This is a genomic window from Algibacter mikhailovii (assembly GCF_014651495.1).
Classification (GTDB): domain Bacteria; phylum Bacteroidota; class Bacteroidia; order Flavobacteriales; family Flavobacteriaceae; genus Algibacter_E; species Algibacter_E mikhailovii.
Genome location: NZ_BMWZ01000006.1, coordinates 230,686 through 288,356, shown reverse-complemented (window position 1 = coordinate 288,356; position 57,671 = coordinate 230,686). Strand labels below are relative to the sequence as shown.

Here is a 57,671-nt window from a genome sequence, read left to right as displayed (position 1 = left end):
TACTTTTACTCATGTCCTTGTATTCTTTTTCTCAAAAAATCACATTAAAAGGAAAAGTAACCGATGATTCTGGACAACCTATACCTGGTGTTTCTGTAATACTAAAAGGAACAGCAAACGGTGTATCATCAGATTTTGATGGCTTTTATCAATTTGATGCAGAGGTTAACAGTCAATCCGTACTTGTATATAGTTACATTGGCATGACCACCATAGAAGAAAATGTTAATGGAAGAACCACCATTAATGTGACGATGCAAGAAAATGCAGAAACTCTAGATGAGATTATCGTTGTTGGTTATGGTGCACAGCAAAAGAAAGATGTTACTGGAGCTGTTGCTCTTGTAAATTCTGAATCATTCGAACAAAGAACAAATGCTCAACTGGGATCGCTCATACAAGGTCAGGCGGCTGGAGTTGAAGTATTAGCCAATTCAGGTAAGCCCTCAGAGGGGATGCGTATTCGAATTCGAGGAACAAATTCTATTACCTCAGGCAGCGAACCCCTTTATGTTGTTGATGGGGTTCCTACTACCGATACTCGTTCTATCAACCCTTCAGATATCGATGCCATTTCAGTATTAAAAGATGCTTCTTCGGCAGCCATATATGGAGCACAAGGGGCTAATGGTGTCGTATTAATTACAACTAAACGAGGTACCACAGAGAAAACAAAAATTTCTATAGATACTTATGCCGGTATAGCGCAAGTATGGAATACCCTACCAGTATTAAATGGTGAGCAGTACAGAGACTTGATGACAGAAATGGGGCAAAACACAAATTGGGATTTATACCAAGAAAATACAGACTGGCAACAAGAAGTTTTTCAGAAGGGATATACCCAAAATTATCAATTGGCTATGTCTGGAAAAAGTAACGGAACCAATTACTATGTTTCGGCAGGATATTTAAATCAAGAAGGCGCGGTAAGAAGTTCTGAGTTAGAACGCTATAATTTTAAAGTTAATATCGACCAAAAAGTTAATGACTGGCTAAAAATTGGTTCAAGAATAGCATACACCCAATACAGAGATGTTGATGTCAAGGACAATGCTAATGTTAATTCCGGAGGTGTTTTGTTGGGCGCCTTAACCACACCTTCTGTAATAGGCATATATAATGAAGACGGCACATTTACCAGTAACCCTTTTCAAAATTGGGAAAACCCAATTGCGGCAACAGATGGCTTAGATAGAGAATTTAATAGTCAACGTTTACTAGGAAACCTATATTTCGAATTTAAATTCTTAAAAGATTTCACTTTTAAAACCAACCTTGGTATTGACAATGCACACGGCGTTTATGATTCTTTTTTGGATCCGTTTAGAACAGGATTTGGTAGGTCGTTGTCAGGACAATCCATCAATAACACCAACAAAAGTTCGTATTACATTTTTGAAAACACATTAACCTACAACAAAACTATTAATGATCACAAATTTGATGCTTTAGCAGGATATGTGCAACAAAAGAATAAATGGGAAAATAGTAGCATTGAAACAAGAAACTTTGCAAGCGCATCTATCCCAACACCAAATGGAGGATCAGAAATATTCTCTGCTTCTGCTGATAAATCAGAAAAAGCGAACAGTTCATTTATAAGTAGGCTCAATTACAGTTATGCTGATAAATATTTAATTACAGCTAATTTCAGAGCAGACGGATCTAGTGTTTTTGGCCCTGAACAAAGGTGGGGATATTTCCCTTCATTTTCTGGAGGTTGGAGAATTTCTCAAGAACCGTTTTTAAATGACGTTAAGGCCATTAGCGACATTAAAATTAGAGCCGGATGGGGTATTGTAGGAAATGATCAAATTGCTAACTATTCCTATCTCGGTCGCGTAGGTAGTGGCGCTAACTATCCCATTGGTGGTGTTGCGCAACCCGGTACATTTCCATCATCTATTGAAAATTTAAAACTGAAATGGGAAGAGTCCAATCAAACCAATATTGGTTTAGATGTGTCGTTACTAAGCAGCAGAATTAACCTCACAGTAGATGCTTATGTAAAACGAACTAAGGACTTACTCTACAATGCTCCCCTACCTACGGCAACAGGTTTTGAGAGTGCCATTCAAAATATTGGCGAGGTAGAAAACAAAGGGGTTGAGTTTACACTTAATACCATCAATATAGATTCAGAAGATTTTCGTTGGACTACCAATTTCAATCTGGCATTAAATAGAAATAAAATCACCAAATTGGTGGATTCGGATGTATTTCAAGGATCAATTGCTGGAGGACGAGGCGAAGCTAGTTTAATAAGAGAGGGTGAGCCTCTTGGGATCCTTTTTGGCTATAGATACGGTGGTGTAGATCCACAAACAGGGAATGCCTTTTACTTAGATAACGATGGAAACTCAACATTTACGCCTTCCGCAGATGACCGTACTATCATTGGAGATGCCAATGCAGATTTTACCTATGGATTCACAAATATTTTAGACTATAAAAATTTTAGTTTATTAATCTTTTTACAAGGTTCTCAAGGTAATGATATGCTAAATGCAACCCGCATTGAAACCGAGGGAATGACCGATCCAAAAAACCAGTCGCTAGCAGTTTTAAACAGATGGCGAAATCCTGGGGACATTGCAGACATTCCAAGGTCTAGCTTTGGAAGTGCTGATAATTCAAGAATTTCAACACGATTTATTGAAGATGCTTCTTATTTAAGAGTTAAAGCTGTAACACTTAGTTATTCATTTTCTCAAGACGTCTTAAAGCGCTTAAAATTAGATGGTTTAAAACTATATGCCACAGGTGAAAACTTACTAACCTTTACAGATTATAGCGGATTTGACCCCGAAGTAAATGCCTTTGGAGGAAGCAATACGGTAAGAGGTATCGATTTCGGAACTTATCCACAAACGAGAACAGCCATTTTCGGTTTAAACATCTCCTTCTAAAAAACTACAACTATGAAAGCAAATAAAACCATTATACTATTATTAAGCATATTTATGCTTGTCTCGTGTGAAGACTCATTAGATCTTACTCCAATTTCTGAGGAAACTAGCGCAAATGCATACAACACAACGAGTCAAATTGAAGCAGCCCTAACAGGAGCTTATGAGTCTTTTCAATCGTCTGAATACTACGTTTGGGATAACATTCTTTTTCAGGATGTACGGTCAGACAACGCTTATGCTGGTGGTGATAACCCAGAAATATTTACCATTGATTTTTTAAATATTACACCAACACATTCCAGACTATTTAAACACTGGTCTAATATCTACAATGCCATTTCTAAGGCCAACCTTGTTATTGAACGTACTCCAGAAGTTGAAGATCCAACATTAACCGAAGAAAGGAGAAACCAAATTATTGGAGAGGCTTTATTTTTGAGGTCCTTCCATTATTTTACACTTGTGAAAATGTGGGGTAGTGTTCCGCTAATTACAGAAAGTATTCAATCTACGGATCCTGAAAGTGTTCAAATTCCTAGATCTACGGCTATTGAAATTTACAATCAAATTACAAGTGATCTTGAATTGGCTGCAAGTTTATTGCCTGACACTTATGGTAATGATGCCAGTATAAATAAGGCGCGTGCTACTTCGGGAGCAGCCCATGCTTTAGCGGCAAAAGCATTTGCACAACAGCCAACGCCAGATTACAATAAAGTGTTAGAGCATATTGCGAAAGTGGAGTCTAGTACAGCAAATTACCAACTCATTCCTTTCGGTGAATTGTTTGATGGTAATCATTATAATAACGCTGAGTCTATTATTGAGGTTCAATATCTGGGCGGTAATGAGGGGAACTTTGGTCCGCAGTTGTTATTACCTCCATCTATTTCAGGTGACTCGTGGCGAAAATTTGTTACACCATCTCAAAATTTATTAAGTGCCTTTGATGCCGAAGGTGATGTGGTTAGAAAAACCGCTTCCATAATATTTGAAGAAGTACAATGGGTTGATGAGTACTGGGGCAATACTGCAGGAAGCTCAATTCCATTTAGCTATAAATGGAAAAATGCCGATGGTTGGGCCAGTTCAAACAGGCAATACCTTTTAAGACTTGGGGATATTGTGCTTTTAAAAGCAGAAGCTCTTAATGAAATAGGACAATTAGACGCAGCTGTCATTGAAGTAGATAAAATAAGAAACAGAGCGGGACTTTTAGGTCTTGAATCAGACAGAAAAAGCTCTAAAGACGCACTAAGACAAGCTATTCTTGATGAACGCAGACTAGAACTTTTTCAAGAAGGTCAACGATGGGATGACTTAGTAAGGTTCAACCAAGTCGTTTCAACTATGAATAATCTCGTTGAAATTGATTTAAGAACCGGTAATCCGGTAAATTATAATATGACGGAAGAAAAAATATTTCTACCACTCCCCCAGCAAGAATTGGATAGAAACCCCGCATTGTAAATCTGCATCATTGTAAAAAACCAAAAAAATGAAAAAACTATTAAAATATATTTCTCTAGCATGTATTGTTGCCACAGCATTAATATCATGCTCCACTGAAAACAATCTACAACCAGAAGGGTTGTGGGAATTAAGCAAGCCTTCAAATATAACTCCCGATGATGGTGCATTAATAAATTTGAACGAAAGCACCCCTAATGAAGACATCATATTTAATTGGGATGCGGCAGCATCTTCTGCTGGGTACATTGTAACCTATCAGGTTGTTATAGATACGGCAGGAACCAAAGTGTTTGATACGCCCTTGTTAGTTTTAGTTTCAGGAAACGGAGGCAGAGCTTTATCTGCCTCTGTATCCCATGAAGTGATGGATGAAGCCCTATCTCTAGGGGGGTATCCTGCAAACGAAAACGCTGAATTGTCGTGGGCGGTAGTTGCCAGTAGTATTAACAAAAAGACGAATACTATTAATTCTATTACCATGAATAGATTTGAAAATGAAATCATTCCAGAAAAACTGTTTATATCTGGAACGGCAACAGAAAACAACAACAATCTCGCTGAAGCAATAGCTTTAAGAAGACTTAACAATGCCGATGGTAATGCTTCAAATATTCATGAGATCTATACCAGTTTAACAGCAGGAAACTCATTTAAATTTTATAGTGAACAATCATTACCCGCCCTCGTTTATGGAGGAAACTCGGAAGACGGTGAACTTGTAAAATCTGGAGCACCAATTACCGTAGCAGAAGACGGTCAATATAGAATTAAAGTCGATTTAGATAACAACACGTACTCCCTGCTGAAAATAGAACGTTGGAATGTAAAAGGTAGCCCTATCATTGGTGGATGGGGTAGCGACGAGCCCTTAGATTATATTGGCGGTGGAATATGGCAAGCCACTATGGATTTTGTTGAAACCGGAGGATTTTTGTTTAGAGCGGAGGTTAATAATGGTGGCTATTGGGATTATTTATTAAAGCGTGTTGTTGGAACCCCTAATACCGTAATAATGGAGTCTGATGCCGCAAACCAAGGTGTAAGTTTTGAAGATATTCCTTCAGAAGAAACAGGAAAAATGATTGTTACCTTAAATCTCTCAGCTGATGCCTACACCTATACTATAGAAAAAGATCAAAGTGGGCCAGATCCCATTGAAACACCAGACACCCTTTTCCTTTTTGTTAATGACAATATGGTGGAGGAAATGACTAAAGATGGTGATGTATTTAACAATAGTAACTATTTAGCCTTGCAAAATGGGGATAACATTTCGTTGAATACGGCATCTGACGGCAGTGGAAAAAGCTATACCATTTTAACCAATATTGGCGCAACCGACACCCCCGATGTATCAAGAGTCATGGTTAATTCAGATATGAGTGAAGGTACAGGGAACATAGCCGTTGAAAGAGATCAAGCCTATGGCTTTAGTATTGATTTTGCCAATGCCAAATTTCAATGGGACTATTATAATATATTCTTATTTCATTGGGACGAAATTAATCAAAAGTGGGACGATAGAAATGAATATCTCTTAACCTATGAACACCCTTATCAGTTCTTTGGAACAGTGGCCTTAACGGCGAATTTCGATATGAAATTCTTCTCTCCATGGGATAACGATTTTGGAGCAGATGATCCTGCAGCGCTCTCAGGAGGTATGACCAACAAAGGTGGTTCTAACTTTAGAAACATAACTAATGATGGAGATTATCTTGTACGTATAGAAGTCACCAACGACTACAGTACTGGTACTTATCAATTTGTTCAACAATAATACCCAAAATGGTCATGAAAGCTATGAAGCCTATAATGAACCAAGATACAAGCATATGAAAACTACAAATCTAAAGTTCATAAAAAAAGGCATATTCACCTTTGCCTTGATAGGTTCAATCTTTGGTTGTCAAAGTTGTCAAAAATCTGATGACGACGTAAAACCAATTCCTCCTCCAACAGTGCCTGAACCTGCCAATGTGAGATTTTATTTGACTAAGGCAGATCAATCTCAATTGTTTAAAGTACAGGAAACAGGAGTGTTTAAATACACCGAAAATTCTAATTTTTCCATTAGTGTCAATGCCAACCAAACCTATCAAGAAATGGATGGTTTTGGATATACACTCACGGGAGGAAGTGCCTTGCATTTAAATACTATGTCTTCTTCAAATAGAGCACAAATTCTTAATGACCTCTTTAAATGGGATGGTAATAGCATAGGTGTTAGCTATTTAAGAATTAGTGTAGGAGCTTCAGATTTAGATACAGCGCCATTTTCCTATAATGATTTACCATCTGGTGAAACAGATATTAATCTCACCAAGTTTTCTATAGCAAAGGATAAGGAAAACCTCATCCCTGTTCTAAAGGAAATCTTAACCATAAACCCCAATATTAAAATCATGGGATCGCCTTGGTCTCCTCCTGCGTGGATGAAAACAAATCAAAATTCAAAAGGAGGAAGCCTTAAACTTGAATATTACGAAACCTATGCACAATATTTTGTAAAATACATTCAGGCTATGGCTAGTGAAGGTATTGCTATAGATGCCATTACTGTACAGAATGAACCTTTACATCCAGGGAATAATCCTAGCCTGTTAATGGAAGTTCCTGATCAAGCCAACTTTGTAAAAAATCATTTGGGACCTGCTTTTTCATCAAATGGCATAAACACCAAAATAATTATTTATGACCATAATGCAGATAGGACAGACTATCCTATTTCCGTTTTAAATGATCCCGATGCCAACCAATACATTGATGGTTCAGCCTTTCATTTATACGCTGGAAGCATTGATAAACTCAGTTTAGTCCATAATGCACATCCTGACAAAAACCTTTATTTCACAGAACAGTGGGTAGGTGCCAATGAACAATTTCAAGATAATTTAAAATGGCACATTAGAGAACTTATTGTTGGCGCTTCACGAAACTGGTGTAAAACGGTACTAGAATGGAATTTGGCAGCAAATTCTAGCCTACAACCTCATACCGATGGTGGATGTACAGAATGCTTAGGAGCCTTAACCATAGATGGTAATACTGTTAAAAAAAATGTAGCATATTATATTATAGCGCATGCCGCAAAGTATGTCAGGCCGGGTTCAATGCGAATAGAATCTAATTATTCGTCAGACCTTCCCAACGTGGCCTTTAAAACACCTGAAGGAAAAACAGTCGTTATTGTACTGAACAATTCAGATACTAAAAAATCATTTAATATAAACGTTCCGCAAGAACCAATATCTACATCACTCGAAGCTGGCGCCGTGGGTACGTTTGTTTGGTAATAATTTATAAAATTTTAAAGTATGTTTAACTACAGAATCATTCTTTTTGTTGCTGTACTGGCAGTTTCATGTTCAAAATCAAAACAAAACCAGCCGCTTTCTGAAGATGTAAAAGTCATAAAAGATCAAACTGTTTCATATCTCAATAAGCCCATGCAGGTATACACCACAGCAGAACTAACCAATTTAAGATTGACGCCTACTGATACTCTTTCATTTAAGGTTGCAGAACAGCCCATGGAAACAGAAGTTTCCATATTTGTAAATACGAATAAAACATTTCAAAAATTCTTAGGCATTGGCGGAGCTATAACAGATGCATCTGCCGAAGTTTTTGCAAAACTAAGTCCTGACAAACAAGAGGAATTGTTACAGGCTTATTACAGTAATAGCGGCATAAACTATAACATTATAAGAACCAGTATACATAGTTGTGATTTTAGTTCTAAAAGCCATACCTATATTGATGAAGGTGACGCTGAACTTAAAACGTTTTCTATTGAAAAAGACAAAGCCTTTAGAATACCAATGATAAAACGAGCCACGAGTTTAATCAAGGATAATTTGGTCTTTTACGCCAGCCCATGGAGTCCACCAGCATTCATGAAAACCAATAAAAACATGCTTCAAGGAGGAAAGTTGTTACCAGAGTATTATCAATCTTGGGCAAACTATTATGTTAAATTTATTAAAGCTTATGAAAATGAAGGCATTCCTGTTTGGGGGGTTACTATACAAAATGAGCCTATGGCAAAGCAACGTTGGGAATCTTGCATTTATACTGCTGAAGAAGAGCGCGATTTTTTAAAAAACAATCTAGGTCCAACATTTGAAAAATCAGGTCTTAGCGATAAGAACATCGTAGTTTGGGATCACAATAGAGACTTAATCTCTCATCGCGCAAATACTATTTTTGAAGATCCTGAAGCAGCTAAATACGCCTGGGGTATTGGATTCCATTGGTATGAAACCTGGACCGGTGGTGACCCTAAATATGATAATTTAAAAAACATTAAAGCGTCTTTCCCTACCAAAAATTTACTATTTACTGAAGGCTGTCAAGAGAAATTTAGCGAAGCGCATTACTTCAGATGGTCTAACGCGGAGCGGTACGGAAACTCTATGATAAATGATTTTAATAGCGGTACCGTGGGATGGACCGACTGGAATATTCTTTTAGATGAAACCGGAGGTCCTAACCATGTACAAAACTTATGTTTTGCACCAATACATGCAGATACAAGAACAAACGAATTAATATATACGCCCTCTTACTACTACATTGGCCATTTTTCAAAATTTATAAAACCAAATGCGACAAGGGTAAGCACTACAACAAGCAGGAGCACATTAGAAAGCACCTCTTTTATTAATGAAAACAAACAAATGGTTACTGTAGTAATGAATAAAACAAATGCCCCAATTACCTATAAACTTTTAGTTGATGATAGCGAAGTATCATTAACCATACCTGCGCATGCTATGCAATCTTTATTATACTAATCTTAAACATTAAACATTATGAAAACAAATTACATTCTAAGTTTTTTAGCTCTTATGCTACTTGTCTCTTTTCAAACCACAGCTCAAGTAGATGTCACCCTTAAAGTAGATATGTCCGGACAGACTATTAGCCCAGATGGTATTCATGCAGTAGGTACTATAAATGACTGGAATACAACAAGCACCATGCTTACTCAGGAAGGCTCTACAAGTGTTTATTCTGCAACTATTCAATTAAATTCAGGATGGCATGAATATAAATTCTTGAACGGCAACGCTTGGGGTGCTGAAGAGCAAGCTGGATATCCTTGCGCTCCGTCCAACGGCAACAGGTTTTTATATGTAAATGATTCCGGAGTGCCAGTAGTTTTGACTGCTGTTCCTTTTGGAGGTTGTAATGCGTCAGGTACAAGTTTTGAAGTAACATTAAACGTAGATATGTCTAATGAAAGTTCTGTTTCTGGAAATGGCATTCACATAGCAGGGCCTTTTAACGGATGGAATCCTGGTAATTTGGCTTTACCTAACGTAAACGGTGACATCCATAGTGGAACTTTTAGATTACCAACACCATTAAATTATCCTATAGTATTTGAATATAAATATCTTAATGGAAATGCATGGGGTACTGAAGAAACGCCTGGGCCGGAAGACACTTGTGGAACAGTTACTGGAACCAATAGGCTAGTAACGGTTAACAAATCAGGAGAAAGTCTTTTAGATGTATTTAATGGGTGTAATTATACTCTAGGTGTAAATTCCTCTCAATTGTCTGATGCGATATCAATTTTCTACAAAAAGAATGAAGGTTTAATCTTAAATGTAAAAGAATCAAACTTTCAAAACCTAAAAGTCCATGTCTATGACTTATCAGGGCGTAACATAACTTTTAAGGAGATTTCAGGTAGTGGCATTATTCCCCTAAGTCAAATGAGTAAAGGCGTTTATTTTGCAGGTATTAATGATACAAACAATAACAGCATGGTCAAGAAATTTATTGTGTTCTAGTTTCGTCTATTTCGTTTTTAAAAGCCTATACTATTTAACAGTATGGGCTTTTTTATTTTAAAGAAATAAGTATAACCCAATCCTTATTATTTTCGGATGGAGGCATACCGAGTTCAACATTTCCAGAGGCACGAACGGACGTAATGGTTCCTAATTCCAGGACACCGCCATGCCTAGGGTTATACCATTGTACTAAAAACTCTTTTCCAGAACCCCCTAAATTCAGTTTTACTTTTTCCACGCCCCCTTCAGCATAAATGGCGTATATCTCCCCTGTTTTAGCCAAACAATAAGAGAAACCCTCAGAAATAATTAAATCATCTCGAGGTTCCATCTCCCAGAATGGGATATATTTATTGAAAAAGTGTAATGCATACCTATTTTGATCCCAGAATAAATCACGACTCCTAAAATCTTGACAAGTTAAATCTGAATTTGGACTGGCATACCCAAAGTACCACTCTACGCCAAAGCCTCCAGCCATAAGCGTACCCCACATAGCCCTTGATCTGGCATAATTATGCTCCGGATCTTCGTCATCTGGTAAAAGCGCTATATTTGCTTTACCAGGTTCGTCAACGGCTAAGGCCCATTTTCTCCCCGTAGCATTAGATTTTTCTCGCCATTTTAAAACTCTACCGTGAACATCAATAAATTCGGGATGACGTAATTGTAATGAAGCTCCGGTTAAAGGCGACTGCTCTCCTATTAATTCAGCATATCTATCGTCTTTATTCGGGAAGGTATGGATCACTAAATGACTATGATATGCATCTAACTTAGAGACGTAGTTCGCCACCTTTAGAACTTCCTGAATGGGTTGGTTGTTTTCTTCGCCCAAATTCCAATTCATGGATAAATGATGCCCAAACCTAGCAATAAGCTCTCTGTAATACAACTTTCCTTCTGTTCCAAAAACGCCTTTATCCATTAAATGATCTGTTTCTGTTTCATGGGTTTTAAAATGTAAAAACATCCCTTTTGTTTCAGCATACTCAAAAACACGTTCCCATTGGTCCAATTTAGAAACATCAAATCTTGTTTTATGAAACAGCGTTTCCCAAGCCTCTTTGTTTCTCTTTACGCTGGCATAGGCTTCATATTCCGCTTTAGATACTTTTAAAATATGTGGGAATATATTTCTATCATCGCCATCAACATTAAAGGTTAAAAATGAAAACACATTGAGTTCTTCACTGGCCAAATAGTTAATAGCACCCAAAAGATTTTTCCCTTTGGTTTCTTGCCATAAATATGGTGTTGCGTTTTGGTCAAAATCCTTGCCATGCGGTTCCCATGCTTTTTGAAAACCTAGCACATTTGTAGAAACGTCGAAATCTGTATATGCCAATAAGTTTTCAGGCGGGCTTTGTTCTTGATAATTCTTTTGGGAAACTACCATCTGCGCTCATTTGGTTTGGTAGCAATTCCTTTTTATAAAATGCTGAACAAAATTCTATTTGTTTTTTATTTCCTGTTAGTCTTGCAAATGCCGCCACCTGCATAGCCCAGCATGTACTATGGTTGTTGCCATTATTGCGTTCTTTCAGCCCATATTCATGGGTAATTAACCATTCTAAATACGACGAAAACCAGCTTTTTATAGTTTTCACATCTTGTTGCGGAAATTGTTTTGCGCTTTCTATCACTTGTACCGCAAGCGCCACTTCTATCAAATGTATAGTATCTATGATGCCTATACCTCTTCCTGTTACACGGCCTTTTATAGCTTGTGCATACAGTAAATGCGGATTCATCTTAGTAGCCTCATTCACAAACCAAGCCCTTAAATGGGGCATTAATTTATTTAAATACAAGGTATCATTGGTAATTAGATAAGCGGATGCCAATGCTCCTGAAATTTGACTTAACCGAATCATGGCCTGCCTATGTGCTACAAAATTATCTGGATTAGACAGTCCATCTTTTCTTATGTAAGCGCTATCAGGATATTTAGGATTTGGCCACCAATAATCACCTTCAGAATAGAAGTCATGCTTTGTACCAGCACTCCTAGGCGCAATACTAGCCGTAACGGTTACAGGTTTTACATCTAAATATTTGGCGGCATCAGCCATAACCTGATCCTTAACAACGGCTTCTAAACGTTCAAAATCAGTTTGTCGGCATGATAAAAATAATAACACACATGAAAACGCAAAACAGAATCTCCTTATTTTCATGGCCAAAATCTTCTAATCTATAACTAAATATGTTCCTTTAAAACTTTGATTAAGCACCATAACCTTTAAAGGTTCTTCTTTTGAATCTCTTTTAACTAGGATTGAAGCCACACCATTTGCCATTTCAATGGATTCACTACCTGTAGGTGTTCCAAGACTTTTATGACTTTCTCCACCAGAAAGACATTGAAAATAAACTCTATTCTCGTAATCCAGACATCGTAAGCCATTTTTATCATGAGCTGTAGCGGTTACTAAGTAATTTCCATCATCTAAAAGCTTATAACTTAATTCTAAACCAACCGCTTTAGTGTTTTTGGTATACCTATAATTTAATTTTAATTCATCTTTAACCGTTTTATTTGCTTTAGTTTTACCAACGGATACCAAGGTGTTTTCACCTTCTTCAAAATTAAGTGTCCAATTTAAACCAGAAGCCGGAAAAGCTTTTGTATCCCGTTTTTTAGTCCCAAGACTTTTACCGTTTAAAAATAGCTCTACCTCCGGACAATTGCTATAAACACTTATATCTCTAGATTTACCTTTTGCCCCTTGGCGCTCCGTCCAGGTATGTGACTCTATGTAAGTAAAGGGTTCATTACTCCAGTAGCTTTTAAAAACATAAAAAGCATCTTTTGGGTTACCCGCTCTATCTACCAAACCTTTTTGATTCATATAAGGAATTGCATTCTCAGGGCGTAAGGGTGTTCCAAAATCTTTAAAAGCCCATTGTATATTACCGACAAAAGTTGGATCGTTTTCTGATATTATTAAATGCCAATCAAATAAATCTACAATATAATTTTCGCTCCAATCTCCTATTTGGGCAATATTAGCAACATCGGTTTGTACTATGGCCTCTTCCCAGCCATCCGATTGAATTTGACCTTCACCCGTAATAGGATTTTCCGTATGCCTACCAACATGACTAGAGCCCCCATATTCCGCATGCAAAAAGTGCGGGTATTCTTCTTTATATTGGTCTATGGCTTTTTGATAACTTTTATAACTCCCGGAATACCAACCGGACCATATGGATGGTGAAAAGACATCTACGATATCTGATCCTTCATAATATTTCCGTATAGCTGTTTTTCTTGAAGGATCAAGCTCATGGGCATAATCATTTAGTTCCTTTAAAAAACTATTCATCTGACCTGTATCACCGCCATTTTCAAAATCAGGCAACCAATACATCTCATTCCCTAAAGACCAAATAATAACACTTGGATGATTATAGTTTTGATTTATTATTTCTTTGAGCATCGTCTTGGTATTCTTTTTCCAAGTATCATTACCAACGCCTCCTCTACACCATGGCAATTCATCCCAAACCAGTAAACCCAATTCATCACAAGCCTTATACACCTCGGGATCTTGAGGGTAATGGGCTAATCTCACAAAGTTAGCACCCATATCCTTAATAAGTTTCATATCTGCTCTATGCTGGGCATTACTCATAGCTGCACCAACACCCGCATGCTCTTCATGCCTGTGTGTCCCTCTTAAAAGTAGGCGCTTACCATTAAGATAAAAGGCACCGTGATCCTTAAATTCAAACCACCTAAACCCAACACTTTCAGATACGTTATCTTTTACTGTTTTGCCTTCAATAAGTTCAATTGATAAGGTATACAAGTTGGGATTGTCAGTATCCCAAAGTTTAGGGTTTTTAATATTTTTAAAGTATACCTCAGACCTATTATCTTTTATTTTAAAAACTGATGAGGCAATAGACACGCCAGCGGCATCCACTAACGACGCTCTAACTTTTAGTTTAGTATTTTTAGCTGGATTTTCAATCTTAATTATGGCCTTTAGTTCAGCATTTGCTTGAAAAACTTTTGGAGTAGTAATTTTTAATTCTGACACATGTTCCGCAGGAAGTGTTTCAAACCATACATCTCTTGTAATGCCTCCAAAAATAAAAAAATCACTTTTTTGAGAAGGAATAACTTCTGGATTGTAGCCATTATCTGCTCGTACCAAAATATCATTTTTACCAGGAGTTATAGCATCACTAATATCAATTGTAAAGCCAATATAGCCGCCAATATGAGCACCTACTTTTTTCCCATTTACAAAAACTTCACTTTCAATATTTACACCTTCAAAATACAATTGATAAATCTCTCCTTGTATAACATTTGGTATATCTAATGTCTTCTTATACCAACTTCCACTTCTTCTATAACCTGGATTTAAATCAGTAGCATCTAAAGCATTCCAACTATGGGGCAAATTAATAGGTTCCCAATTGTTTTGGCTTAGCACATCATTAATATCAGTAGTATTATTCTCTAGATATAACCAATCATCATTGATCTTCACTTTAGTCCTATCCTGAAGTCCTTGAACAGATTGCATACATAAAGCAGTAATAAAGCAAAGCATTAAACGTTTAAACGTCCTCAATGTTGTTAATTTAAATATCATTTAGTCTAATTTTTTTAATTTTAATAATGTTTCTAGGAAGTAATAATCTCCATAAACTATGGGCTCATCCATTTCAGATCTTTTAGACCAATCACCAAAACTATGGTCTAATACAAACGGAATATCAACTTCTTTTGGCAATATGTATTCTTGTGATTTCAGAGTTGAAATAACCTTTTTACTATATTTTAAATAGTCCTCATTATTAGTATACCCATAAAGCTCTACTAAACCTGATGCTACTATTGCCGCGGCCGATGCATCTCTTGAAACATTTGGAATATCTGGATTATCAAAATCCCAATATGGAATTCCATCTTTTGGCAGGTTTTTATGATTTATAAAAAAATTAGCTGTGGCCACAGCTCTATTTAAAAACCTTTCGTCTTTGGTGTAACGGTATGCCATTGTGTAACCATTAATAGCCCACCCTTGGCCTCGTGCCCAGGCTGAATTATCATCAAACCCTTGATGAGTTACCCTTGCCCTCACCTGACCAGTAATGGTATCATAATCTAAAACATGCCATGTACTATCATCTGTTCTAAAATGATTTTTCATGGTCGTATTTGCATGCTTTACAGCGATATTATGATATAAACTATCTCCCGATATTTTTGTAGCTTCAAATAACAACTCCAAGTTCATCATATTATCTATAATTACAGGAAATTGCCATATATCTGCATGGTGGTCCCAGGAACGAATACTCCCTATGTTTTCATCAAACCGCGTGCTTAATGTTTGGGCACTTTTTACGATTATATCTTTATAATCTTGATTGTTGGGATTGACACTTAGGCCTTGACCAAAACTACAAAACACCTTAAAGCCCATGTCATGGGTTCTATCATTGAACTTCTCTTTTTCTACAAAAGTAGTCCATTGTTGGGCTCGTTTTTTAAAAGCTTCATTTCCTGTGAGCTTATAAATTTGCCAAAGGTTTCCCGGAAAAAAACCACTACACCAATCTTTAGATGGTACTTTTTTTATGACTTTATCATCATTAGAGAAGCTTCTTGGAAACGCCATGGAATCTAACTCATAGTGCAATAGTTTGGCATATCTCGCATGTAATAATTCATCAAGGTTTATTTGAGTGTCCTGGGTCTTATTTTCATTTTTAGATTTGCATGCAAAAAAAAAGGTAAACCCAAAAACAAAGGCAAGAACAAGGACAAAGTGACTAACGCTTTTAATATATGTATTTCTCATAGGTTCAAAAATATGTTAAACCATTCATGTAGTAATACAAAAAAGGGGTAATAAAATACAAACCACTCACTAACAAAAAGTTACAACCTCTATTTTTAAATGCGTTGATTTATAAAATAAATGATTCATGCATTATAAAGCACACTAATAAAAAAAATGGGTTTACAACTTTATGTTTAAGTTGTAAACCCATTTTGAGAAAATTCAAATAGATTCTATTTAAATCCTTTCACTATATTTTATGCTTCAGAATTCAATAGCTCCTTTTTCGCGTTTTTTTTTAATCCTTAGGTTTGCATAATTAATAAATGCAAACCCAAGAACAAAAAACTAAACTAACTCAAACTATTGAAAAAACTATTAATTATAACCAGGATTATTTGGTTGTAAATTTGGATTTCTATCTAACTCATCACCAGGTAATGGCATTAAATAATCATTTTCGTCAAAATCAGGTTTAGCACCTTCATAACCTCCAGCACCAAACACATCGCCATTTCCAGCGTCACCTAATCTTCTTCTTGCAATGTCATACCATCTTTTGCCCTCAAAAGCTAATTCTATTCTACGCTCTTCTAAGACATCAGCAACAGTAATACTTGTAAGATCTGCAGGAACAGCACTTGGAGCAAATGTCATTTCTACATCGGCACCTGTTTTATAGGCTCCACCCAATCTAGCTCTAGTCCTAACTCTATTTAAATAAGAAAGTGCTGGACCTGTTTGACCAATTTCTACACCGGCCTCTGCAGCTATTAATAATACTTCTGCAAAACGAATCATTGAATAATTATGACTTGTTGCTCTACCACTACCACGAGCGAATGGACCCGGGTAACGTGTGTACTTAGCAATATATGGTGTGTTTCTAGCATGAACGTGTCCACTTATTGTAAAATTCTCATAGGTTACAAAAGTACCACCAATATTTGCTTCTTCTTCAAAACTCACTCTAGTTCTGTAATCTGCTTGATCAAAAGATGCATATACAGCTTCGGTAGGAACAGCAACAGACCATCCACCACCTGAATTTCTATCATCACCTCTAATACCAGTCATTGGCGCCACTTGATCGTAAGCATTATCAGAAGCCTCTACATTATTATAGTCTAATGCAAATATGGGCTCCGGAGAACCATCAATTACGTTAGCATTGAAAAGGTTTTGAAAATTTGAATCTAAATCCAATCCGTATTCCGAAGTAGTAATAACCTCTACGGCCTCATCATACGCTTTTTGAAACATAGCTTTATCACTTGTACCTGCCATAGTTAAATACACTAGTGACAAATATGAGCTTGCTGCTGCTTTTGAAGGAATACCTGCAGATGGTTGTGTTGGTGGTAACCATGTCTTAGCAAATTCTAAATCTTTGATGATATTAGCATATACTTCCGCTGCTGGCGTTCTACCAATTGAACCGCCCGCTTCAGCATCAGTTACGTTAGCATCAAGATAAGGAATAGCCCCAAACTGTCTTACTAAATGAAAGTAATAGAAAGCTCTAATAAAATAGGCTTGAGCAACAATAGGGTTTTTCAAATCATCAGCTACATCTACCTGTGCAGCGCCTTCAATAGCTAGGTTAGCTGCAGCAATGCCTTGATAAGTTTTTAACCAAAACTCACTAATCATACCATTATCGGTTAAAGTAGTAAGCATATCATGTTCTACCCTTCTTGTTTGATCAGATTGAAGGTTTACCATATCCGATCTTAACATTAAGGCTATAGAAAGTTTTCTACCCCAAAACTTTTCGTTGATAGCATGGGTTTTAGCACCCTCAACAGCTGTTTGAATATCTTTTGTTGTTTGAAAAAAACCATCGGGGGCTAATATACCTATTGGCTTTTCTTCCAAATCTGAACACCCCATTAATGATACTCCAATTAATAAGAATATAAATTTAAATGTTTTCATATTTTTTTTTTTTTTAAAATGTTAAATTAAGGCTAAAGCTAAAAGATTGTACGGTTGGATAGTTTCCAAAATCGTATCCGCTAAGCGTGTTACTAGAAATGTTACTTCCAGGATCATTACCTTCAAAGTTTACTTCAGGATCTAAACCTGAGTAATCTGTAATAGTAAACAAGTTTTGAGCACTTAACGATAATCTAATTTTTTGCATTTTTAATTTTTCAAGTACTTCACTAGGTAAATTATAACCTATTGCTAAATTCTTTAATCTAATGTAACTTCCATCTTCAACAAATCGAGAAGAAATTTCTCTATTACTATTATTTCCTACACGAGGTTTATCAGTATTCGTATTATCTGGTCTCCATGCATTATTGAAATAATCGTACGTTGTATTAGAATCTCCATTCATTAACTGAACGTTTGTCATATTAAAAATCTCTCCACCAGAAGAACCTTGGAAGAATATATTCAAATCAAAGTTCTTATAGGATAAATCATTGTTGAATCCCCAGTCAAAATCTGCATTTGGATTACCAATTATGCCTCTATCAGACTCGGTAATATCACCACTATCATCTAAATCATAAAATAATGGATCTCCTGCAACACCTCCGGATATAGTTGCAGTACCAGCCGGTGCTGTACCTCCTTGGTAAACACCTGCATAATCTAATCCCCAGAAAAGACCTATTTCTTCTCCTACTCGCAACACAGTACTACGATCTGTACTAAAGTAACTTGGTGTACCATCAAAGAATAAATCTTGATCGTTTACTAAACTTACTACTTTGTTTTTATTTGAAGAAAACACAATATCAGAAGTCCAAATAAAGTTATCTGTTACAATATTTCTTGTGTTTAAAGAAATTTCAAAACCTTTATTATTAATTTCTCCTAAGTTCGTTAAAATAGCATCATTTAAATAACCAAAATATTCAGGTGTACCATTGTTTCCAAGAATCAAATCTTTAGTATCAATGTTATAATAGTCTAAAGATAAGTTAATTCTACTATTAAACATACCAAAATCAACCCCAATATTTGATTGGTATGAAGATTCCCACTTTAAATCTGGGTTAGCAGGTTGGTCTGGTGTAATAGCCGATACAGTTTGGCCGTTACTAGATGCATAAAGGCTTTCGAACCTAGCTAAAGACTGGTAAGGCGCAATTGAAGGATTACCCGTAACACCATAACTTAATCTTAATTTTAAGTTAGAAACCGTTTCACTATCTTTTAAAAAGTCTTCATTAGATATTTTCCAACCTAAAGCACCAGAAGGAAAGATTGCATATTTTTGATTGGCAGCAAAGTTAGAAGCCCCATCACGTCTAACCGTAGCTGTTAATAAATACTTATCGTTATAATCATAATTTACTCTACCAAATAATGATTGAATTTCTGTGGTTGTAATAGCTGAATCCGGTTGTAAAAACCCTGTTGAAGTTCCTAAACCATAGTAAATAAAACTATCAGAGATTAGTCCAGTTCCTTGTACCAATGACATTTCATTAACACTTTTCTGATAAGAATATCCTCCTAATACCGTTAAATCACCTTTTCCTAACTCTTTGGTCCATGTTAAGTAATTCTCACTAATTAACGTTGTATTTCTCCAATTTTGAATACTTGCTCTACCACCAACAGCACTAGCTGATACTATTAAAGAAGAAGGTACATAAACACCTTGCGTTCTATTTCTAGTACTATAACCAAAAGTTGTTTTAAATGTAAGACCTTCTATAATTTGATAATCTAAATAAGTATTTGCTCTAAAATCATCTGTCTTAGTTTCATCTGTTCTTAAGGCTGCTACTGCGTAAGGATTATCTACTGGATCACCAAGAGCATCATTGATAGTATACGTACCATCTGGATTTTGAATTGGTTTATCAGGTGCAAATCTCATAGCCAAAGATATAGCATCATCACCACCTCCACCAACACCGTTAGCACCAGAAGATTGCGTTGCAATACCATTTTTCTTATCTCTACTTCCGTAAAGGTTCATACCCATTTTAAACTTATCAGATATTTGCGCATCAACATTAGATAAAAATGTTAATTTTTCAAAACCAGAATTAATAATAACACCTTTTTGATCATAATAGTTTGTAGATGCATAAAAATTAATTTTTTCTGACCCTCCAGATACTGCAAGTTGTGTGTTAGAAATATTACCCGTTTGATAAATCACATCCTGCCAATCCGTATCAGCTCCTGCATCTGGAAAAGGCGTTGAATTACCCTGATTAGATCTAATCTCATTTTGATAAGCAATAAAGTCATTGGCTTTTAATAAATCCAACTCATTAGATGTAGTATTTGTAGAATATACTGTATTCAAATCCACAGTAATTTTACCTTTTCTACCTTTTTTTGTTGTTATCATTACAACACCATTAGATCCTCTAGACCCATAAATAGCCGTTGCTGATGCATCTTTCAATACTTCCATAGATTGAATATCATTAGCTTGAGGCATTTGTGCTCCAACAAAACCATCAACTACCAAAAGAGGTGAACTATTAGCACCAATAGAGGTATTACCTCTAATTTTAATAGCTATTGGCGCACCCGGCTCACCACCATTATTAGATTGTACAGCAACACCTGCCGCACGACCTTGTAATGCCTGTGCTGCATCTACCACTGGAAATGCAGTTAACTCATCAGCTTTTACTGAAGAAACTGCACCTGTGATATCACTCTTTTTACGAGCACCATAACCAACAACTACTACCTCGTCTAAAGCATCTACATCCTCAGCAAGTATTGCGTTAACTACACTAGAACTACCTACTGTAATTTCTTGTGATACATAACCAATATAACTGAATACTATAACATCTGAAGCACTTGCTTCAATGGAATAATTTCCATCAAAATCAGTTGAGGTACCATTCGTTGTTCCTTTAATAATAACATTAACACCAGGCAAGGGCATTCCGTCTGCCATCCCTGTCACATTCCCTGTAATAGGCTTTTGTTGGGCACTTACACTAAGTACAAAACAAAAACCTAATAATAAAAACAATGTCTTTTTTAATCGTTCGTTTTTTCTCATTAGTAATTTAATTTAAGTTAGTTATTGTAATCATATTCATCTAGTTTTTGGTTTACCAAATTGGTAAATCAAATTGGTAAACCAATTCATTTCGTCAAATATATGTTATTTTTTTGTTAAAAGAAACATATAATAAAGACTATCTTTAAATAATTTTAAATTTTTTTTAGAATTGAAATTAGGTATAACTCATATTTACCTAATTATTTTTGTAAGATTCATAAAAATCGAGCCCATAAAAAATATAATTAAAACTCTTAACGAAAGTGGCTCGACTTTCCATGTCATGTGGATTAGAATAGTTTTGTGTCATAAAAAGAATTAGTTGTTTAATTAAATAGTTAGTATAGGTATATACAGATTAAACTAAATATTATAATTATACAGATTAGAAAAATCTCTATATAGGAAAGCTTTAGTTTATTGTTTTTCATTTCTTAAAACTAAAACAAACTTTATATGTAGAAGTACAAAAAAGGGAGTGAAATAATTCAAAACACTTATTTACAGCACTTTAAATTATAATATTTTATGATTCTGAAAACTTTTTAGAATACTGACTTGGTGATATTCCAAATTTCTTTTGAAAAGATTTACTAAAATATTTAGGGTTTTTGAAGCCAACCTTATAACTCACCTCTGAAATATTAATTTTCCCTTGTTCTAAAAGTTGAGCGGCTCGTGTCATTCTAAAGTGAAGCACAAATTCATTTGGTGTAAAATTAGACCAAGCCTTTATTTTTGTAAAAAGCATGGTTCTGCTTACTCCCAACTCTGATGCAAAAAAGGGCACATCAAAATCCTCATTTCCTATCTGCGCTTCAACAATTTGAATTGCTTTTTTATATAGGACTTGATCTACCGAATTTATAGCCACCTGATTTGGATTTAAAAGATCGTTTTCTGCGAACTTTTCTTTAAGTCTGGCGGTGGCGTTTAGTAGGTTTTTAATTCTTACTTTAAACTCGTTGACATCAAAAGGTTTACTTATGTAGTCATCGGCACCACGTTCCAGCCCTTCCAACTTGTACACCAGAGATGTTCTTGATGTTAATAATATTAGAGGAATATGACTTGTTTTAACATTGTTTTTAATTTCAGCACATAGTTCTGTTCCCGTCATCACAGGCATTACCACATCGCTAACTATTAAATCTGGAAACTCCTTTTTTGCCATTTTAAGTCCTATATCACCATTTTCAGCCTCAAGAACATTATATTGACTATCTAAAACACTCTTCATAAACTTTCTCAAAGGCTTATTGTCCTCAACAAGCAAAACAGTCCCCTTTTCGCTGTTTATAGGATCAGGAAGCTCCTCTTCAATTGATTTTTCACCTGGCTCCAATTGGCTTACATACTGTGATAAATCTTCACTAAACTTAAAATCTTTTATAATTTCTTGATCTAATAAATGCTTACGGCCTAAAGGAAGTTTTACACTAAATATGGAACCAGAACTTTCTGTATTATTGGTTACCATAATATTACCTTTATGCAAATCCACGATGTTTTTAGCTATAGAAAGTCCGATTCCTGTGCCCTTATTATAATCCTTATCTGGTTTATTATTGAGTGCGACTTCAAAAAACCTTTCAAAAATTATACTTCTATATTCTTCAGCAATTCCCACACCTGTATCCTCTATACATATTGTTACATGGTCCTCGTTCTTTTTAACTTTTACCAGTATTTTGCCGCTCTTTGGCGTATACCGAAATGCATTAGAAATTAAATTATAAAACACCCGTTCTAATTTGGTACGATCATAATAAACCAAAATTTCATCTGAAACTGGCAAAAATTGATAGTCATAATTACCATCTTTTGCAAACTCAGAAAATGACAAATAAATTTCATGTAAAAACTTTATAATATTGCCTTCGGCTGTTTCTAGTTTATAAAGGTTATTTTCCAATTTTCTAAAATCCATCAACCTATTAATTAACTGAAGAAGGTGGTTTGCACTATTTTCAATAACCAATAACTTTTTAAATATTTTATTACTCCCTCTATAATCCTCAATAACCTGCTGGAGCGGACCTAAAATTAGTGCAAGTGGCGTTCTAAACTCATGTGATATATTTGTAAAAAACTCTAACTTTAACCTATTCAGTTCCTTTGTACGTTCGGTCTCCAAGGACTCCAACTGTAAATCATGTCTTAGGGTAGCTCTAGACCTTAGTATAGTTATAAGAAAATATAGCGCTCCCAAAATGAGCAAACCATAAATGGAAAATGCCCACCAAGTACGCCATGGCGCGGGTTCTACATTTATTTTTAATTGGGTCACATTTTGAGTCCAAATCGAATCATTATTAGCTCCTTTAACCTCAAAAACATAATCTCCCGGATTCTGAATAGTATAAGAGGCTGTATTACTACTTGTTACATTCCATTTTTTCTCTAAACCTTTTAATCTATATTTATACTTGTTATTACTGGAGTTAATAAAATTTGGAATTGAAAAAGAAATACTAAAATTACCTTGTTTATGAGATAGATTAATAGATTCTGTGTAGGGCAAGGTTTTTTTTAAAACGTCTTTTGGATTATAATTTTCATACTCTTTAACATTAAAATCTGTTAAAATAACTTGTGGCACATAATTGTTAGTAGTTATAGTATTCGAATTAAAATGGGTGACACCTGATGGACCGCCAAAAAAGAATTCAGACTTCCCAATTTTTAAACTAGCATTATCATTAAACTCATTACTTAATAAGCCATCAGTTTGATTAAACAACTGCACTTCTTTATTAGATTTGGTGTACTTAATTAGTCCCAAATTGGTACTTAGCCATAATTGTCCTTCATCCTCCTGTTCTAAAATACTATGAACAGCTGAAACACGTTCTTCTCCCAAAGGTAGACTCACAAATTCAAAAGTCTTTCCGTTATACTTAAATAATCCTTTTGATTTTGTACCCACCCAAAGCGTTTTATTGCTGTCTTCAAAAACACATAAAACATCTTCCCCATATTGCACCTTGGCATCATAAAAATATGTCTCTATACCATTACTCTCTGTAATTTTATTTAACCCTTTCTCTGTACCTACCCAAACATTATTTTTTGAATCAATCCGAATAATTCTTATCAAATTACTAGAGAGTCCTTCATCTCTATCTTCAACATTTTGAATTCGCGTAAAATTTCTGGATTCCGAATTATATTTAATTACACCTTGGCCAAATGTGCCAATCCACAAATTGTTTAAGTTATCCTTTTCTATAGCATAAACCCCTGTATTACTTATTATATCAAGTAGTGATTCGGGAAATTCCTCGAACTCAATTCGTTTCTTACTAAGGTTATAAACTTCAATTCCATTCTTAAAAGTTCCTATATACAGTAACTCATCTAATACTTTAAGAGCCTTTATATTGTTTCCTGATAGTCTTGAACTTTGGTCATCTAAATAACTGAAGGTGTTTTCTTTTCTATTCCAAATATTAACGCCTCCACCTTCTGTACCAAATAGAATATTGTCATTATAACGCGCTATAGAACTAACAACTGAATAATTTAGGCCATTGCCCCTCAAACTTTGTGTAATGCCTCTAAAATTCACATTAGTTTCATCCCATATATTGACGCCTCCATAGTATGTACCAATCCAAATGGAACCTTTCTTATCTTTATACAATGATTTTACAGAGTTCTTGCTTAGTCCCTCCGTATTAAGTATATCTGCCTTTAATTTAGTAACAGACTTATCTTTATTTACAATTTTTAGTCCACCATAAGTACCAACCCATAACACCCCTTTATTATCAAATAGCAATTGCCGTACATTATTTTCATCGACTTCTTCTGCCTCCTTTTCCAAATAAAGACTAAAGTGTTTTAGAATAAAGTTATAGCTTAAAACACCTAGATTTTTTGTAGCCACTAGTATATGATTCTGAGGCCCTTCAACTAAATCTTGGACAAATAACGCCTCACTACCTTTTAAAATTGAAAAATCGAGACGTTCATTACTTCGATTTACCTTATAAATGCCCGCTCCAGTTCCAATTAAAATTTGACCTCCTGAAGTTTCTAAAACAGATAATACCTGCCCGAGTACTGGTCTTTTAAAAGTATTTAAATAGTTAGTAAAGTTATCACCTGCTTTATTGTATATAGAAAGACCTTTTGATGTTCCAATCCAAATCTCTCCATTAGAAAGTGTTTCTATAGTCCAGATGGTATTATTGCACAAGGAATTACTTTCTTCGCTGTGAAAGTATCTAGTAAACTCATCTGTTTTAGGATTATACTTATTTAAACCATTATATGTTCCTATCCATAAATAACCATCATTGTCTTCATATATAGATAAAATATCATTATTACTAATAGATTTAGGGTTATCTTCTTCAGTTCTATAAACCCTAAAATTCGTACCATCATATTTATTCAAGCCATCGCGAGTACCTAACCAAATTCTACCGAGTTGATCTTGATGAATTGCTATAACAGCACTTTGAGAAAGTCCATCTACCGAGTTTAAATGATTAAAAACATAGGTTTTGTTTTGAGCAAAACAGTTTATATAAAACAGAAAACACAAAACAAAAATTAGCAGTCTAGTCATTATAAACTTAAATAATTAAGGTCTGTAAAAATAGAAAAGTATTATCACAATAATTAAATAATTTATGGATTATACCCCCATTATATCATCGAAATTGAAAAAAGTAGAAATTTAATTAAAGAAAAAAATCATACGTAATAATATCATATGATTAAACTGCCCGATGCACTTCCTTTCCGAGGGTATCAACCTATCACTGAACTATTTATTAAAACGATGTTATTATCACTTTGTAAATTCTTCTATTAACCGTGTTACCAATGCCCCATCTTCAACAGGACATGGATTACTGCGTTTTTCCAAGAAATAATTAACCGTTTCCTGTATCATTGGCCGTTGGATATCTGTAGGGTTTTTAAATCCAAATGTGCGTTCCATAGTTTTAGATTTCAAGAAAACTTGCTCCTCATAAAAAGAAAATTCAATAGTTCCATTTTCACCATAAATAACACATCTATCTTCCTGCAAACCTTTAGGAATCGCAAAAGACCACAACCCTCTAAATTGTATACCGTTCTCAAAACTTATTATTCCGCTAACGGTATCATCCACATTATTAATTTTAGATTGGTTAACAGCAATACCTTTAGCAGCATTATAGGCTCCAAAAAAGTGATACATTAAATCAATTTGATGTGGCGCAATATCATGAAAATAGCCTCCTCCCGAAACGTCTTTATCCAATCGCCAAGTCGCTTTAGAATTAAAATCAAAAGGCTGTAAAAACCTCAAATCGACAAATTTAATAGCTCCTATCGCATCTGTATCGATTAAATTCTTAACCTGTTTATACATGGGCAGAAAGCGTCTATAATGTGCTACAACAAGTTTAGTATTACTTTTATCAACAGCCTTGATAAGTTCTTCGGCTTCTGCATTAGATAGCACCATAGGCTTCTCTACATACACATGCTTTCCGGCATCCAACGCTTTTAATGCATACTCTAGATGTGTGGATGGCGGAGTGGCAATATATACAGCATTTATTTCTGGATTTGCAAGTAATTGATCGGCATCGTCATACCACAAAGGCACATTATGTCTTTTAGCAAAATCTTCAGCTAGATCCTTGTTTCTGCGCATTACAGCTAACAATTTTGAATTATCACACTTTTGAAACCCAGGACCACCTTTTACTTCTACAACATCACCACAACCTATTACCCCCCAAACTATTGAATTATCTGTCATTTAAAATATGTATTTTTTACCATGCTAAACTCAAACATAAAACACTAGTTTTACTATTGTGTCCTGCTGCAACCTGCTAACCCCCCCATAGATTACACCAAATACCATGGTAAGTAAATTAAATTTATTACAAGGAATCTCTTAAAATTAATTTTGTTGTTAAGTACGTTTGTGATTTTTGATTCGAAATTATAAAATCTGCAACTTTTGCTCCAAATTCCTTAAAGTCTACTGAGACTACCGAAATTCCTTTAAAAGTATACGCCTTTAAGGGTGTATCATTATAAGATAATATACCCACATCTTTCCCAATTTCATATTTAAAAGCATTAGCTTGACGAAGCAACTCATGCAGTATGCGATCATTAACGCAAATGTAAGCTGTACCCTTTTTTACCAATAACTCGTTAGAATCAGTGCAAATGGTATATTTAAATTTATGATCTTCACAAAACGTTTTAAAGTTTTCTACACTTTCAAAAGGATGATGTGTATACTCCGGATAAACAAAATTTAAACGATCATACTTAACAAATAAATGTGACGCATTCTTTAAAACAGTATAAAACCCCTTCCCGAAATCTTGAAACACATAATTCCCAGAATCGCATAAATTCGCTTTCCAATCAATAAGCAATAGCTTTTCTTCCGCTATTTTTGAAAGACTTTCAGCAACTTCAGGATGATCAAAGCCCATAACAACATATTTATAGTACTTTCCCTTCTCCTGGTTTAACATTGCCTTAAAATTTTTAATATTATAATGATGAAACTGTAAATCTACAATAACATCATCTGGCATATAACTCATAAAAGAATGATAAAAAACTTCTTTATAGGCTTTAAAGGTACTTATTAGTAATAGAATTTTTTTTCTGCTTTCAGCTATATAATAGCCTTTATTTGGTGTTGCTTTTATGTATCCTTGTTTCTTTAGCAAAGTATAGGCCTTAAACACAGTATCTCTAGAAACCCCATAATCTTTACTAAATTCATTTATGGAGGGTATACTATCTCCAAAACTTAATGCATTAATATTGATAGATTCCTTAAAGGCATTAACAATTTTAAGATATTTAGGATTATTGTTACCATTAAAATCCTTTATAAAAACTTTCTTAGCAATCATGTGTAATTAAAAGGTTAGAATAGATTGGATACTTTAGAATAAAACTTTAGTACTATTGAAAATATTGATATCAGCTATATCAAATAAATTATATAAAAACGAAATATCTATCCTGTACTTTCTGTATGCCTTTAAAAAAGATTCGTTTGTGACTGGTGATGCTTGAATACAAAATGGCCAGGATTTCCTTATAAAACTTATAATTCACCCACTTGATTAATTTCTCAAAACGTTGTAACACATATTAAAACAAATGGTTAGAACATAAAAAACATCTAGAAACCAAATAGAACAAACACTATCAACTTCCCATAAAATCATCTATAAATTGAAATTATTGTTATTTGAATAACATTTCTCTAAATATTACAAGTAACCCGATAAAAAAACACACTGGAGAGATTCACTAGGTTCAGTCCAATAATTATTTAGAAATAAACAACGAAGCCAAAAGAGCTTAAAAAAGTCGCATCTTCAATAATTAACCATAAAACTTAAGCTAGTAGAATTAATATTAACAGTGAAGAATGTCCAAACAAAAAACATGTTATTTAAAAGGAAATAGACTTGATTCTGTTCTTGAGCTATTCATTAGCGCCTTTAATGCTACTACAATATCTGGATGTTGTTCCGCTAAATTTTGCGTTTCTAATGCATCTATTGATAAATCATAAAGTTCAAAATTATCATAACCGTTCTTATGAATATCATAACAAACGCCTTTCCAATTACCTTTCCTTACCGCTTTGCGTCCACCTTTAGCACTAAATTCCCAATAAAGATATTCATGCTGCTGTTGCTCACCTTCCTCTAAAAGCGTGGGCCACAATGAAATGCCGTCACTAGATTTAATGACCGTTTGATCTCCTACTAGCTCTGCCAAAGTTGGCAGAATATCCCAAAAGGCCGATGCATGATTTGATGTTGTTCCTGGTTTTATTTTTTTTGGCCATTTTACAATAAACGGTACTCTAATACCGCCTTCATATAAATCTCTTTTCACACCTTTCAACCCTCCTGAACTATTGAAAAAATAGGGGTCTGCACCACCAACCTCATGTGGCCCATTATCACTTGAAAACATCACAATGGTATTTTCATCCAGACCAAGTGTTTTTAATTTTTCTATAATTTGCCCCACATAAGCATCCGTTCTACTTATCATTGCGGCAAAAACTGCATATGGTGTTTCCTGAGAACAATATCTGCTTATAATCAAGTCTGGCCCATAATCAGAAGATTTGGCATTCTTAAAAGGTGTCTCCCTAAATTTCCCAATATACTTAGCAAGAATGGAATCTTTAGGGGAGATTAATTCGGCATGAGGTAAAACAATAGGGACATACGCGAAAAAAGGTTTATTTTTATTTTTCTCAATAAACTGAAGAGTTTCCTCTTGTATTTTATCGGGGGCATAGGTCACAGTATCTATCCAATTATTCCCCTTTAAACTATCCTTTTCGCGATTTCTCCATAGATATGGCGGATAATATCTATGTGCCATCCTTTGGCAGTTATAACCATAAAATTCATCAAAACCTTGATTATTCGGGTCCCCTTCAGAACCAATAAATCCTAATCCCCATTTTCCGAATCCTCCCGTAACGTATCCTGCCTTTTTTAAAACTTCTGCTATAGTCACAGAAGCATGAGGTAGGGGTGTTTGACCTTCCTGCCCTTTCAATTCTTTATTACCACGTATTGGTGTATGTCCTGTATGTTGTCCTGTCATTAATGCTGAACGGGACGGTGCACAAACCGTGGAACCACTATAATGCTGGGTAAACCTTATTCCTTCTGCTGCGAGTTTATCAATATGGGGTGTTTGTATTTTTTCTTGACCATAACAGCCCAAATCACCATACCCTAAATCATCAGCTAAAATGTAAATAATATTTGGTTTTTTCTTTGGAACTACAACTGTTTTCTTTTCTTGCTTACAGGAACAAGTGAAAAGAACAAAAACTAATAAAATCAATAGACTATGTCTCTTCATAATATAAATTTTCCAAAACTGTACTTGATTATTCTATACCTAGAAACTCATCCTTATTCCCTACTAGGAAACACATACTTTGTTAATAATAAAGGTATTCACCCCTTAAAAAACAATCTAATCATAAATCTTTTGGCCACTGTACTACGGTATTATTATACATGGCATCCAGTCCCATCTGAACACATGTAGCCGTATTTGCTCCGGTTAACACGCTAGACTTTGGCTGAGTATTATTTATAATGGCATCTCTAAAATCAAGCAATGCCTGTTTGCTAGGTTCTAAATGTTCCACATTAATAGGATATCCTTTATTCTCATCCCACTGAGCTGTAGCACCACTAACACCATCAACATCCTTAATGACCTTATTTTTTTGACCTTCAGGATAAAACCAAGCGCGATGCGTATCAATAATAATAGTCCCCTTATCACCCATTACCTTTATTTCATAACCATTTTTAGCATTACTTGTTAAACAGGTGAATTTTGCTTTCACGCCACTAGGGTAACTATATGTTAAATGTATATTATCAAAAGTTTCTCTTGAATCTTTCCAGTAATCAACACCGCCAACACCCATAACTTGATAAGGAACTTCATCTAATACCCAATTCACAAAATCAATTTGATGTGAACTTAATTCGGCAGTTAGTCCACCAGAAAACTCGCGATACATTCTCCAATTTACGGCCTTCTCATATTTAGACTCAGGCACTGGTCTTCTCCAATTTCCATGACGATTCCATTGGCATTCAAATGCACTAATCTTGCCAACCTTTCCTTGTTTTATCAAATCAACAACATGCGTATATAGTCTAGAGCTATGGTATTGATGCCCCGTTTGAAATATATTATTTGATTGATTGGATTTTTTTACTAATGATTGTATGCCGCTGTTTCCTTTAGCCAAGGTTTTTTCACAATACACGTGCTTATTTGCATCCAAGGCATCTATAGCAATTTTTGAGTGTGTGCTAAAGGGCGTTGCTACAAGCACTGCGTCAATATCCTTATTGTCAAGCAACTTCCTATAATCAGAATACCCAATGGGTTTGGAATTAGCCTTTGATAGTCCATGCTCCAATCTAAAAGGAAGAATATCACAGCAGCCAATGACGTTAATATTCTCAATAGAGTTAATTATGGACGTCAATCCACCGCCTCGGTCCCCGGTTCCAATAACTCCAATATTTATTTTATTATGCATATTAGCATTAGATAACAAACTTCCATAAGCATAAGAAGAGCAAGCCACTGCTGATGCAACAACTCCTGTTTTTTTAATAAATGAGCGTCTTTTCAAAATTTATTTAGTTTTTTTAGTTGTTATAATCTCAATAAGGAGCATATTTTTTAATGAAATCTTTTAAAGAGGCTTAAGTTAAAAATATAATACAATCCCCGCTAAATATTTTCTTAAAAACACTATTAAAGCTTTTCATCGGTCTTAATATGCATTCAATGATTACAATAAATATTAGCTACAATATGGTGAATTTACTGTTCATCTAAAACAGATTAAGCTAATGAATTCATCCCTTTTGTAAGGGCTGGTATATTATAAGCCATATGTTATAGTATTCTGCATATTTCTCACAGTGAAAATAACTACAAACACCTAATTTCGAAATCTAATCGTAATTGAATCACAACAATGTTTAAAAATTTATCTCTAGTCATTCTTTTAATTAGTTGTTCTATCTTAGGTCAAACTGAAGGTTTACCTGTTGGATATGAAATAGGAAACAGGACAAAATTGAACTTAAATTACAATTGGAAATTTCATTCAGGGGATTTTATTGATTCCCCAAGTAACCTAGAATTTGACGACAATTCTTGGGAAGAGGTTTCAATCCCGCATACCCCCAAATTATTTTCATACGAAATGGATAGCATTAAAGAGACTTGGGTTCAAAAAAACTATTTACGTGATATTAATTGGTACCGAAAAAAACTAAAAATTAAAGCGAATCCTGAGGATAAAATATTTCTAGAGTTCGAAGCAGTACACAATGCAACAGAGTTATGGGTCAATGGTAAAAAGGTTGGACACCATGCTATAAATGGCTATGTCCCTTTCCATTTTGATATTACCGATTATGTATACCTTAATGAGGAAAATACCATTACTGTAAAGGCTGACAACAGCTACAGTCAGGTAATACCTCCAGACCCACACCGCACTGATTATGTAAAATATGCAGGTCTGTATAGAGATGTATACCTGGTAACCACAAACAAACTTCATGTTAATTACAACTGGGAAGCCTTTAATGCTGGCGTGCATATAACCACGCCTACAGTAAATAAAAACAATGGTACGGTTACAATAAAGACTACGATTAAAAATGAAAACGCAGACTCCAAACAAGCTAAAATAGTGACCCAGATTATAGATGCTGATGGCTACCTTATTAAGGAACTAATCAGCAATACAGAAATTAAAGCGCACACAACATACACGTTTAGACAATCTGCCATTATTGAAGACAATTACCACTTATGGTCACCCGATACGCCATATTTATACCGTGCACATTCAGTAATTTATGCTAATGATGAACCTGTTGATTTTGTGGAAAACACTTTTGGTTTTCGAAAATTTTCTTTAGAAAAAGGCAAAGGTTTTGTTCTGAATGGTGAACCTCTTTTTTTGATTGGGGCAAATAGACATCAAAGCTATCCGAACATAGGAGATGCCGTACCCAATTCATTCCACTACAATGAAGCCCTGCAATATAAAAAAGCAGGACTAAATATTATTCGTTTGTCGCACTATACTCAAGACGATGCCTTTATTAATGCTTGCGATGAATTAGGCATTTTAATTTATGAAGAGCCTTCAACATGGATAGAATGGGGCGATGATTCTTGGTTTTCAAATTTAGAGAGCGCAACAAGAACCATGATAAGAAATCACAGAAATCACCCCTCCATTATTATTTGGGGTGCTGGTATAAATCATAGAGGTCCTGTACCTAGAATGCAAACCGTTGCAAAAGAAGAAGACCCCTTTAGATTAACTGCTTCTGCCTCTAGTCCTTGGAATGCTGCAAAAAATGAAGGGATTACCGATATCTATGCCACTATGGATTACAGACGCACTGAATTTCCTGAAAATGCGTTTACCATGGTAATGGAGCACGGTAGTTCTCCCAATGCTGAAGTTAATCAATTTCATATTTCAAGATATAAAAGCAATAAAAACAATTTTGCTGCTATAACATGGCTAGGCGCTGATTATAACCATCTTCAACCAGACATTGTTGATGATCAATGGAAACGCGATTTCATGACAACCTATGGCGTTCTATCACCATATAGATTGCCTAAACCAGTATACTATTGGTACCAATCTGAATTAGTCCATAAACCAATAGTTCATATCGCTGACGAAACGGCCTCAAAAGATGGAAAAGTCAGAGTTTACAGTAACTGTCAAGAAGTTGCACTATACCATAACGACAAATTAATAAGCAAACAGCATCCTGATAATGATATCACAAAATCTAATTTAAACCATCCCTCTTTCACATTTCCTTTTCATTGGAAATCTGGAAAATTAAAAGCTATTGGCTATACCAATGGTGAAAAAATAACCGAATTCTCAAGAGAAAAACAAGGTGAACCTCATCATCTAAAAATAGAGTTCAATATTAAAGACAAACCATTTTATGCTGGTGGGTCAGATTTAAGATTAGTGCATGCTTATATTCTAGATGAGAATGATGAAGTAGTTACTAATGCAAATAATGCCATTGAGTTTTCTGTCTCAGGTGATGGTGAACTCTTAGATAACGGCGAAATTTACGCCAATCCAGCTAAACCCCATAATGGTGTAGCATCCATTTATTTAAGGGGCCATCAAAACCCAGGTAATATTACTATTACCGCTAAATCGTCTAAACTAAAATCTGCAAAAGCAACAATTTCAACATCATATTATAATCCAAATGAGATTGCTAATAACGCATTAGCCATTTATGATTTCCCTATTACCCGAGTGGATTTAGGAGGAGAAAAACAATTGGTTCAATTTGACTGGTTAGAATGGACCGGAAATACCACACAAAACCTACAATACAAGCTTGTTGATTATGATGCTAGCGTTGAAATTAATTCGGACAAAAGTATAAACTGGGAAGCCAATAATGGTATGTTAGGAGATCTAAGTTTCATGGGATCAGATGGTGTTTATATTCAAGAAGGCAGTCTGTCGTTAAAAATTAATGGTTTAGATAAGGGAACCTACCAAATAGAGACCTTTCATCATGCCGTAAAAGGTAAATTGAATAATAATATTAATGTGCGTATAACAGATATAAATGGTGTTTTCAGTAGAACATCTGATGATCATATTGTGGATTATTATGATAACGGTAATACTGGGGAACGCAAGCCTTTATCAATTAAATCTACCTTCCAAACAGATGGTAACCATTCTGTTGTATTGGAATTTGAAAATAAAATCGAGAAAGAGGCTATCTGGCTAAATGGCTTTATTATTAGGAGAATAATGTAAATTCTAATTAGAATAATAAACAAAACAAACAACACAGTTTGAGAATTAAGCACCATGATCTATTGACTTAACTGCTGCAAGTTTTTGAATAGCGTCTATAATATATGTCTTAATGGTCAGACCAAAAGCGCTATAGCAGGCAATATAACTTAGACGATTTAGGACCTCTATTTTGAAAAGTCATCATATCAATTACAGTGTTGTTTGATTATTCTTACGGACTTTTATTCTATTGAAACAGGGACATTCTCTTTAATACCAGCAGTCTTGTCACCTTTGAATTTAATCAATTATTAATTTAGAAGCACATAGATAAAAACTAAGTATTTTTGCTATGCAATTTTAGTCCCGCTCTGTTGGGCTTAATGATTTATTTCTTTCACTTTTAACTTTGGCCTCTTCTTTTATTACATTCTCTGCATGAGGATCAAACCATCCGGGCTTTATATTTTTAGAATCCCACTTCAGGTATTCGGCCTTTAAGGCTGCTATTAAATCTGGATTTTCATCAGCAATATCATGACGTTCTAAAGGGTCGTTCTCCAAATCAAAAAGTAACACCTTATCCTTGTAGGCACTTTTATAAAGCTTATACTGCTCATTTCTTACCGCATATTCAAATCCACCGGACGAACGCCAAAATAATAAATCATGCGGTTTTCCTTTGTTTTCACCCTTTAAATAAGGCATCAAATCTGCCCCATCCAGTTGTTTTTCAGATGCCGCTTGACCTCCAGCGATATTTAATAATGTTGGATATAAATCTAAAGACGACACAGGTTGTTCATAATGTTGATTTCCCTTAAGCCCATCTGGCCAGCTCATAAAAAAAGGCACTTTAATACCGCCTTCAAATAGCATGCCCTTATGCCCTCTATTCGGCCTATTATCAGCATACTCTATCCTGCCGCCATTATCGCTTAAAAATACAATTACCGTATTGTCCTTTATATCATGAGCCACTAATGTTGAATCTATTCTACCTATACCGTGATCTACGGCATTTACCATAGCTCCATAAATACTTCTACCCGCATATTCTATATGTTTTGTGTTTTCTAAATACTGTTTACGCGCATGATTTGGAGCATGAGGAGCGTTATAGGCTAGATATATAAAAAACGGACGGTCTTCATTTTTTTTAATAAAACCTATGGCTTCATCTGTAAAATCATCGGTTAAATAAGACAATTCATTTTGAGGCACCTCTACCCCATTTCTATAAACTGTTCTTAGAGGTCCATTTGGCATACCCCAATAATTCATCCCGCCACCAGGAAAACCAAACCAATGATCAAACCCCTGGTTTGTTGGGTGTAGATTTGGATGGTCACCAACATGCCATTTTCCAATAGCACTTGTTGTATAACCATGCTTTTTCAAGGCTTCTGAAATCATCTTTTCACTAAGTGGCGTTCCAATAGTATCATCATTTTCACCTTGATATGGCATATTGCAATCATGTCCAAACCTTGCTTGATATCTACCCGTTAATAATCCGGCTCTTGAAGGGCTGCAATATGGGTGCGAGACATAGCCATTAGAAAATATCACCCCTTCTTCCGCAAGTTTATCCAAATGTTCCGTAGGGATATCTGTGGCGCCATTAAATCCAACATCTGCCCACCCTTGATCATCAGTAAGAACTACAATTATATTAGGCCTTTCCTGAACATCTAGCCCGATATTTGATTTAAAACCGAGTAAAACAACAATAGAAAAGAAAGCAATGAACGCGGTTGGAACAAAAATCTTTAAAGCATAAAATAAAGGATGTATACGCATTGGGTCAATGTATTTGTTTTAACTAAACATAGACAAAACAGTTAATAATAGGAACTTTCGTAAAATTATACCCTACTTCATTAAAACAATTTAACTGTTGTTTTTATCTCTACAACAAATGATTTAATTAATAATATTTAACAAAAAACTTCTAAAATCCACTATTCGTAGGATACAATGATTCTACATGTCAACATTCAATTTTCTATATAACTAGTGCATTAAAAGATCATTTCAAAATGCAAACCTATGAACCACAGAAGTCTCTCCTATTGATGGAGCAGTTATGAAAAAAATGGGATGGTATTAGCCATATAAAAATTATAGCTACCTACAAAAGAGTTCCGTCTTTAACGATGAACACTATGTGCGCTCCATCAAAACTAAACAACATGTAAATAGAGCTAAAAATACTATTACGAACCTTATAAAGAACATACGTTTTATAAAAATACTCATTTGTAAACCTCGTTAAAACAATCTAACTATACATTTGAGGAAGCTATACAAAATCAAAAAAGCAAAAGGTGACCTCATGATTTTTAAGATTAAAACGTGTAGCTAAAAAAGACTTTCACCTTCAAAATTTCAATCAAACTAAAATGAAAAACACCTTATTAATTATTCTTACTTGTACTTTTTATAGCATGTTAAGTGCTCAAGAAAAATATCAAAAAAACTGGAAATCCTTGGCCACCGTTAATCAAGTACCTGCATGGTTTCAAGATGCTAAATTTGGCATCTACGCCCATTGGGGACCAGCTTCTTCGGTGTTTTCGGGTATCGATCCAGATAAACATTATGGTGGTTGGCATGGTATGCTAATGTATAAAGATGGTAAAAAAGTACCCACCGATAACGGAAAACCAAGCAATAATTACTTACATCATAAAAAGAAGTATGGGAATCCTAAAAAATACGGTTATAAACATATAATTGAACAGTTTGACCCTTCTGGATTTGATGCAAAAACATGGGCGGATTTGTTCAAAAAATCAGGAGCTAAATTTGCCGGACCTGTAGCCATGCATCATGATAATTTTGCCATGTGGGATAGTAAAGCGACGCGATGGAATTCGAAAAACTATGGTGGCATTGACCCATCAGCCGATTTAAAGTCGGCCATTGAAGCCAATGGGATGCGCTTTATGGCTTCTTTTCATCATGCTTTTACTTGGAAATTCTTCGCTCCAGCTCACGCTCATGGAAATATAAACCCAAAAGATTATGATTTATATACAAGTCCACATGCCCTAGAATCTAATACACCCGATGACCGTTTTTATCAAGAATGGTGGGCTAAATTAAAAGAGTATATTGATGTCTATCAGCCAGATTTAATATGGTTTGATTGGTGGTTAGAAAATATGACTGAAGAATGCCGTCAAGAATTCTTGGCTTATTATTATAACAAAGGTTTAGAATGGAATAAAGAAGTTGCTGTGGCTTATAAAGAAAGTACATTCCCAATTACCACAGCTGTGAAAGATTATGAAAGAGGTAGACCTAATCAACCCAAATCTCCAGCTTGGCTAACAGATACATCTCCAGGGGCTTGGTTTTATAGACCTAATGCCAAATTTAAAACAGCTAACGAACTTGTAGATATACTTGTTGACATTGTTTCTAAAAATGGCCTCATGCTTTTAAATGTGCCACCAAATCCAGATGGCACCATTCCGCAAGTCATGGAAGACTTACTTTTAAACATCGGGAATTGGTTAGCCATAAATGGGGATGCCATTTATAGTACAAGACCATGGACTATATTTGGTGAAGGACCTACTAGATTACCAGAAGGTGGTCATAAAGTAGAAAAACATAAAATAGAGTATACCAATAAGGATATTAGATTTACAAAAAAATCCGATAAAGAATTCTATGCCATTGTTTTGGATGTGCCCGAAGATCAGATAATAATTAAGTCATTAAGTACTCAAATTGGTGTTTTAAACTCCAAAATTGAGGATATTACGCTTTTAGGAAGCAACGAAAAAATAGAATGGAAAAGAACTGAAGAAGGATTAATTATAAAACCACCAAAGTCCTATCCTTCTAAATTCGCTTTTTCCTTCAAAATTGTATTAGAAGGCTATACGGAAAATGATATTGGCGGTGACGTAGAAGCACATAAGGACTAACATAATAAATTAAACATGAAAACCATTGTTATCTGGTTCCTGTTGGGAATAAATTTGATTCTTGCTCAAGAGAAGCCCAATATAATATTTATTTTAACCGATGATCAATCATACGGCATGTTGGGCTGCACGGGTAATAGTGTGGTACAAACGCCACATATTGACAAACTAGCTGAGCAAGGCATTCTATTTACTAATGCCCATATTACCAGTGCTATTTGTACCCCTAGTAGAATATCAATTTTATTAAGTCAATTTGAACGTAAACATGGGGTGAATTTTAATTCTGGAACCAGTGTATCGCAAGAGGCTTGGGAACAATCTTATCCCATGGTGATGCGAAGAGCGGGTTATTACACGGGTTGGATTGGTAAAAATCACGCCCCCGTAGGTGAAGGCGGTTATGCGGGTGGTTTAATGGAAGAAAGTTTTGATTATTGGTATGCTGGTCACGGACATATTGGTTTTTATCCCAAAGACAGACATAAGATATTTAACGATGCCCTAGCCTCTACGCAACCGGAAGTTATCAATGAAGGTATTAATGACTTTTTAGACAATAATGAAAGACGCCTAAAAGGGGCCATTCAATTTTTAGAACAAAGACCGGAAGAAAAGCCTTTTATGCTTTCAGTAAATTTTAATTTACCGCACAGTGCCGGAACAAGTTCAATGGCATTAAGAGATACTGATGACGCCATTTACAAAACACGCTACAGAGATGAGAATATTGCATTGCCCGGTAATTACATTGCAAAAGCTGATATAGTCGAACCAAAACTACCAGCCAATTTACTAAGAGTAGAAGATAGACAAAAGAGCTATAGCTTTGTTGACACCCCCAATGCTTTAAAAGAACGTCTAATAAGGCAATATCAGGCCATGCATGGCATTGATAGACTAGTTGGCAACCTAACAACCAAACTTAAGGATCTTAATATAGCAAAGAACACCATTATTATTTTCACCTCAGATCATGGATTATTTATGGGGGAACAAGGTTTAGGTGGTAAATCATTATGCTACGAAAAAACCACGCACGTTCCTCTTATCGTTATGAATCCAATGGTTAAAAGGAAAAACAAAGGTCTTAAAAGTGATGCTTTGGTGCAGAGTATTGACATTGCTCCAACAATGCTAACTATGGCTGATATTTCAATTCCAGTTGAGTTTCAAGGCAAGGACATTACAAACCTTATACATGGAAATCATCAGGAGCCTAGAAAGTATGTATTTACCGAAAACCTTTGGTCAACACAATTTGGGAACCCGCGCTGTGAATCTGTTCAAAGCAAAGAATGGAAATACATTAGATACTACAAAAACAACACCTTTTCGGCAAGTAAAAAAATAGCTACTGCAAAACAACTGGGTATAAAAGAAAATAAAATGCTTTACGCGGTGCATGACCCCGATATCGCTGTTTACAGAAATTATATAGAAGCACCAATACAGGGCGAGCAACCGGTTTACGAAGAATTATATAACTTATCTGAGGACCCTAACGAACTTGTCAATCGAATTGATAATTCAAATGACTCAGGAATGTTAAATGAATTACGAAGTGTTTGGAAGACCGAAATTATAAATGCAAGAGGATCCGGAGCACCAAAAGTGTTGCGTTACACGAACGATAGTCACCCCCATGGTCAACACTAACAAATTTGATGCTTTATTTGGGTTACCTTAAGGCTTAAGCGGAATTATTTTAATTGAATTAAACAAGAAATTCTTTTAAGCTTAGCGTGAAAAAAGAGGTATTTAGACAACCAAAGAGTCAATTCGTATATTTTACATTATCTATAGCTTGCGATACATGTAAACGAAATTTAACACCACGGCAAAAACAATGCCCTATCCTTATTCTTACTCGTTTGGCGTTATCTTGAAAGAAAAAGCATGTTCGCCTACTTTATTAGGCAATTTTATTTTGAGCCCTGCCTCATCAACATCAAACTCCAAATGCCCTTTATGACCAAGTAATTGAACAGATTCAATATCGCGAGAATACAATGTATTTCCTTCTTTTAAAGATCTAATGATTAACTCTTCGCCCTGTGGCCAATCAAGAACAATGGCATACAAAACATCTCCTTTGGTTGTAAATCGAATATCCTTTGCCGTATTATCGGCATTATTGATCTCACTTAAATGACCTTCAACAACCTCAGCATCTCCTTCTCCATAAATTTCAAAAGTTCGAGTTCCATAAATGGCTTCGCCGTTTATATTTAGCCACTCTCCCATTTCTAATAATCGCTTCTTTACAGGCTCAGGAATTAGGCCATCTGCTCTTGGTGTTATGTTCAACAAAACAGCGCCATTTTTGCTTACAACGTCTACTAAAAAATCAATAAGTCTGTTAGTCGTTTTGTAATTAGGGTCATCAATATGACACCAAGCCTTCCAATCAATAGAATCATCTGTTAACCACGGAAAATCCTTCTTATCACGCATTCTAGCACGCTCCAAATCATAAACAGCTGATCCTTCAGCAAAATCATAAAACTTATAAGTAGCAACAACTTCCTTATTTGTTTTGTCGGCATGATTATAATAATACTCTAAAAACGCTTTTCTGTGTGCTTCAGAAATCACATCCATTTTATTGTCAAACCAAACTAAATCTGGATCGTATTTATCAATGATTTCTTTTAATCGATTTAACCAATCATCATTAAATTCTTGATCTGCCACAGGATAATAACGATCAATACCATTGTCTATTTCATGCTTACTTCTTGGCATTTTATTATCCCCCTTTTTTAATCTAGGCCCATACAATCCAGCATATTCTGGATTAGATGCATCTGTAGATTCATCCCAAGTGGGATACCAACCAAACAACCAATGGCGGTGATATGTTGCAATAAACTTCATATCTCGCTTGCGTATTTCTTTAGACAATTCGCCCATTATATCACGTTTAGGTCCTTTGTCTTTGGCATCCCACTCAGTTAAATCACTATCCCACATGGCAAATCCATCTGCATGTTCAGAAACGGGACCGGCAAATTTGGCTCCTGCCTTTTTAAATAAGTCAGCCCATTCAGCGGCATCAAATTTCTCTGCCTTAAACAAAGGAATGAAATCCTTATACCCAAACTCATTTAAAGGTCCATAGGTCTCCACATGATATTTATAGAAATCACTAGCCTTCCCTTCTTTGGCTTCTGGATTATCTGCATTTACATACATCCAATGTGAATACCATTCGTTTTCATATGCAGGGACACTATAAGGCCCCCAATGACAATAAATGCCAAATTTAGCATCTAAAAACCATTCTGGAGTTTCGTGCTTTTTTAAAGATTCCCAGTCCGCCGAATACTTTGGTGCTTTGTTTAATATTAACGCCTTCCTTTTTTCTTCCTTACAAGCATAAACTGCAATTAGTACAAACGTTGCTAATAGTAGTAGTTTTATAAATTTCATTTTATAGTTTTCTCAATCCATTGTTTAAAACCAATTTATTTGGAGTTCACGGATTAGTCGTTCCAATGGTTATCAATAATTTCTTGAATATGCGCGAATTTATCACCATCATCTTCATGTAATGCTGCGCGCTTTGCCTGAAGCTGATTTTTTAAATCGTTAATAACTGCTTTATATTGCACATCATTATAAGCATTATTCATTTCCTTTGGATCCTTAGTTAAATCATAAAACTCCCAAGCCACTGGTGTATGCATGGTAAATCTATTTCCCCAACTTTTCGTATTCCATTCTGCCTGCGGGTTATCTGTATCTACCCAATATTTACCATAATAAAAAATAAGCTTATACCGCTTAGTTCTTATTCCAAAGTGAGCAGGATTAGCATGGGCGTGTGCCATATGCATCCAATACCTGTAATAGGTTGACTGTTGCCAATTATCAGGTTCTTTTCCTGTTTCTAAAATCTGTTTAAAACTATGCCCTTGCATAAGTTCTGGTGCTTTACCGCCTCCTAAATCTATTAAAGTTGGTGCAAAATCAGCATTGTTTATTAGAGCATCCGTTCTTGTTCCAGGCTTTATTTTTTCGGGATATCTAACAAAGAAAGGCATACGCATAGATTCTTCGTACATCCATCTTTTATCAATATAATCATGCTCACCCAACATAAACCCCTGATCTCCCGTGTACACAATAATAGTGTTATCATAAAGGCCTTCTTCTTTTAAGTACGCTATGAGACGAGCAACATTATCATCAACACCTTTTACACATCTTAAATAGCGCTTTAAATATTCTTGGTATGTAGCACTGGTGTAAGCATCATCATCTAAACCTTTCACCTGATTTGTATCAAAATCAGGATTATTACTTTTAATATAAGTATCACTCCACAAACGCATGCCCATATGACGAATGGAATTTCGCTTGGACACAGAAGACCCTATATCGTGTATTAAGGAATCATTAATGCCACGCGTAGCCACTGAACCATTATTCCCATTATCATATAAACTTTCAGGTTCAGGTATTTTAGTATCTGCTAAATAATCTTTGTAACGTGGTGCATATTCAAAATCGTCATGCGGCGCTTTAAATTGATGCATCAGAAAAAAAGGCTTATTCTTATCGCGTTTGTTTTTCAACCAATTCAAAGTAATATCAGTGACTACATCTGAACTATGCCCTTTATACACTTTACCTTCATAGCCTGGCATTTCAGCAAATGGTTTATAATTCATGCCACTTTCAGTCAAGTTGGGATCAAAATAAGAACCTTGTTGATGGTGCTGAGTAAAAATATTATAGTAATCGAAATTTGGTTTGTGTTCTAAATGCCATTTGCCTACTAAAGCAGTTTCATAACCAAGTTTTTTCATTTCCATTGGTAAATACTGCTTACTTGTTTCTACCGAACCTTCAAGGTCTAAAACCCCATTTGCCTGACTATACTGTCCTGAAATAATAGTAGCTCTACTTGGTGTACAAATAGAATTGGTAACAAAGCAATTATCAAAGATTACACCTTCATTCGCGATTTTATCTAATGTTGGAGTTGGATTTAAATCGGCCAATCTACTCCCATATACACCAAAAGCTTGAGTGGTATGATCATCAGACATAATAAACAATATATTCGGCTGTTTTTGAGTTTTACTTTCCTGAGATACTTTAGAATTGCATGAAAAGAGGACAACGGTGAAAAGAAAATAAAAGAATATCTTAATGGCATTCATTGTATACTAATTTTTAAGAAGTAAAGATCGTAAAGCAAAATAGATGATTATACCATATATGTTTTAAACAGTGCAAATATTTATTCATAAGACAATAATAAAACAAAAAATGCCAGAAATTGATGTGCAACACCCTTAAAGTAAAGCCTGATTTAACGCTCCTTATTAAATGTTAATCACCCAAAGAAATACATAACAAAAAAAATCAAAATTATAAGCAAAGCAATTTGACTTCATAATAGGTTTAGGACCGTAGTATTTAAATTTAGTTATACATATATGGACATATGATATGTATTAAAAGTCAGAGGGACTATAACTTGATATAATTATTAAATACTTTTAACCACAGATAAAAATAAGACATAACCAAACTAAAATGATCAATCTTATTTAATTAGGATTAATAAAATATTGACACACCTTTTTTTAACTTTTTTCAAATAAAAAAGGTAGTAAAACCATTAATACGGCATAATGAAAACACTCTTTTTATTCTTAATTGTATGTACAACAATTCTAAGTTGTAATAAGGCAGAAAAACAAAATAACATTAAAACCGAAAAACCTAATGTCATTTTAGTAATTACAGATGATCAAGGTTATGGTGATATTGGCATTCATGGAAATGATGTAATAAAAACACCAAATATTGATGGATTTTATAAAGAAAGTTATCACCTTACAGATTTTCATGTAAACCCTACCTGCGCCCCCACTCGGGCGGGCTTAATGACTGGCAGATATGCCAATAGTACAGGCGTATGGCACACCGTTGGTGGCTGGTCTTTACTAAGAGAACAAGAAAAAACTCTGGCTAATATGTTTTCTGAAAACGGATATGCCACTGGAGCCTTTGGCAAATGGCATATGGGCGACAACTATCCTTTTAGAGCTCATGATCGTGGTTTTCAGGAAACTGTAATGCATTATGGCGGCGGCGCTCAGCAAACACCAGACTATTGGAATAATAATTATTTTGATGACACTTATTTCAAAAACGGAAAGCCAACGCCCTATAAAGGCTATTGTACCGATGTCTTTTTTAAAGAAGCCATTAATTTTATAAAGGACAGAAAAGACCAACCTTTTTTTTGCTACATATCTACCAATGCCCCTCATGGCCCTTACAACGTACCTTTAGAATATTACAATATGTATAAAGATTTACCAAATGATGTTTTAACAGACACTCAAAAGCGCTTTTACGGGATGATTACTAATGTAGACGACAATTTTGGAAAACTAAGGCATACCCTAAAAGAATTAAATATTGCTGACAATACCATATTAATTTTTATGACTGATAACGGTACGGCTGCTGGCTACAATAATTCTAAAGGAAAAGTTACAGGTTTTAATTCAGGAATGCGAGGTAAAAAAGGCAGCGAGTATGAAGGCGGACATCGGGTACCGTTTTTTATTCACTGGAAAAACGGCAATATCTCAAAGCCAAAAGATATTAACCAGTTAACAGCTCAAATTGATATTTTACCCACCCTAGCTGAATTGTGTAACATAAACCTACCTAAAAACCACAAACCTATTGATGGTCAAAGTCTTGTGTCCGTTTTTGAAAACAATGACAATATTGGAAACCGGATGCTGATCACAGATTCGCAGCGGGTACAAGAACCTGTGAAATGGAAAAACTGTTCAGTAATGCAAAACAAATGGCGATTGGTTAATGGTAAAGAGTTATTTGATATTGAAAAGGATCAAGGTCAATCAACCAACATTGCAAAAGAACACCCGGAACAAGTTCGAAAAATGAGAGCTTTTTATGACGCATGGTGGACTAAAACATCTGTAGATTATGATAAACCAATCTTTTTTAAAATAGGAAACCCAAACGAAAACCCTGTGACCTTAACAGCGCATGATGTCCACTCATCAAAAGATAATTATGTTTGGAATCAAATAAAAATTAGAAATGGCAATGTGGGTTCTGGATATTGGACGCTTGAAATCCAAGAAGAAGCGGATTATGAAATTTCACTAAGACGCTACCCTATTGAATCAAATTTACCCATTAACCAAACAATTCCAGAAGTTACAACAGAAGAGGTTAAAGGTTTACAATTTAATATTCCAAAGGGGAAAAATCTTGAATACACAAAAGCGTCTATTCAATTCGAAAATGCATTTTCAAAACAGGCTGAAGTAATTGCTGGAGCAGAATCTATAAACTTCAAGACCCATTTAAAAGCAGGAAAAACAAAATTTAGAGCACACTTTATGAATCAAGAAAATGAACAAAATGTAGCCTATTATGTTTATATAAATAAACTTTAAAGCCTTAACAGGAATCCGTGTGAACTACCTTAGTCTCGTCTTAAAAATAGATTGAAATTTATTGCGCTACTGTTTTCCATAAACATTTCATTCATACTAGCGGCTTTTTAGGGTTACTTAATTTAAGAACTATTATTAGTTTTAAACTTGACATAAACTATACAAGCTAGTTATTTCATCATTTGTGCTACTTTAATATCCATGATATGATTAGTTTTACATCAATATAGACAACAAGCAAACTAAATAATACTAAACCAAATGAGTAAAAGAAATGCCTTTTCAATTGTTTTAATGACCCTATTGGTAGTAGGCTGCACATCAAATACAAAGGAGAAATCCAAAGAAGACGCTAACACAAACACCATAGAATACACTGCTGAACAAATAGATCACCTTGGAATTACAGATGTGAACCATCTTAGTGCGGCTTCAAAGCGAGCCCTGAAATGGCCTACTGAATTGGGCAATGAATGGTTTATTGAGTTTGGAAAACTTGAGCCCTTAAAAGGTGATTTTGCTTATGAAGAAGGTGTTGTGAGGAGAGATCCTAGTGCAATGATTAAAGAAAATGGCAAATATTATGTCTGGTATAGCAGAAGTACGGGAAAAACGCAAGGGTTTGCCGGAGATATTGAAAACGACAAAGTATTCCCTTGGGACCGTTGTGATATTTGGTATGCTACTTCTGAGGATGGTATTACTTGGAAAGAAGAAGGCTTGGCAGTCCCTAGAGGTGAAAAAGGCGCCTATGATGACCGTTCAGTGTTTACTGTTGAAATCATGAAACATGAAAACAAATATTACTTATGTTATCAAACCGTAAAATCACCTTATAATGTGCGTGTAAAAAATCAAGTTGGTTTAGCTTGGTCAGACTCACCAGATGGTCCTTGGACAAAAAGTAAAGAACCTATATTAAGTCCTGCAGACAACGGCATATGGAAAGGTGAAAAGCAAGACCGTCATGCTGTAATAAAAAAAGGAGATTTTGATAGCCATAAAGTACATGACCCCTGCATTCTTCCTTTTAAAGGGAAATTTTACCTTTATTACAAAGGTGAACAAATGGGAGAAGAAATTACATTTGGAGGGAGACAAATACGCCACGGTGTGGCAATAGCAGATAATCCTCTAGGCCCCTACATCAAATCGCCATATAACCCCATTAGTAATAGTGGTCATGAAATTTGTGTTTGGCCTTACAACGGCGGTATTGCAGCTTTAATTACAACCGATGGACCAGAAAAAAACACCATACAGTGGGCTCCAGATGGTATCAATTTTGAAATAATGTCAGTTTTAAAAGGCGTTGATGCCCATGCCATTGGGTTGAATAGAACCGCCGATAATGAAAAAGAACCAACAGAGATATTACGTTGGGGATTATCACACATTTATAATAATGGTGATTACCAAAGTATCATGCGATTTACTTCACACAGAAAAACCTCTCATACCGCTAAGGGAGAGTCAAAAGAAGACAAAAAATAAAATAATTTTAACAGCTAAAAAGACAGAATGAGTTTCATTCTGTCTTTTATTTAATATATTGGTCAACAGAATAGTGTTAAATATATTTGTACGAGAAAAATAAAAATGAGTAAAGCTAATGTAGATTCAAAAGCAAGTTATAATGTCCCTAATTTAGAGCGCGGACTATTGGTCATGGAACTATTAGCAACCTACAAGCAAGGCTTAACATTGGCTGAGATTATTGAAAAATTAGACATTTCTAAGTCCAGCGCTTTTAGAATAGTTAGTACACTTATTTTTAAAAATTATCTTCAGAAAAACGAAACAACTAAAAAGATAACACTTTCAAGAAAACTATTGACTCTTGGAATTTCGTCTATGAATGAGCAAAGCATTGTAGAAATGTCTATTGATGTTATGCGTGCGCTTAGAGATGAATTAAAAGAATCTGTTATGCTTGGGGTTATTCTAGGTGTAAAAGGTACTATTCTAGAACAGGTTTCTTCATCATACCCAGTGAAACTTTTTGTAGAACAAGGCACCCAATTTAGCTTACATAGCTCTGTTGGAGGCAAATCAATTTTAGCAAACCTGCCTAAAGAAGAGGCCACCACAATACTGAAAGCAATGCCCTTTACCAAGTTCACCGATAACACTATCGTTTCTAAGGTTGAATTCAAGGAGCAATTAAAAAAGGTTAAAGAGATTGGCTATGCCATTGATAACGGCGAAGACATACAAGGAATTCACTGTCTAGGCGCTCCTATTTTCAATGAATACGGCTATCCTGTGGCAGCACTCTGGATTACTGCACCTCATGGTAGATTGCCTCATAATGAATTTGAGGCTAAGGGTAAAACCGTAGCAAAATACGCCCTAGAAATTTCAACAAAACTTGGGTATTTAGGTCAGTAAGCCCATAATTACAATTCTTTAATAACTGAAAGTCAGACCATTATTTTTGGGTCAGGAAATTTATACAAAATTCCTTATTTGAAACTAAATTCATATTTGAACAAATTATTTTGAATTTATTTGGCTGATTTTACGCTTAATTCTTATATTTGTTTCAAATAAGAAAATAGTTTATCATTTGAAACTAAATTTATCAAAATGAAAGCAACACAATATGAAGGCAATAAAACCTTCACGGTAGTCGAAAAAGAAGTTGAAGAACCAGCTTCAAAAGACGTAAGAATTAAGGTAGCATACTCCGGAGTTTGCGGTACTGATGTACATATCTATCATGGTATGATGGATAAAAGAGTAGATATGCCACAAACTATTGGGCATGAAATGTCTGGAACTATTGATGCAGTGGGTGCAGAAGTTTCAGGATTTGCCATTGGAGATAAGGTCGTAGTTCGCCCTTTAGACGACTCAAAAGCCAAACCTTCTGATAAAGGATTTAATCATATTTGTGAAGAGTTGAATTTTATAGGGATTGATAGCCCAGGATCTATGCAGCAATATTGGAATGTGCCTGCGTTTACGCTTCATAAATTAAAAGAAAATACAGATTTAAAACTAGCGGCTTTAATCGAACCCCTATCTGTCGCCACACATGATGTGCGCTTAAGCGGATTAGTTGCTGGAGAAACAGCCGTTGTTTTAGGCGGTGGTCCTATTGGATTATTGGTAGCTATGGTTGCCAAAGAAGTAGGAGCCCAAGTTATTATTTCAGAGGTAAACCCTATTCGTATCGCTAAAGCTAAAGAATTAGGTTTTGATGCGGTAAGTCCTTTAGAAGTTGACTTAGTAGATTATGTACATGGTAAAACAGAAGGACGAAAAGCTGATGTTGTTTTTGAGGTTGCTGGTGTGCAGCCTGCTCTTGATGTCATGACGGAAGTTGCAGGAATTCGTGGAAGAATTTTAATGGTGGCTATACATGGTGAAAAGAAACCTATTGATTTGTTCAAATTCTTCTGGAAGGAATTAAAACTAATTGGCGCTCGCGTTTATGAAAGAGAAGATTACGAAAAGTCAATTGCTTTAATAACGGCAAATGAATTACCCTTTGAGGCGATGATTACAGACGTACAACCACTATCAAATATTCAACAAGTATTTGAAAATATCGACAAAAACCCTGACGGACTTAAAGTTCTAATGGATTGTCAATTATAACACAACTATTGGCGGATAACCGATAGCATTTCATAATAATCAGCAAAAGCCAAAGACCAATGGCATTTTGCTCAAAAGAATAAAAAATGAGTATTTTAAATAGTTTTAATTTAGAAGGAAAAGTAGCGATTGTTACAGGTTGTAAAAGAGGTATAGGAAAAGCCATGGCCGTTGCTTTAGCTGAAGCTGGAGCAGATATCATTGGGGTTTCTGCTACTCTTGAAATAGAAGGTAGTGCCATTGAAAAAGAAGTTACTGCGCTTGGAAAGAAATTCACAGCATATCAATGTGATTTCTCAGATAGAAAATCCTTATACGCTTTTATCTCTGAGGTCAAAGCGAATCATTCACAAATAGACATTTTGGTAAATAATGCAGGAACAATTTTAAGAACACCTGCTGCAGAGCATCCAGATGACATGTGGGATAAAGTCATTGAAGTGAACCAAAACGCCCAATTTATTTTAACTCGGGAGATAGGAAAAGATATGATTGCTAGAGGTTCTGGTAAAATAATATTTACGGCTTCTCTATTGACTTACCAAGGGGGTATTACTGTACCTGGTTATGCAGCTAGTAAAGGTGCTATAGGTCAAATGATTATGGCATTTGCTAATGAGTGGGCCGGGAAAGGTGTAAATGTGAATGGCATTGCACCAGGTTATATTGCAACCGATAATACCGAAGCTTTACGTAACAACCCAGAACGTGCAGAGTCTATATTAGCACGTATTCCTGCAGGGCGCTGGGGAGAACCACAAGATTTCGCAGGACCTATAGTATTCTTAGCTTCTAAAGCATCTGATTATATGCACGGTTCAATCACTCTAGTAGATGGAGGTTGGATGGGAAGATAATTGAACTTTTCAAGTATAAATGAAATTTAAAACTCTTAAAATAGCTAACCAATTACAATCATTATTCTTTATAATGATTGTAATTGTTGCTATTCAAGGGCTTTCAGCTCAAGATAAACCCAATATTATTTTCATTCTATCTGATGATGCTGGTTATGCCGATTTTGGGTTTCAAGGCAATAATGAATTCAAAACTCCCCATCTAGATGCTTTAGCCAAAAGTGGTGTAAAATTCACTCAAGCTTACGTTTCGGCTGCAGTTTGTGGTCCTTCAAGAGCAGGGATTCTAACAGGAAAATATCAACAAAAATTTGGATTTGAGGAGAATAATGTTCCTGGCTATATGAGTGCATCAGGTTTGTTAGCTGATGAAATGGGGTTACCGCTAAATCAAATGACGGTAGCTTATTATCTTAGGGATTTAGGCTACAAAACTGCAATTTTTGGAAAATGGCACATGGGTAATGCCGACCGCTTTCATCCTACAAAAAGAGGTTTTGATGAGTTTTATGGTTTTAGAGACGGTGCGCGAAGTTATTATGAATATGCTGAGGAAGAGCAAAAGGAATCTGTTTCTAAAAAATTAGAACGAGGTTTTGAAAATTTCAAAGAAAGCGAGATATACCTTACAGATGCTTTAGCTAATGAAACTATGAGTTTCATGGAACGTAATAAAGACAATCCGTTTTTTGTGTATTTATCTTTCAATGCGGTTCATACACCAATGGAAGCTCGAAAAGACGACTTAAAAAAAGTACCAAGTCATTTAACAGGGAAGCGAAGAACATTAGCAGCTATGACTATTGGTCTAGATAGAGCTTGCGGTGAGGTGCTTCAAAAACTAAAAGATTTAGGGATAGAAAAGAACACATTGATTGTTTTTACAAATGATAATGGAGGTCCATCAGATTCTAATGGGTCTAGTAACCTTCCTCTTAGTGGAACAAAAGCAAATCATTTAGAAGGCGGTATTCGTATTCCCTTTTTAATGTCTTGGAAAGGAACCTTGAAAAAGAATTCGGTCTATAACAATCCTATTTCCACTTTAGACTTGTTTCCAACATTTGTGTCTTTAGCAGGCGGCGATCTCAGAAAAATAGAGGGGCTAGATGGGGTTAATCTTTTACCGTATTTAGAAAAAGGAAATCAAGAAAAACCTCATGAAACTTTATATTGGAAAAAAGAATCGAGAGCTGCAATTAGACATCACGATTATAAGCTCATTCGTTTTCCAGATAGACCTGCAGAGTTATATCATATTGAGAATGATATTTCAGAAATTAATGATTTAGCTTCAAAACAGCCCGAAAAAGTAAGAGAATTATATAAAATGTTATTCGATTGGGAATTAACCTTAGAAAGACCGCTTTGGCAATTAAAAAGGCGATACGAAGGTAAGGCAGCAATTAGAATGGATAAATACAGAAAACCAAAAATTAATAATTAACTAAAAAATTATGGCAGAAATTAAAGATTACCAATTGTTTATTAATGGTGAATGGAGAACATCAACTTCAGGAGAGACTATAGACATTCTTAGTCCATCAACAGAAGAAGTTGTGGCAAGAGTACAAAATGGTACAGCTGAAGAAGCTTTGGAAGCTTTAAAAGCAGCAGATAAAGCACAAAAAGAGTGGAAAAAATTACCGGCTCGTGAACGTGCTGATTTCTTATATAAATTGGCTGATGAAATTGATGCAAACACAGAGCATTTAGCTGAATTGTTAACAAAGGAACAAGGGAAGCTATTAAAAGTAGCGCGTTTTGAGGTTGCTGTAACCGCTTCATTTATAAGATATGCAGCCGAAGGCGCGAGACGTATTGAAGGTGATATCATTCCTTCTGATAACCCGAATGAACAAATTTGGATTCAAAAGGTACCACGCGGTGTCGTTGTTGCTATTACCGCTTGGAACTTTCCACTAGCCCTAGCAGGTCGTAAATTAGGACCAGCCTTAGTTGCAGGAAATTCAATTGTCATTAAACCAACTTCAGAAACACCAATATCTACCTTAGAACTTGGAAATCTTGCTAATAAAGTCGGTATTCCTAAAGGTGTAATTAATATCTTAACAGGTCCAGGTCGTGCCATGGGTAATGCTTTAGTAGAAAGCCCAATTACTAAAATGGTTACTATGACAGGTTCTACCCCTGTTGGACAGCAAATTGCTCGTAAGGCAGCTGATAATTTAACACATGTTCAATTAGAATTAGGTGGAAAAGCTCCATTTATAGTATTTGAAGATGCTGATATTGACGCTGCAGTTGAATCGGCTTTACATTCTCGATTTGACAACTGTGGACAAGTTTGTACCTGTAACGAACGTATGTATGTACATGAAGATATTTATGATGTATTTATGGAAAAATTCATAGCGGCTACTAAAGAAATTAAAGTAGGCGACCCTATGTTAGAAGATACGGATATGGGACCAAAAGTCAATGCTTCAGAATTAAAGCATATGGAACATTTAGTAGCTGTTAGTCTTGAAGAAGGTGCAACACTCGCTACCGGTGGAAAGCGTCCAACAGGTGCTCAATTTGAAAAAGGTTATTGGTTTGAGCCTACCGTTTTAACAGATGTTACACAAGACATGACCATTGTACACGAAGAATCTTTCGGTCCAATTTTACCCGTATTAAAATTCAAAACCTTTGATGAAGTTATAGGCTATGCCAATGATTGTGAATATGGTTTAGCGGCTATGGTGTTTACCAATGATATGAACACTATTATGAAATGTAATGACGAGCTAGAATATGGCGAAATCTATGTAAATAGAGGTCATGGCGAGCAACATCAAGGTTTTCATAATGGATACAAATTATCTGGATCTGGCGGTGAAGATGGTAAATATGGTTTTGAGCAGTATTTAGAAAAGAAAACGTTCTATGTAAGACACAATCCTAAAAAGTAATGAGTACAAATATATCAAATGTAAAAACGCGTCTGTTTACCGTGCCCTTGCCGGAAGTAATGTCAGATGCTAAGCATGGTGACCACTACCATTTTGAGTTAGTTACAGTAACCATTACCCTCGAAGATGGCAGCGAGGGTACGGGTTACACTTATACAGGTGGCAAAGGAGGCTTTTCAATTAAGGCCATGGTTGAGCATGATTTTGCCGATGCTTTAATAGGAAAAGATGGGACGGATATTGAAGGTATTTATGATTTCTTAGAATGGCATGTGCACTATGTAGGGCGCGGCGGTATAGCATCTTTTGCAATTTCAGCGGTTGACATTGCCCTTTGGGATATTAGATGTAAAAAAGCTGGACAACCCTTATGGAAAATGGCTGGCGGACATGGTAATACTTGTAAGGCGTATTGTGGTGGTATTGATTTAATGTTTCCAATTGAAAAATTATTGGATAATATGAAGGGGTATTTAGCAAGAGGTTTCAATGCTGTAAAAATTAAAATAGGCCGTGAAGACCTTCAAGAGGATTTAGATAGAATCAAAGCTGTTAGAGAATACATTGGTCCAGATGTAACATTCATGGTAGATGCCAACTATTCTATGACCGTTGAAAAAGCAATTAAAGCTATTGAAGGCTTCAAGGAACATAATATTACTTGGTTTGAAGAACCAATTATTCCAGACAATTACAAGGGTTTTGGGGAAATAGTTGATGCCACAGGATTCCCATTAGCCATGGGTGAAAATTTGCATACTATTCATGAGTTTGAGTATGCCTTTGACCAAGCAAAATTATCCTTTGTACAACCTGACGCTTCAAATTGTGGTGGTGTTACAGGTTGGTTGGCAGCTGCAAGATTAGCAGATAAACATGACATCCCAGCTTGTTCTCATGGTATGCAAGAATTGCATGTAAGCTTAGTGTCCTCACAACCTAACTCAGGTTGGTTAGAAGTGCACAGCTTTCCAATAGACGAATATACAACGAGACCTTTGGTTGTTGAAAACTACAGAGCAGTAGCTCCAGATTATCCGGGAGTAGGCGTGATTTTTAATTGGGAAAAATTAGCACCTTTCGAGGAAAAATAAATGATTCAAAGGTTAAAACATATAACCATATATTTTTTGATTATGGCTCCATTATTATGGAGCTGTAGTCAAAAAGAAAAGCCATATACAAAGCCGAATGTTATATTTATTTTAACCGATGATCAAGGTATAGGAGATTTAGGCTGTCATGGAAATCCTTGGTTAAAAACCCCTAATATTGATGCCTTTTATCAAGAATCTGTTCGTTTAACAGATTTTCATGTAAGTCCAGTATGTACACCTACACGTTCTGCATTTATGACAGGACAGTATCCTATTAATAACGGGGCTTGGGCAACTTTTAAAGGAAGAGCGACTTTACATGAAAACACAAAAACCATAGCCGACGTATTTAAAGCGAATGGTTATCAAACAGGTATGTTTGGTAAATGGCATTTAGGAAATAATTATCCGTCAAGACCAACAGACAAAGGGTTTCAAAAAGCAATCCATCATCAATTCGGTGGTATTAGCGAAATCACTGATTATTGGGGAAATGACTATTTTGATGATGTATATTCTAAAAATAATACACCGCAACAATTTGAAGGCTATTGCACAGACGTCTGGTTTAATGAAACAAAGAAATTTATTAAGGCTAATAAGAATAAACCATTTTTTGTATACCTACCCACAAATGCCGCACATTCGCCATTAAATGTCGCTGAAAAATATGCTGAGCCGTATAAGAATCTAGAAGGAAAGGCTTTTCCCAGTGCTAATTTTTACGGCATGATTGCTAATATTGATGAAAATATAGGCCAATTAAATACGTTTTTAAAAGAACAGAATCTTATTGAAAACACCATAGTCATTTTTGCTACTGACAATGGTGGCCAGTTTGGTAATAGTCCGGACAATACTATTGGTTATAATATGGGGTTTAGAGGGCAAAAAGGTGATATTGAGGAAGCAGGACATAGGGTACCATTTTTTATTAGATGGCCTAACGGTGAAATTGAAGGCGGTACAGATGTTAATGTTTTGGCAGCACATATTGACTTACTGCCAACACTTTCTAATTTGTGCGGACTGACCCTACCTGAAAACATGAATATGGATGGTATTGATTTATCTAATGCAATCTATGGAAAATCGGATTCAAATACCAATAGAACCGTTTTTGTGCATAACAACCAAGATTGGAAACCCCCACACCCTACTGCAAAAACATGCATCATGAAAGGGAATTGGCGCCTATTGCATGGTAAAGAACTATATGACATTCAGAAAGATCCACTCCAAAATAATGATATTTCTGATGAGTTTCCTGAAGTAGTCCATCATCTCCTATCTGAAAATAAGGATTTTATAGAAAAAGCACAACAAAGAGAGGAGTATAATAATTTCGCCTACGAGGTTATTGGGAGTGCAAATCAAGAAATCACAAAATTGACCATTCAAAATGCCATTGGCGATCATGGCCCGGTCTGGAAGCAAGAACAAATAGCTAAAGGAATTTATAACAAGAATAATCAATATGCGTTAGAATTCTCAGAGGATGGAAAATATCAAATTTCCTGCAGAAGATGGCCTATAGAAAATTCAGGTTCAATAACCGGAATGCCTAAAACAAATGCTGAGTATCTATTCAATTATAAAACCATTTCTCCTGACAAAATTCGAATAGCACTATTTGGTGAAACTTATGAAAAACCAATTCATGCCGACGCAGAAGAAGTCCTTTTTGAATTGAATTTAGAGGCTGGAAAAACCCTGTTTACAGCAGATTTTATGGAAGGAGATAAAACTTATGGCGTTTATTATATATATGTTAAAAAACTAATCTAAAAGAAACTAATGGCAGAAACTAAAAGCACTTTCGGGAATTATCAAAATCAAGATATTTATTTATATACCTTATCCAATGATACAGGTATGGAACTTAAAATAACGAATTATGGCGCCACAATTACCTCATTCATTGTTCCAAATAAGAATGGAACATTACAAAATATTGTGTGTGGTTTTGATACTCTGGAGGGCTATTTTTCAGATGTTTACCAAGGAAACTCCCCATATTTTGGTTGTACGGTTGGTAGGTATTGCTCTCAAATAAAAGATTCAAAGTTTACTTTAAATGGAGAAACTTTTCAATTAGCAGATAACTGTGGAGATAATAATTTACATGGCGGGATTGTTGGATTTGACAAGAAAATATGGCAAGTTGAAAATGTTGATAAGTCGTCAATTAAAATGACACTTCAAAGCAAAGACCTAGAAGAGGGATTTCCAGGAAATGTAGATGTCTCCGTGATTTTTAGATTGAGTAATGATAACGAATTATGTATTGACTATACAGCAATGCCTGATGCAGATACTCCCTTATCATTAACTAATCACACCTACTTTAATTTATCAAGTTTTACAGAAACCGTTGAAAACCATATAGCACAGGTCAATACTGATAAACGTTTGGCTATGGATGAAACCGGAGCTGCTACAGGTGAAATTGTAAACCTTGAAGGGCAAGTAGATGATTTAAGAGTGGGACAACGTATTGGGGATGTGCATGATGCTATGGGAGATGGATTTGAAAACTTTTATATTTTTGATAATCCCAATGAAGACCTAAAGCATGTGGCTTCCATCTCAAGCAGCGATAATGGACTCAGTCTTGATGTATCAACAACAGAGCCCTGTATGTTGCTTTATACTGGTAAATACACCTCCAATGAATTAGCAAGAGAAAACGGAGAACAGTATGGTAAATATCGTGGTTTCTGTTGCGAAACACATCGTTATCAAAATGGACCTAATATTCCAGGTTCACCAAAATCTATAACAAAAGCGGGAGAAACCTTTAAAAGTAAAACCGTTTTTAAAATTTCATAAAATAACACTTGAAAAAAGAACATAAACTAAGTATTCACTAAACCACCAAAATTATGATTGAAGGCGTATTATTAGCAATTTTTGCAGGATTGATGTTGGGATTATATGCACTCCCTGAAAAATTTACTAAAGATTTTAAATACGAAAATACCTGGAGTCTTTTCTTTCTACTAACCATGTTTGTTGTGCCCATTATAGCATCTGTAAGTTTAATTAATGGCTTCGGAGATATTTTTGGAAATATGCCAACAGATATTTGGATTAAGATGGGCTTAACTAGTTTCCTCTGGGGAATAGGTGTTATGATGTGGGGAAAAGCCATTAACCATATTGGTCTGTCTTTAGGTTTCTCACTATTCATAGGTACTATTCTTTTAGTTGGATCCTTACTACCCTATTTGGAAGAAGCATTACCTGCATCAAACATTTTTATAACCATATTAATTGGCCTTTTTGTAGTTCTAATAGGTGTTTTTGCCAATGGAAAAGCAGGATTAATTAGAGAAAAAGATGAAGTAGAAGCAGGT

General features: G+C 35.3%; 34 protein-coding genes (2 of these 34 only partly in view). 20 read left to right on the top strand and 14 right to left on the bottom strand.

Features of this window, described 5'->3' with window-relative positions:
• The 6 genes in view from IE051_RS13945 to IE051_RS13920 are tightly spaced (at most 55 nt apart) and all read left to right on the top strand, a layout consistent with a single transcriptional unit that may run on beyond the window.
• Positions 1-2,912 carry the 3' portion of a SusC/RagA family TonB-linked outer membrane protein gene (locus IE051_RS13945; protein WP_189361689.1) on the top strand. 40 nt of this gene lie to the left of the window's left edge, so 2,912 of the gene's 2,952 nt are visible here — the last part of the coding sequence; its start codon lies beyond the left edge, outside the window; the stop codon is at positions 2,910-2,912.
• Between the two features lie 12 nt (positions 2,913-2,924).
• Positions 2,925-4,385, top strand: a complete 1,461-nt coding sequence (locus IE051_RS13940; RefSeq protein WP_189361687.1) for a RagB/SusD family nutrient uptake outer membrane protein — start codon at positions 2,925-2,927, stop codon at positions 4,383-4,385.
• Positions 4,386-4,413: 28 nt separating this feature from the next.
• Positions 4,414-6,168: a SusE domain-containing protein gene (locus IE051_RS13935; RefSeq protein WP_189361683.1), complete on the top strand. Its 1,755-nt coding sequence runs from the start codon at positions 4,414-4,416 to the stop codon at positions 6,166-6,168.
• A 55-nt stretch (positions 6,169-6,223) separates the two neighbouring features.
• The gene (locus IE051_RS13930; protein WP_189361681.1) at positions 6,224-7,684 is read left to right on the top strand and encodes a glycoside hydrolase family 30 protein; all 1,461 of its coding nucleotides are present in this window, start codon (positions 6,224-6,226) and stop codon (positions 7,682-7,684) included.
• Between the two features lie 21 nt (positions 7,685-7,705).
• A complete protein-coding gene (locus IE051_RS13925) occupies positions 7,706-9,187 on the top strand; it encodes a glycoside hydrolase family 30 protein (RefSeq protein ID WP_189361679.1) in 1,482 nt (493 codons plus the stop codon).
• Positions 9,188-9,205: 18 nt separating this feature from the next.
• Positions 9,206-10,195 (top strand): T9SS type A sorting domain-containing protein, encoded by a 990-nt coding sequence (locus IE051_RS13920; protein WP_189361677.1) that lies wholly within the window; start codon positions 9,206-9,208, stop codon positions 10,193-10,195.
• Positions 10,196-10,247: 52 nt separating this feature from the next.
• Here IE051_RS13920 and IE051_RS13915 read toward each other — a convergent pair whose 3' ends face one another.
• The 11 genes from IE051_RS13915 to IE051_RS13865 form a co-directional block, all read right to left on the bottom strand.
• The gene (locus tag IE051_RS13915; RefSeq protein WP_229796820.1) at positions 10,248-11,597 is read right to left on the bottom strand and encodes a putative collagen-binding domain-containing protein; all 1,350 of its coding nucleotides are present in this window, start codon (positions 11,595-11,597) and stop codon (positions 10,248-10,250) included.
• Positions 11,554-12,378 carry an alginate lyase family protein gene (locus IE051_RS13910; protein WP_189361675.1) on the bottom strand — a complete coding sequence of 275 codons (825 nt, stop codon included), beginning with the start codon at positions 12,376-12,378 and terminating at the stop codon, positions 11,554-11,556. Before IE051_RS13910 ends, IE051_RS13915 begins: the two co-directional genes overlap by 44 nt.
• Before the next feature lie 12 nt (positions 12,379-12,390).
• Positions 12,391-14,814 carry a glycoside hydrolase family 2 protein gene (locus IE051_RS13905; RefSeq protein ID WP_229796819.1) on the bottom strand — a complete coding sequence of 808 codons (2,424 nt, stop codon included), beginning with the start codon at positions 14,812-14,814 and terminating at the stop codon, positions 12,391-12,393.
• Complete coding sequence (locus IE051_RS13900; protein ID WP_189361673.1) at positions 14,815-16,029, bottom strand: glycoside hydrolase family 88 protein; 1,215 nt, start codon at positions 16,027-16,029, stop codon at positions 14,815-14,817.
• A gap of 360 nt (positions 16,030-16,389) precedes the next feature.
• On the bottom strand, positions 16,390-17,949 hold the full coding sequence (locus tag IE051_RS13895; protein WP_189361671.1) for a RagB/SusD family nutrient uptake outer membrane protein: 1,560 nt from the start codon (positions 17,947-17,949) through the stop codon (positions 16,390-16,392).
• 13 nt (positions 17,950-17,962) lie between these two features.
• Positions 17,963-21,016, bottom strand: a complete 3,054-nt coding sequence (locus IE051_RS13890; protein ID WP_189361669.1) for a SusC/RagA family TonB-linked outer membrane protein — start codon at positions 21,014-21,016, stop codon at positions 17,963-17,965.
• A gap of 529 nt (positions 21,017-21,545) precedes the next feature.
• A complete protein-coding gene (locus tag IE051_RS13885; RefSeq protein ID WP_189361667.1) occupies positions 21,546-25,598 on the bottom strand; it encodes a hybrid sensor histidine kinase/response regulator transcription factor in 4,053 nt (1,350 codons plus the stop codon).
• 225 nt (positions 25,599-25,823) lie between these two features.
• Entirely contained in the window at positions 25,824-26,789 is a 966-nt protein-coding gene (locus IE051_RS13880; protein ID WP_189361665.1) for a Gfo/Idh/MocA family protein, read from the bottom strand.
• A gap of 127 nt (positions 26,790-26,916) precedes the next feature.
• The gene (locus tag IE051_RS13875) at positions 26,917-27,918 is read right to left on the bottom strand and encodes a GntR family transcriptional regulator (RefSeq protein WP_189361663.1); all 1,002 of its coding nucleotides are present in this window, start codon (positions 27,916-27,918) and stop codon (positions 26,917-26,919) included.
• A 547-nt stretch (positions 27,919-28,465) separates the two neighbouring features.
• The gene (locus IE051_RS13870) at positions 28,466-29,914 is read right to left on the bottom strand and encodes an arylsulfatase (RefSeq protein ID WP_189361661.1); all 1,449 of its coding nucleotides are present in this window, start codon (positions 29,912-29,914) and stop codon (positions 28,466-28,468) included.
• Between the two features lie 121 nt (positions 29,915-30,035).
• Entirely contained in the window at positions 30,036-31,220 is a 1,185-nt protein-coding gene (locus IE051_RS13865) for a Gfo/Idh/MocA family protein (protein WP_189361659.1), read from the bottom strand.
• A 351-nt stretch (positions 31,221-31,571) separates the two neighbouring features.
• On the opposite strand from IE051_RS13865, the gene IE051_RS13860 reads away from it, so the two are divergent.
• Positions 31,572-34,439 (top strand): glycoside hydrolase family 2 protein, encoded by a 2,868-nt coding sequence (locus tag IE051_RS13860; protein WP_189361658.1) that lies wholly within the window; start codon positions 31,572-31,574, stop codon positions 34,437-34,439.
• Positions 34,440-34,781: 342 nt separating this feature from the next.
• Here IE051_RS13860 and IE051_RS13855 read toward each other — a convergent pair whose 3' ends face one another.
• Positions 34,782-36,224 (bottom strand): sulfatase-like hydrolase/transferase, encoded by a 1,443-nt coding sequence (locus IE051_RS13855; RefSeq protein ID WP_189361657.1) that lies wholly within the window; start codon positions 36,222-36,224, stop codon positions 34,782-34,784.
• Between the two features lie 602 nt (positions 36,225-36,826).
• On the opposite strand from IE051_RS13855, the gene IE051_RS13850 reads away from it, so the two are divergent.
• Complete coding sequence (locus tag IE051_RS13850) at positions 36,827-38,365, top strand: alpha-L-fucosidase (RefSeq protein ID WP_189361656.1); 1,539 nt, start codon at positions 36,827-36,829, stop codon at positions 38,363-38,365.
• 15 nt (positions 38,366-38,380) lie between these two features.
• Positions 38,381-40,024 carry a sulfatase-like hydrolase/transferase gene (locus tag IE051_RS13845; protein ID WP_189361655.1) on the top strand — a complete coding sequence of 548 codons (1,644 nt, stop codon included), beginning with the start codon at positions 38,381-38,383 and terminating at the stop codon, positions 40,022-40,024.
• A 207-nt stretch (positions 40,025-40,231) separates the two neighbouring features.
• Here the strand turns inward: IE051_RS13845 and IE051_RS13840 are convergent, their stop codons facing one another.
• Complete coding sequence (locus IE051_RS13840) at positions 40,232-41,800, bottom strand: alpha-L-fucosidase (protein ID WP_189361654.1); 1,569 nt, start codon at positions 41,798-41,800, stop codon at positions 40,232-40,234.
• A 53-nt stretch (positions 41,801-41,853) separates the two neighbouring features.
• Positions 41,854-43,539, bottom strand: a complete 1,686-nt coding sequence (locus IE051_RS13835) for a sulfatase family protein (protein ID WP_189361653.1) — start codon at positions 43,537-43,539, stop codon at positions 41,854-41,856.
• A gap of 477 nt (positions 43,540-44,016) precedes the next feature.
• On the opposite strand from IE051_RS13835, the gene IE051_RS13830 reads away from it, so the two are divergent.
• The 11 genes from IE051_RS13830 to IE051_RS13780 form a co-directional block, all read left to right on the top strand.
• A complete protein-coding gene (locus tag IE051_RS13830) occupies positions 44,017-45,834 on the top strand; it encodes an arylsulfatase (protein ID WP_189361651.1) in 1,818 nt (605 codons plus the stop codon).
• 261 nt (positions 45,835-46,095) lie between these two features.
• Positions 46,096-47,328 carry a glycoside hydrolase family 117 protein gene (locus tag IE051_RS13825; protein WP_189361649.1) on the top strand — a complete coding sequence of 411 codons (1,233 nt, stop codon included), beginning with the start codon at positions 46,096-46,098 and terminating at the stop codon, positions 47,326-47,328.
• Positions 47,329-47,433: 105 nt separating this feature from the next.
• Positions 47,434-48,225 carry an IclR family transcriptional regulator gene (locus tag IE051_RS13820; RefSeq protein WP_189361647.1) on the top strand — a complete coding sequence of 264 codons (792 nt, stop codon included), beginning with the start codon at positions 47,434-47,436 and terminating at the stop codon, positions 48,223-48,225.
• Positions 48,226-48,423: 198 nt separating this feature from the next.
• Complete coding sequence (locus tag IE051_RS13815; RefSeq protein WP_189361645.1) at positions 48,424-49,440, top strand: zinc-dependent alcohol dehydrogenase; 1,017 nt, start codon at positions 48,424-48,426, stop codon at positions 49,438-49,440.
• A 92-nt stretch (positions 49,441-49,532) separates the two neighbouring features.
• Complete coding sequence (locus tag IE051_RS13810; RefSeq protein WP_189361813.1) at positions 49,533-50,297, top strand: SDR family NAD(P)-dependent oxidoreductase; 765 nt, start codon at positions 49,533-49,535, stop codon at positions 50,295-50,297.
• 19 nt (positions 50,298-50,316) lie between these two features.
• Positions 50,317-51,744, top strand: a complete 1,428-nt coding sequence (locus IE051_RS13805; RefSeq protein ID WP_189361643.1) for a sulfatase — start codon at positions 50,317-50,319, stop codon at positions 51,742-51,744.
• Positions 51,745-51,754: 10 nt separating this feature from the next.
• Positions 51,755-53,215 carry an aldehyde dehydrogenase gene (gene aldA, locus IE051_RS13800; protein WP_282121985.1) on the top strand — a complete coding sequence of 487 codons (1,461 nt, stop codon included), beginning with the start codon at positions 51,755-51,757 and terminating at the stop codon, positions 53,213-53,215.
• A complete protein-coding gene (locus IE051_RS13795) occupies positions 53,215-54,309 on the top strand; it encodes a mandelate racemase/muconate lactonizing enzyme family protein (protein ID WP_189361641.1) in 1,095 nt (364 codons plus the stop codon). The genes aldA and IE051_RS13795 overlap by 1 nt, the downstream gene beginning before the upstream one ends.
• Positions 54,310-54,351: 42 nt before the next feature.
• Positions 54,352-56,100 (top strand): arylsulfatase, encoded by a 1,749-nt coding sequence (locus IE051_RS13790; protein ID WP_189361638.1) that lies wholly within the window; start codon positions 54,352-54,354, stop codon positions 56,098-56,100.
• Between the two features lie 9 nt (positions 56,101-56,109).
• Entirely contained in the window at positions 56,110-57,144 is a 1,035-nt protein-coding gene (locus IE051_RS13785) for an aldose epimerase family protein (RefSeq protein WP_189361636.1), read from the top strand.
• A 53-nt stretch (positions 57,145-57,197) separates the two neighbouring features.
• Positions 57,198-57,671, top strand: partial view of an L-rhamnose/proton symporter RhaT gene (locus IE051_RS13780; protein ID WP_189361634.1) — the 5' end (the start) only. It continues 540 nt past the right edge of the window; only the first 474 of its 1,014 coding nucleotides appear in the window; the start codon lies at positions 57,198-57,200; its stop codon lies beyond the right edge, outside the window.

Bases quoted from the DNA above. Each gene is read 5' to 3' on its own strand.
- IE051_RS13940 (WP_189361687.1), top strand. From the start codon at position 2,925: ATGAAAGCAAATAAAACCATTATACTATTATTAAGCATATTTATGCTT.
- IE051_RS13935 (WP_189361683.1), top strand. From the start codon at position 4,414: ATGAAAAAACTATTAAAATATATTTCTCTAGCATGTATTGTTGCCACA.
- IE051_RS13930 (WP_189361681.1), top strand. From the start codon at position 6,224: ATGAAAACTACAAATCTAAAGTTCATAAAAAAAGGCATATTCACCTTT.
- IE051_RS13925 (WP_189361679.1), top strand. From the start codon at position 7,706: ATGTTTAACTACAGAATCATTCTTTTTGTTGCTGTACTGGCAGTTTCA.
- IE051_RS13920 (WP_189361677.1), top strand. From the start codon at position 9,206: ATGAAAACAAATTACATTCTAAGTTTTTTAGCTCTTATGCTACTTGTC.
- IE051_RS13915 (WP_229796820.1), bottom strand. From the start codon at position 11,597: ATGGTAGTTTCCCAAAAGAATTATCAAGAACAAAGCCCGCCTGAAAAC.
- IE051_RS13910 (WP_189361675.1), bottom strand. From the start codon at position 12,378: ATGAAAATAAGGAGATTCTGTTTTGCGTTTTCATGTGTGTTATTATTT.
- IE051_RS13905 (WP_229796819.1), bottom strand. From the start codon at position 14,814: ATGATATTTAAATTAACAACATTGAGGACGTTTAAACGTTTAATGCTT.
- IE051_RS13900 (WP_189361673.1), bottom strand. From the start codon at position 16,029: ATGAGAAATACATATATTAAAAGCGTTAGTCACTTTGTCCTTGTTCTT.
- IE051_RS13895 (WP_189361671.1), bottom strand. From the start codon at position 17,949: ATGAAAACATTTAAATTTATATTCTTATTAATTGGAGTATCATTAATG.
- IE051_RS13890 (WP_189361669.1), bottom strand. From the start codon at position 21,016: ATGAGAAAAAACGAACGATTAAAAAAGACATTGTTTTTATTATTAGGT.
- IE051_RS13885 (WP_189361667.1), bottom strand. From the start codon at position 25,598: ATGACTAGACTGCTAATTTTTGTTTTGTGTTTTCTGTTTTATATAAAC.
- IE051_RS13880 (WP_189361665.1), bottom strand. From the start codon at position 26,789: ATGACAGATAATTCAATAGTTTGGGGGGTAATAGGTTGTGGTGATGTT.
- IE051_RS13875 (WP_189361663.1), bottom strand. From the start codon at position 27,918: ATGATTGCTAAGAAAGTTTTTATAAAGGATTTTAATGGTAACAATAAT.
- IE051_RS13870 (WP_189361661.1), bottom strand. From the start codon at position 29,914: ATGAAGAGACATAGTCTATTGATTTTATTAGTTTTTGTTCTTTTCACT.
- IE051_RS13860 (WP_189361658.1), top strand. From the start codon at position 31,572: ATGTTTAAAAATTTATCTCTAGTCATTCTTTTAATTAGTTGTTCTATC.
- IE051_RS13855 (WP_189361657.1), bottom strand. From the start codon at position 36,224: ATGCGTATACATCCTTTATTTTATGCTTTAAAGATTTTTGTTCCAACC.
- IE051_RS13850 (WP_189361656.1), top strand. From the start codon at position 36,827: ATGAAAAACACCTTATTAATTATTCTTACTTGTACTTTTTATAGCATG.
- IE051_RS13845 (WP_189361655.1), top strand. From the start codon at position 38,381: ATGAAAACCATTGTTATCTGGTTCCTGTTGGGAATAAATTTGATTCTT.
- IE051_RS13840 (WP_189361654.1), bottom strand. From the start codon at position 41,800: ATGAAATTTATAAAACTACTACTATTAGCAACGTTTGTACTAATTGCA.
- IE051_RS13835 (WP_189361653.1), bottom strand. From the start codon at position 43,539: ATGAATGCCATTAAGATATTCTTTTATTTTCTTTTCACCGTTGTCCTC.
- IE051_RS13830 (WP_189361651.1), top strand. From the start codon at position 44,017: ATGAAAACACTCTTTTTATTCTTAATTGTATGTACAACAATTCTAAGT.
- IE051_RS13825 (WP_189361649.1), top strand. From the start codon at position 46,096: ATGAGTAAAAGAAATGCCTTTTCAATTGTTTTAATGACCCTATTGGTA.
- IE051_RS13820 (WP_189361647.1), top strand. From the start codon at position 47,434: ATGAGTAAAGCTAATGTAGATTCAAAAGCAAGTTATAATGTCCCTAAT.
- IE051_RS13815 (WP_189361645.1), top strand. From the start codon at position 48,424: ATGAAAGCAACACAATATGAAGGCAATAAAACCTTCACGGTAGTCGAA.
- IE051_RS13805 (WP_189361643.1), top strand. From the start codon at position 50,317: ATGAAATTTAAAACTCTTAAAATAGCTAACCAATTACAATCATTATTC.
- aldA (WP_282121985.1), top strand. From the start codon at position 51,755: ATGGCAGAAATTAAAGATTACCAATTGTTTATTAATGGTGAATGGAGA.
- IE051_RS13795 (WP_189361641.1), top strand. From the start codon at position 53,215: ATGAGTACAAATATATCAAATGTAAAAACGCGTCTGTTTACCGTGCCC.
- IE051_RS13790 (WP_189361638.1), top strand. From the start codon at position 54,352: ATGGCTCCATTATTATGGAGCTGTAGTCAAAAAGAAAAGCCATATACA.
- IE051_RS13785 (WP_189361636.1), top strand. From the start codon at position 56,110: ATGGCAGAAACTAAAAGCACTTTCGGGAATTATCAAAATCAAGATATT.